The following is a 57,483-nucleotide window of genomic DNA, read 5'->3' as shown; positions in this document are numbered from 1 at the left end:
CCAGCAAAAGGCTTGCGCTGCCCAGGCCGCCGGCCTGTTCGACGCCGAAATCGCCCCCATCACCGTGACGGCCGGTGTGGCCGACAAGACGCTGGGCCTGATCACCAAGCAAGTGACGGTGAGCAAGGACGAAGGCACGCGGGAAGGCACGACGGTAGAAGCCATCAGCGGCCTGCGCTCGGCGCTGCCCGGTGGTCTGATCTCGGCCGGCAATGCCAGCCAGTTCTCTGACGGTGCTGGTGCCTGCGTAGTCACCAGCGAAGAGTACGCCAGCAAGAAGGGCCTCAAGCCCCTGGGCCGTTTCCTCGGCTTTGCGGTGGCCGGTTGCGAGCCTGACGAAATGGGCATCGGCCCCGTGTTTGCCGTGCCCAAGGTGCTCAAGAAGCTGGGCCTTACGGTGCAGGACATCGACCTGTGGGAGCTGAACGAAGCCTTTGCTGTGCAGGTGCTGTACTGCCGCGACAAGCTGGGCATTCCGGCCGACCGCCTGAACGTGAACGGCGGCGCCATCGCCCTGGGCCACCCCTATGGTGTGTCGGGCCAGCGCCTTACGGGCCACGCCCTCATCGAAGGCAAGCGCCGTGGCGCCAAGAAGGTGTGCGTGACGATGTGCATCGGCGGCGGCATGGGCGCTGCAGGCATTTTCGAGGTGCTGTAAGCCATGTCCGGGCAGGCCTCGTCGGCACCGCGCACCGACATCCCCGATGTCGTGGTGTCGCCCGAGGTCTTCCTGGCCATGGGGCGTGAGGTACTGGCATCGCAGCCGTTCAGCATCCTGGTGGGGGCGCGGCTGCATGCCTTGTCGCCCGGGCAGTGCGAGCTGCACCTGCCCGTCACGCCCCAGCTGCTGCAACAGCATGGTTTTGTGCACGGGGGCGTGCTGAGCTATGTGGCCGACAACGCCCTGACCTACGCCGGGGGCACCGCCATGCGGGTGCCCGTGGTGACCTCCGAGTTCAAGATCAACTACCTGCGCCCTGCGGTGGGCGAACTGCTCATCGCCCGTGCGCAGGCGGTGCACCATGGCCGCGCGCAGGCCGTGTGCCGCTGCGATGTGTTTGTGGTGCAGGCGGGCACCGAAAAGCTGTGCGCCGTGGCGCAAGGCACCATTGCCGCACTGCCACCGCGTGATGGCGCAGCGCCGGCCCCTGCGGGCGCCTGATGGTGGCAAGGGATGGGAGCATGTTTCTCCTCACTCCTGCGCCGTTTACTCCTTATTTGATAGCTGCTAGCGCATGATGTATCTGCGTCTGCGGCCGTTTTAACCCTGAAATGCCATGAGCCTACGTCCCACCGTCGATTTCCTGCTCTACCAGTGGCTGGACGCCGAGAAGCTGCAAGCCCGCGAGCGCTTTGCGGATCACTCCCGTGAAACCTTCGATGCCGTGCTCGACACCTCCGAGCGCATCGCGCGCGAGAAGTACGCGCCCTTCAACCGCGTGGTGGACACCGAAGAACCCCGCACCGAGACGGAGCCCGACGGCACATTGCGCGTGGTGCTGCCGCAGGCCACCTACGAAGCACGGCGCGCCTATGCAGAATCGGGCCTGCTGAGCGCCGCGCAGGACTACGACATTGGCGGCATGCAGCTGCCCTACACGGTGGAGGCGGCGGCCAACAGCTTTTTTGCGGCCGCGTCGATCAGCATTGGGTCCAACCTGCTGACCTCGGGCAACGCCAACCTGCTCATGGTGCATGGCACCGACCTGCAAAAGCAGGTTTTTGCGCTCAATGAATTCAACGGCCGCTGGTCGGGCACCATGTGCCTGTCGGAGCCGCAGGCAGGCTCGTCGCTGTCGGATGTCGCCACGCGCGCGGTGCCGGATGGGGAGGGTTTTGAAAGCGACCCGCTGGGCCCGCGCTACCGCCTCAAGGGCAACAAGATGTGGATCAGCTCGGGCGACCATGAGCTGACCGAAAACATCGTGCACCTGGTGCTGGCTAAGATTCCGGGGCCGGACGGCAAGCTGGTGCCCGGCACCAAGGGCATCTCGCTGTTCATCGTGCCCAAGAAGCTGGTGGACACCAATGGCCAGTTGACCGGCGTGCGCAACGACGTGGCGCTGGCGGGCTTGAACCACAAGCTGGGCTGGCGCGGCACTACCAACACGCTGCTCAACTTTGGCGAAGGCAAGTACCCCGTGGACGGCCAGGCCGGCGCGGTGGGCTACCTGGTCGGCCAGCCCGGCAAGGGCCTGCACTGCATGTTCCACATGATGAACGAGGCGCGCATCGGCATTGGCATGGCCGCCACCATGCTGGGCCTGGCGGGCTACTACGCCAGCCTGGACTACGCCAAGAACCGCCCCCAGGGCCGCCCAGTTCAAGGTCCGAAAGACGGCGCCGCAGCGGTGGTCAAGGACGCCGCCCAGCCCCAGGTGCGTATCGTCGAGCACGCAGACGTCAAGCGCATGCTGCTGGCGCAAAAGTCGTATGGCGAGGGCGCGCTGGCGCTCAACCTGTTCTGCGCGCGGCTGGTGGACGAGCAACATACGGGTGATGCCGCTGCGGCCGACGAGGCCCGCCTGCTGCTGGAGGTGCTGACCCCCATCGCCAAGAGCTGGTCCAGCGAATGGTGCCTGGAGGCCAACAGCCTGGCCATCCAGATCCATGGCGGCTATGGCTACACGCGCGACTTCCCGGTGGAGCAGTACTGGCGCGACAACCGGCTGAACATGATCCACGAAGGCACCCACGGCATCCAGGCCATGGACCTGCTCGGTCGCAAGGTGCTGATGGAAGGCGGCCGCGGCCTGCAGCTGCTGGCCGGGCGCATCAACGCCACCATCGAGCGCGCCATCCAGGTGCCCGCACTCGCTGCCCACGCCAACGCGCTGGGCAAGGCGCTGCAGGACGTTGGCGCCGCCACCAAGGCCGCCTGGGCCACAGGGCAACCGGCCGATGCGCTGGCCAACGCCGTGCCGTACATGCAGGCCTTCGGCCACACGGTGCTGGCCTGGGTGTGGCTGGACGTGGCACTGGCCACGCTGGCGGCTGATGCCGCGCTGGCGCAGCCCGCCAGCGTGGGCCGTATGGGCGCCATGCGCTTTTTCTTCCATTACGAGCTGCCCAAGATTGGCGCCTGGCTGCAAGTGGTCAGTGCACGCGACGCGACCTGCGCCAGCTTTCCGGAAGAGGCGTTCTGATGGCCGCTGCGCACACCCTGCAGCGCTTGCACAAAATCATCTGGGCGCTGATCTACGGCGGCCTGCTTACGCTGGTGCTGGGCATTGCCACCGCCCGCACCGATGCGGCCACGGGCTGGGTGCTGATGGTGGGCGGGGGCGTGGTGGCTGCCGCGGGCGTGGTGCTGATCGCCGTGCGTGCGCGGCTCAAGGCCGACCCCCAGGGCTGACGCTGCGGCACCGCGGCAGCCACCTGGCGGGCCCCGTGCGGAGCGGACGCGGCGGCGACACAATGCAGCCTTCTGGCGCCGCACAATGGCTGCCTGTATTCCACCCCCTGGCTGGCGCATTGCAGCGCCGGGCTGTGGTCCGAGAACATCCATCGACTGGCAAAAATCCAAGGAGACATTCACATGACACGCACCATCCAACAACTGTTTGACCTGACGGGCAAGACCGCCCTGGTGACCGGCGGCTCGCGCGGCCTGGGCCTGCAACTGGCCCACGCGCTGGGCGAGGCGGGCGCCAAGATCGTGCTCAGCTCGCGCAAGGCCTCCGATCTGGAAGAAGCTGCTGCCGACCTGAAGGCCGCCGGCATCGAAGCCAGCTGGATCGCCGCCGACTGCGCCAAGGAAGAAGACATCCGCCGCCTGGCTGACGAGACCCTGCAGCGCCTGGGCCACGTGGACATCCTGGTCAACAACGCCGGTGCCGCCTGGGGCGCTCCGGCCGAAGACCACCCCGTGGAAGCGTGGGACAAGGTGATGAACCTCAACGTGCGCGGCTACTTCATCCTGAGCCAGCACATCGCCAAGCACAGCATGATCGGCCGCCGCAGCGGCAGCATCATCAACGTGGCGTCCATCGCGGGCCTGGGCGGCAACCCCAAGGGCATGAACACCATCGCTTACAACACCTCCAAGGGCGCGGTGATCAACTTCACGCGGGCGCTGGCGGCCGAATGGGGTGCGTACAACATCCGTGTCAACGCGATCTGCCCGGGCTTCTTCCCGAGCAAGATGACGGTGGGCACGCTCAAGGCCATGGGCGAAGAGGCGCTGGCCGCACACGCCCCGCTGGGCCGCCTGGGCGATGATGAAGACCTGAAGGGCCTGTGCGCGCTGTATGCGTCGGATGCGGGCAAGCACATCACCGGCCAGTGGCTGGCGGTGGATGGCGGGGTGAGTATCGTCACGGGCGGATGAACATCCCCCTGAGGCGCTGCGCGCCTTCCCCCTTCTCTCGGCTTCGCCGGGAAGGGGGACACCGCCAGCGCCCGCAAGCGAAGTGCCGCTCTGGCAGCTTGGCGGCCCTTGCGCGGCAGTCGCCAGCTGAGGCCACGCCAGTATTTGAGGTTTGTGTTCTGAGGAAATCCCTTGAAAAGTTTCGGTGTCGAAATCCCCTTTGTCAGCCACCTGGGCTTCACGCTGCACCGCATGGAGGACGGCGAGTCCGAGCTGCGTTACGAAGCCAAGCCTGAGCACCTGAACTCGTTTGCCGTCACCCACGGCGGCGCGTCGATGACGCTGCTGGACGTGACCATGGCGACGGCCGCGCGCAGCGTGACGCCGGACATGGGCGTGGTCACCATCGAGATGAAGACCAGCTTCATGCAGCCCGCACGCGGGCCGCTGGTGGCCAAAGGGCGGCTGATTCACCGCACGGCCACCATGGCGTTCACTGAGGGCACCGTGTACGACGCCCAAGGCAAGGTGTGCTGCCACGCCACCGGCACGTTCAAGTACGTCAAGCGACTGCCGGTGGACGGGCGCAATGTGAATGACCTCAAGGTCATCTCCACCGACTGAGTCGGTGGGCGAGGTCACCAGCAGGGTTTAGATCCTTTTTGCCTGCAAGTGCAATGGATACAGGCGCTGGCAGCTATCAAAAACATAGTATTGAATTTTCTGAAGGAGCTTTCCATGCCACGCAACCAACAAATCGTTCTCGACAACCGCCCCCAGGGCGAAGCGGTGGCCAGCAACTTCAAGCTGGTCGCGACCGACACGCCCCCGCTGCAGGACGGCCAGGTGCTGGTGCGCCACCACTACCTGAGCCTGGACCCCTACATGCGCGGCCGCATGAACGAGAGCAAGAGCTACGCTGCGTCGCAGGCGCTGGGCGAAGTGATGATCGGTGGCACCGTGGGCGAGGTGGCCGAGAGCAAGCACCCCAAGTACGCCGTGGGTGACAAGGTGGTGGGCATGGGCGGCTGGCAGGAATACAGCGTGGTCAATGCCGACCAACCCGGCGCGCTGCGCAAGGTGGACACCACCCATGTGCCGCTGTCGCACTACCTGGGCGCGGTCGGCATGCCGGGCGTTACGGCCTGGTATGGCCTGGTCAAGATCATTGCGCCCAAGGAAGGCGACACCGTGGTGGTGAGCGCCGCCACCGGCGCCGTAGGCAGCGCCTTTGCCGCATTGGCCAAGGCCCGTGGCTGCCGCGCGGTGGGCATTGCAGGCGGCGCGGACAAGTGCAAGTACGCAGTGGAAGAACTGGGCTTTGACGCGTGCATCGACTACAAGCAGCACAGCGACGTGAAGGCGATGTCCAAGGCGCTGAAAGAAGCTTGCCCCAACGGCATCGACGGCTACTTCGAGAACGTGGGCGGCTGGATCATGGACGCCGTGATGCTGCGCATGAACGCCTTCAGCCGCATCGCCCTGTGCGGCATGATCGCTGGCTACGACGGCGCACCGCTGCCCATGGCCAACCCCGCGCTCATGCTCATCAACCGCATGAAGGTCGAGGGCTTCATCGTGAGCGAACACATGGAAGTTTGGCCCGACGCACTCAAGGAGCTGGGCACGCTGGTGGGCACCGGCAAGCTGCGCCCGCGCGAAACCATTGCCCAAGGCATTGCCGCCGCGCCCGAGGCTTTCCTGGGCCTGCTCAAGGGCAAGAACTTTGGCAAGCAACTGGTCAAGCTGATCTGATGATGCTGAAGTGGACCTGGGCCCGCTTTGATGACCTGGGCGTGCATGCGCTGCATGACGCCCTGGCTTTGCGCTGCAAGGTCTTCATCCTGGAGCAGGGCCCGTACCAGGACCCGGACGGTGCAGACAAGCAATCCCACCACCTGCTGGGCTATGACGAGGCGGGCGCACTGCAAGCCTGCCTGCGTGTGGTGGACCCGGGCGTGAACTACCCCGAGCCTTCCATCGGCCGCGTGGTCACCGCCAAGGAGGCTCGTGGCAACGGCACGGGCCGGGCGCTGATGCAGGAGGGCATTGCCCGCTGCAGCCAGGCCTGGCCGGGCCGGGACATCCGCATCAGCGCACAGGCGCACTTGCGGGGCTTTTACGGCAGCCTGGGCTTCGAGGCCGTGTCCGACGAATACCTGGAAGACGATATCCCGCACGTTGAAATGCTGAGAAAGGCGGGCTGACGCCGCCGCAGCCCCCTCGACCATTTACCCCGCCCACCCGTGAAGGAGCCGACATGACCGCACCCCCCGCCACACTGGCGCGTACCCATGACGTCTTCAACCAGAGCACGCCATGGGCGGACGTGAACCTGTTCACCACCAACCAGCCGCTGCAGGACGCGCTGCGCCTGCATGCACCCGGCCTGGGTGTGGCGGGCCTCACCGCGCTCGGCGCCGAGATGGGCTCGGCCGAGATGCTGACCCACGCGCGTCTGGCCAACACCCACAAGCCCCAGCTGCGCACGCACGACCGCTTTGGCCACCGCACGGATGTGGTGGAGTTCCACCCCAGCTACCACGCGCTGATGGGCGCCGCCTTGCGCCACGGCCTGCACGCCACGCCCTGGTCGCGCCAGGACACAGGCCACGCGCATGTGGAGCGCGCGGCGGGCTTCATGCTGTTTACCGAGGCGGAGCCGTCCATCCTCTGCCCGGTGTCGATGAGCTACGCCGTCACGCCTGCCTTGCGGGGCAACGCCGCCGTCTGGGCCGATTGGAACAAAGGCTTGACCAGCACGCAGTACGACCCGCGCCTGGCGCTGTTCTCGCAGAAATCCGCGCTCACCATGGGCATGGGCATGACCGAGAAGCAGGGCGGATCGGACGTGCGTGCCAACACCACCCAGGCCGTGCCCGATGGCGACGATGCCTGGGGCGCGCGCTACCGCATCACGGGGCACAAGTGGTTCTTTTCCGCGCCCATGTGCGATGCGTTCCTGATCCTGGCGCAGGCGCCAGGCGGACTCACCTGCTTCTTCCTGCCGCGTGTGCTGCCCGATGACACGGTCAATGCGATCCGCATCCAGCGCCTGAAAGACAAGCTGGGCAACCACGCCAATGCCAGCTCCGAGGTCGAATTCATCGACGCGATGGCGTGGCGCGTGGGCGAGGAGGGCCGGGGCGTGGCGCAGATCCTGGAGATGGGCACCATGACGCGCCTGGACTGCGCCCTGGGCACCAGCGGCCTCATGCGGCAGGCGCTCAGCATTGCGCTGCACCACACGCGCCAGCGTTCGGCCTTTGGCAAGAAGCTCATCGAGCAGCCGCTGATGCGCAATGTGCTGGCCGATTTGGCGCTGGAGAGCGAAGCCGCCACCGCGCTGTCAATCCGCCTGGCGAGCGCCTTCGACAAGAAGGCCACTAGTGAGCACGAGGCCGTGATGGCCCGCCTGCTCACGCCCGTGGCCAAGTTCTGGGTGTGCAAACGTGGCAGCGTGTTTGCGCAAGAAGCCATGGAATGCCTGGGCGGCAACGGCTATGTGGAAGAGGGCGGCGAGGGCGTGATGGCCCGCATCTACCGCGAGATGCCGCTCAACTCCATCTGGGAAGGCGCGGGCAACATCATGGCGCTGGATTTGATGCGCGCCGTGCGCCGCGCCGATGCCGCCGCCGCGCTCGACGCCGAACTGGCCCCCGCACGCGGCGCCCACCCGGCGCTGGACCGTCTGGCAGGTGCCTTGCCCCTGCGCGTGGACGCCATGACCACCGAAGCCGAGGCCCGGCGCCTTGCGCAAGATGTGGCGCTGGCCGTGCAGGCGGCGCTGCTGCTGCGCAGTGCGCCCGGCGCCGTGTTCCGCGCGTTTTGCGACTCGCGCCTTTCCGGCGATTGGGGCTACAGCTTTGGCACGCTGGGCGCGGGTGTCAACCTTGACGCCATTCTGGCGCGCGCGCTTCCGGCCTGAGCCCGTCCACCCATTTTTACGGAGACCCCATGTCCCACCTCATCCTGCACCACTACCCCTCGTCCCCGTTTTCCGAAAAGATCCGTGCGGTGCTGGGCTTCAAGCAACTGGCCTGGAAGTCCGTCATCATCCCCAGCGTCATGCCCAAGCCCGATGTGGTGGCGCTGACCGGTGGCTACCGCAAGACGCCGTTCTTGCAGATCGGCGCCGACATCTATTGCGACTCGGCCCTGATCTGCGATGTGCTGGAGCACGAACAGCCCGAGCCCGTGCTGTACCCGCCGCACCTCAAAGGCGTGGCGCGCGTGTTTGCGCAATGGGCCGATTCCACGTTGTTCTGGGCGGCCATGGCCTACAACCTGCAGCCCAAGGGCGCAGCGGTGCTGTTTGCCAACCTGCCGCCCGCCGCTGCGCAGGTGTTTGGCGAGGACCGCCGCGAGATGAGCGCAGGCATGCAGCGCCTGCGCCCGGCCGACGCCACGGCCGCCTACCGTTCGTACCTGCGCCGCATTGCGCACATGGCCGAAGAGCATGAGTTCCTGTTCGGCGCCGAGCCCTGTCTGGCCGACTTTGCGGCCTACCACCCGCTGTGGTTCACGCGCCAATGCGTGCCGGTGATGGCAGACATCTTTGCCGCCACGCCCGCCGTGCTGGAGTGGATGGATCGCATCGCCGCACTGGGCCATGGCCGCATGGAGAAGTTCAGCGCGGCCGATGCCATCACCGTGGCCGCCGGCATGGAGCCGCTGCCGCTGACCGACGATGTATTCCAGGACGAGCACGGCATCCCGCTGGGCAGCCAGGTCACGATTGCCGCCGAGAGCTTTGGCACCGAGCCTACGGAAGGCGAACTGATTGCCGCCACCCGCACCCGTTACACGCTGCGCCGTACCGACCCGCGCGCAGGTACGGTGCACGTTCACTTTCCCCGCATCGGCTACGTGCTGCGGCCGGTAACGTCGGCTCCCTGAAAAACAGCCGCCTTTTTGATCGCATTGCGCCCGATGCGCTCTGCGCGTTCGGGCGGCGTTGGCCGAAGCTAGGTGTCGGCATCAAAGCCGTCCCGTGTTTCACGACCGCACCCCATCATCCATCGACAACCCTTAGGAGACACACAACATGATCGACAACTTTGCCGGCAAAACCGCCGTCCTCACCGGCGCAGGCTCGGGCTTTGGCCTGGAATGCGCGCGCATTGGCGCCCGCCTGGGCATGAACCTGGTGCTGGTGGATGTGCAGCAGGATGCTCTGGACGCCGCGACGGCCGAGATGCAGGCTGCAGGCGCTCAGGTGCTGGCGCGCAAGGTGGACGTGTCGAACTCCGCGCAAATGGAGCAGCTGGCCGCCGACGTGCAGCAGCGCTTTGGCGCACCGCACCTGGTGTTCAACAACGCGGGCGTGGGCGCGGGCGGCCTGGTGTGGGAGAACTCGGTCAAGGACTGGGAGTGGGTGCTGGGCGTGAACCTGATGGGCGTGGTGCACGGCGTGCGCCTGTTCACACCCATGATGCTGGCAGCCGCCAAGGCCGACCCGGCCTGGCGCGGCCACATCATCAACACCGCCAGCATGGCGGGCCTGCTGGCAGCGCCCAACATGGGCATCTACAACGTGAGCAAACACGCTGTGGTGGCCCTGTCGGAAACGCTGTACCAGGACCTGTCGCTGGTCACCGACCAGATCGGCGCCAGCGTGCTGTGCCCCTTCTTTGTGCCCACCGGCATCAACCAGAGCCACCGCAACCGCCCCGGCGACCTGCCTGCCGAAAAGCCCACCAAGAGCCAGCTCATCGGCCAGGCCATGAGCGACAAGGCTGTGGGCAGCGGCAAGGTGACCGCGGCCGAGGTGGCGCAGAAGGTGTTCGACGCCGCAGCACAAGGCCAGTTCTACATCTACAGCCACCCCAAGGCCCTGGCCTCGGTGCAGACGCGCATGGAAGACGTGATGATGGGCCGCAACCCTACCGACCCGTTTGCCGCCAAGCCCGAGCTGGGCGCACAGCTGCGCGCGGCACTGCGGGCGGACTGACCAGCGCAACGCGCCCACAGACGCCTGGCGACAGGTGTTTGAATAAAAATGGCTGCACGCGCTAGTGCAATATGCGCCAGCAGCTATTAAATGCATAGCATATGTCCCCGGATGCTCCGCTGAACGCTGATGCCCACGAGGCCGCATGGGGCCACGCCCTGTTCGACACGGCGCTCGGCCCCTGCGGCATTGCCTGGGGGCCCGGTGGCATTGCGGCCGTGCAACTGCCTGAGGCCGATGCACCGGCCACCCAGGCGCGCCTGCTGCGCGGGCTGGAGCGGGGCACCTATCCGCAGGTGCTTCCGCCGGCCGCTCCGCCAGCCGTGGTGCGCCATGCCATCGCAGGCATCCAGGGCTTGCTGGCCGGGGAGGCGCTGGACCTGCGGGAGGTGCCGCTGGACATGTCCGGCGTGTCGGCGTTTCACCAGCAGGTGTACGCCATTGCACGGGCCATTCCGCCGGGCCAGACGCGCACGTATGGCGAGGTGGCAGAGCAACTGGGCAGCAAGGGCCTGTCGCGCGCCGTGGGGCAGGCGCTGGGCCTGAACCCGTTTGCGCCCGTCGTGCCCTGCCACCGGGTGCTGGCAGCGGGCGACAAGCCTGGCGGCTTCTCGGCCGGGGGCGGTGCGCTGACCAAGATGCGCATGCTGGAGATCGAAGGGGCCTGCCTGGGCGGGACGCGGTCGTTGTTTGGTAGCTCGGACTAGCCCGGCGGACTTGCTCCGCCACGCGCCAGTCATCGGTCACTGCAGGGGGGCTGCGTTGCTGGCTGCACAAGTGTGTTACGGGGTGCTACATTTGTTGAAGCGCCTGTTTTTTGTGCAGGAGCGAGGCGCCTCGCGCTCCGTGCATCAAGGCATCGCGTCCGGGTTTGCCGTGGCTGCACCTTGACCCCCCATCCCACCGCTCCCGGCCTTCAGGAGAAAGTTGCCCATGTCACCCGAACGCCAACGACTGGCCCGCATGCTGTTTGACGAGTACATCGCCATGTATGCGTCGCGCGATGCCCGGTTGGTGGACCGCTTCAGCGAGAACTTCAGCGGCTTTGCGGGCAGCAGCGACAAGCTCATCAAGTCCCGCAGCGAGTGGGTGGACATCACGCGGCTGGACTTTGCACAGGTGCCCGGGCACATCAACATCGAGATGCGAGACATCTTCCCCCAGGAGCTGGGGGCCGATGTGCTGGCCGTGACCGCGTTTTTCCACATCCACCTGCCCAACCCCGACCCGCTGTTTGCCAGTGAAACGGCCCGTTTGGTGCTGGTCTTCCGGCAGGAGGGCGACGACTGGAAGATTGCGCACAGCAGCATCTCAATCCCCTACGGCCTCGCGCGCGACGGCGAGGTGTACCCCGCCAGCCGCCTGCAGCAGCGCAACCAAGAACTGCAGGCCCTGGTGGACGAGCGCACGCAGGCGCTGGCCCAGGCCAACAACCAGCTGCAACTGCTTAGCAACACCGACGGCCTGACGGGCATTGCCAACCGCCGCCACTTTGACCAGGCCCTGGCCCATGAATGGGCGCGTGCCCAGCGGGCCCATGCCTCGGTGTCGCTGATCATGCTGGACGTGGACGTGTTCAAGCACTTCAACGACCACTACGGCCATCTCGCGGGCGATGCCTGCCTGAAGTCCCTGGCCCTGACGCTGGCGCAGACCGGGGGACGCCGCGACGGCGACGTGGTGGCGCGGTTTGGCGGCGAGGAGTTTGTGGTGTTGCTGCCAGGTGCCGATGCCCCGGCCGCGCTGGAGGTGGCCCAGCACATCCAGCAGGCCATCCAGGCCCTGGCCCTACCGCACGAGGGCGCCCCCCACGGCATCGTGACGGTGAGCTTTGGTGTGGCCACCATGGCGCCCGAGCGCGAGCAACTGGCCGAAGAACTGGTGCGGCGCGCGGACCGCGCGATGTACCGCGCCAAGCAAGGCGGGCGCAACCGCATCGAGCAGGCGCCGGAGCCCTAGAGCCGAACGGGGCCTGCCGGAGCGCCGGCGCCCTTATCGGGCCGCCAGCTTTGCGACCTCTTCCGCTACCCCCCGCACCGTGAGCGGCGCGCAGCCCTCCGCGTGGTTGCTGATGGTCACGAAGGCGTTCTGCCCCCGACCCGTGGTGCCCGCGATGACGGCAGCCAGCGCTGCCCGGGTTTCCGGTGCCGGGTGGTGCAGGCGGTCGTATGGCTCGTACAGCCGCTCAGCCTCTTCATAGCCGTAGGGGCCGTGCACGGGGTTCAGGTTCCAGCGACACACCAGCGGGCCGGGCCACAGCGCACGCAACATGGGCAACTGGTCCTGCAGCGGCGGCATCTTGGCATGCAGCCCCAGGCAATAGGTGGCGCCCGCTTCGCGCAGCATGGCCGCAAAGTCCGGCGTCAGCCACTCGGGGTCGCGCACCTCCACGGCAATCACGCCGTCAGGCGCCAGGGGTGCCAACGGGGGCAGCGCCTGCAGCATGGCACGCAGACGATCCAGCAAGGCGGGCATGCGGTCCAGCTGCGCCAGCGGCAGCGGGCTGAGCTGGAACACCAGCGCGCCCAGCTTGTGGCCCAGGCCCTGCAACGCGGGCTCCACACACTCACTGCGCGCCAGCTCGGGGCTCAAGAACGCCGGGTTGGGCTGGCGGCCCCGTCCGTCTTCGCTGCGCACCAGGGCGTCTGTCACCACGCTGGGCGCCTTCACCACAAACCGGAAATCGTCGGGCACCTGCGATGCGTAGCGTTCGTACTGGCTCACCGTGAGCGGGCGGTAGAAGCTGCGGTCGATGCTCACGGTGCGCAGCAGCGGGTGCTGGGCGTACACGGCCAGCCCTTGTTTGGACAACTGTGTGTCGGAATGCTCGCCTTCCCACACCAGGCCTTGCCAGCCGGGGTAGGTCCATGACGATGTGCCCAGGCGCAACCGGGGCGGCAGGGCGGCGGCGAGGTCGGTCAGCGCACCGTCCGGAGCGATGGGCGCCACGGTGCCAGACCGGGAGCGCCGTGTGGGGGCATCGGTGCCTGGCACGATGGGCGAAGCGGGTGCCGAGGCTGAAGCTTCTGCCGGCGGTGGCTTGGGTAGCGTGTCGCCAAAAAGATCGTCTTGCATGCGCTGGGGCGGGACGGCTAAGAGCAGAGCGAGGGAGCCAAGGCGCTACGCGCCGCCAAACAGCCCGCTCTCGTCCAGCAGGTCAAACGCGATCTGGGGCTGGGCGTCCATGCTCTTCTTGATGGCCGCCGGAATGGCCTGCCGCGTCTTGCGGCACAGGCCCCGCTGTTCATGCACCAGGATCGCAATGCCTCGCAGGCTGCGCACCTCGTTCGGGCTTTGGGTGATGGACAGGCGAATGCCCAGTTGCTGCTCCATGCGCTCCTGCATCCTACGCAGGTCGGCCAGGCTGCCCAGGTTCTCCAGGCGCTCCAGCATCTTCTTTTCTTCGCTGCGCGTGAGCATCAGGATGCGCACATCGCTGCCTGGCGTCTGGAGCAGCGCATCCCGGTCGCACACACAGGTGCCGGGGGGGCATTCGGTGCGGATGGGGAAGGGGGGAAGGGACATGGAACGGTGTGTGAACAGTCCTTCATTCTATGAAGGGCTGACCGTGCCGAGGGTGTGGCCGCCCGTAAGCCCATGCAGTCCACCAACAAAAAGGGCTCCCGAAAGGAGCCCTTTTTGCCTGCCCGCCCCTGCGGTTCAGTTAACACTCCCCATGGCAGCGGCACCCGCACCGCGCGAAGTGCCACCACCATGGGAAGTCCCGCAACTGCGTCAATCGGTCATGCGATTACATGGCGCTGAATTCGCCCGAAGGGATCTGGCCGGTGCGAACCGCTTCGGCAGCCTGGGCACGCACAGCAGCGCGGTCGGCGGTGGATTGGTAGGTCACCACACGGGAGCCTGCGGGTTCCATGCTGTGGGTGCGGGCTTCGGTGACGGCTTCAGCAGCCACTTCAGCGCGGGTGCGGTTCGTGTCGAACTTCAGGGCAAATTGCGAGCCATCGGCTTCGTCAGCATGGGCGCCAAAGGCGGTGAAAGCGGCAACAGCGGCGACGGAGAGGAAACGAGCGGTCTTGTTCATGATGAAAATCCTTGAAAGTTAAAAAAGCGTCTCAAAAAAGCCGGGTCAAAAACCATTCCTGAACCGGGTTCGGTGAGTCGCCTTGCGGGTTCGGCTCATCGATGGGATGAACTGTACGCCGATGGTGTTCATGGAAAAACTATCCAGTCGCAAACTAACTGTTCCAGTATTGAGAACAATCCGCCGACCCGTCTCCGGGCTGCCAAACCGCCTGTGGCAAACTCGCGCGCTTCGCTTTTTTGTTTGACCGAGTTTCAGAGAGTCCGCCCCACCCATGCAGCAGATCGTTCGGCAGTTGGCCGCAGAAATCAAAGTCAGTGAACAACAGGTGCGCGCAGCGGTGGAGCTGCTGGATGGCGGCGCCACGGTGCCCTTCATCGCGCGCTATCGCAAGGAAGTGACGGGCGGGTTGGACGACATCCAGCTGCGTGAGCTGGAGGCGCGCCTGTCTTACCTGCGCGAACTGGAAGACCGCCGTGTGGCCGTGCTCAAGGCGATTGACGAACAAGGCAAGCTGACCGACGCGCTGCGTGCCGCCATTGCCGCCGCGCCCACCAAGCAAGAGCTGGAAGACATCTACCTGCCCTTCAAGCAAAAGCGCCGCACCAAGGGCCAGATCGCCCGCGAGTTCGGCATCGAGCCGCTGGCCGACAAGCTGTTTGCCGACCCCACGCTGGACCCTACCGTGGAGGCCGCTGCATTCACCAAGCCGCCCGAGGTGCTGGACGATGGCAAGCCCGGTGCCGACTTCTCCACCGTGCCCGCGGTGCTGGATGGCGTGCGCGACATATTGAGCGAGCGCTGGGCCGAAGACCCGGCGCTGGTGCAAAACCTGCGCGAGTGGTTGTGGGCCGAGGGCCTGCTGCGCAGCAAGAAGGTGGACAGCAAGAACGAGAACGACCCCGAGGTCTCCAAGTTCCGCGACTACTTTGACTACGACGAGCCCATCGGCCGCGTGCCCTCGCACCGCGCACTAGCGGTGTTCCGGGGGCGTGGGCTGGAGATTCTGGAAGCCAAGTTGGTACTGCCGGTGGAGCCCGAACCCGGCAAGCCCAGCATGGCAGAAGGCAAGATTGCCCTGCACCTGGGCTGGAGCCACCAGGGCCGCAAGGCGGACGATCTGATCCGCAAGTGCGTGGCCTGGACCTGGCGCGTGAAGCTGAGCCTCTCTACCGAGCGCGACCTGTTTGCCCGCCTGCGCGACGAGGCCGAGAAGGTGGCGATCAAGGTGTTTGCCGACAACCTGCGCGACCTGCTGTTGGCCGCACCGGCCGGCCCGCGCGTAGTGATGGGGCTGGACCCCGGCATCCGCACCGGCGTGAAGGTGGCCGTGGTGGACGCCACCGGCAAGCTGGTGGAGACCGCCACGGTATATCCGCACGAGCCCAAGCGCGACTGGGATGGCTCGCTCTTCACCCTGGCCAAGCTGGTGGAAAAGCACGGCGTGAATCTGATTGCGATTGGCAACGGCACGGCCAGCCGCGAGACGGACAAACTGGCCGCCGACCTGATCAAGATGGCGGCCAAGGCCGACTGCGCCATCGAGAAGGTGGTGGTGAGCGAGGCGGGTGCCTCGGTGTATTCCGCCAGCGAATACGCATCGCAAGAGATGCCTGATGTGGACGTGAGCCTGCGCGGCGCCGCCTCCATCGCGCGCCGCCTGCAAGACCCGCTGGCCGAACTGGTCAAGATCGACCCCAAGAGCATTGGCGTGGGTCAGTACCAGCACGACGTGAACCAGAGCGAGCTGGCACGCACCCTGGGCACGGTGGTGGAAGACTGCGTGAACTCCGTGGGTGTGGACCTGAACACGGCCAGCGTGCCGCTGCTCTCCCGCGTGTCGGGCCTGTCGGGCAGCGTGGCTAAGGCCGTGGTGCGCTGGCGCGAGGCCAACGGCGCGTTCAAGAGCCGCAAGCAGTTGATGGAAGTGGCGGGCCTGGGCGCCAAGACCTTTGAGCAGAGCGCGGGCTTCTTGCGCATTCGCGGCGGTGACAACCCGTTGGACATGACGGGCGTGCACCCCGAGACCTACCCGGTGGTCGAGCAGATCATGGAAAAGACCGGCAAGCCGGTGGCCGAGTTGATGGGCCGGGCCGACATGCTCAAGACCCTGAAGCCCGAACTGTTCGCCAACGAAAAGTTTGGCGTGATCACCGTCAAGGACATCCTGGCCGAGCTGGAAAAGCCCGGCCGCGACCCGCGCCCCGACTTCAAGGTGGCGCGCTTCAATGACGGCGTGGAAGACATCAAGGACCTGAAGGAAGGCATGATCCTGGAGGGCACGGTGAGCAACGTGGCCCAGTTCGGCGCCTTTGTGGACCTGGGCGTGCACCAGGACGGTCTGGTGCATGTGAGCCAGCTGGCGCACAAGTTTGTGAACGACGCCCGCGAGGTGGTCAAGACGGGCGACATCGTCAAGGTCAAGGTCATGGAAGTGGACGTGGAGCGCAAGCGCATTGGCCTGTCGATGAAGCTGGACGCCGCACCACCACGCCAGGGCGGTGACCGGGGCGCACCCCGTGACAACCGCTTTGAGGGCGCAGGCCGTGGCTATGCACAGCCCCAGCGCCGTGGCCCCGAGCCTGTGCAGCAGTCGGCCATGGCGTCGGCATTTGCGAAGTTGCAACAGGCCAAAGGCCGCTGACGCAGCCCGCTGTGCCGCCGGTGGTTTTTTGGCCGTGCAGGGGCCCATAATCGCCAGCACCTGAACCAACCACCGGCGCCGTACCCCATGGAGTTGAACGCACTGCTGGCCGAACCTGTGGCACTGCCCAGCCTTCCGCGCGCCGTGGCGCTGCTGATGAGCGAGCTGGCCCACGCTGAGCCCAGCCTGCGGCGCCTGAATCAGCTGTTTGGCACCGACCCGGCCCTGGCCGCGCGCCTGCTGGAGCTGGCCAATTCCCCCACCTTCCAGCTGCCCGGGCAGATTGCAGGCATCCCAGAGGCGCTGGCGCTGCTGGGCACTGCACAGCTGCGCACGCTGGTCACCTCGGCTCCGCTGGGCACTACGTCACGCTCGGTGCCCGGGGTCAACATGCAGCAGTTCTGGCGCTACAGCCTCAACACCGCCAAGCTCGCGCGCTCGCTGGCAGGCATCGTCCACCACAACCAGATCGCGGCGTATACCGCCGGTTTGTTGCATGCCCTAGGCGAGCTGGTGATCCACCTGGCCGACCCTGAGAAGGCCCAGTCGGTCAACACCCTCGTGGCGCCGTTTGACCTGCGCCGCGACAAGATCGAGCAGCGCATCTTTGGCTACAGCTATGGCCAGGTCACGGCGGGCTGCGCGCGCCGCTGGCAACTGCCCGAGGTGGTGATTGATGCCCTGCAGCACCAGCATGCACCGTTTGACAACAAGGTGTACGAACCCTTGGCAGGCGTGATCCACCTGGCCGCCTGGCGCGCCCGCGCCCGCGAGGCTGAGCTGAACGAGAAGGAGTTGGCAGTGTCCTTCCCTGGCGAAGTGGGGCTGGCCCTGGGGCTCGACATCGACATGGTGCTGCAGCAAGACCCGATTGACTGGACGGCCCGGCCGGAGGCAGCGGCGGACTTCATCGTCTAGCAGCCCGGTAGGGGGTCAGGCGGTTGCCATGGGGAGGGCGCTGCTGGGGTGGTCTACGGATCGACGGTGCTGCCCCAGCCGCTTTGCGACAATCGGCGCCATGAAAGCATTGCGCATCCACGCCGGCCCCCGCGCCCGCCAACACCTCGAACAACAGGGCTTGCAGCCAGCCGACGTGGGCGTGATCCCGGCGGCTGCCGGTGGTCCCAAGGGGCTGATCCTGGGGCCGATGGACAGGTTCATTTTTGGGGAATGGCTACCGCGCTCTGACCAGCCCGTGCACCTCGTGGGCGCCTCCATAGGCGCCTGGCGCATGGCGACAGCCTGCCTGCAGCAGTCGGTGGTGGCGTTTGAACGGCTGGAACACGACTACATCCACCAGGACTACGAGCTGCCACCCGGCAAAAAACGCCCCACAGCCGCCCATGTGAGCGAGCGGTTCGGCCAGAACCTGGAGGCCTTCTATGGCGGGCGGGTGCAGGAGGTGCTGAGCCACCCGCGCTACCGCCTGCACATCGTCACGTCCCGGGGCCGCCATGTGCTGGGGCGCGAACATGCGCTGGGTACGCCCCTGGGGTATCTGGGGGCCTTCGTGACCAACACCGTGCACCGCAAGGCGATGGGGGCCTGGCTGGAGCGGGTGGTGTTTTCCTCGTCAGGCGCCGCCTTGCCTTTTGCCACGACCGACTACCGCACCCGGCAGGTGGGGTTGAGCGCAGACAACTTCATGCAAGCGCTGCAGGCCAGCTGCTCGATCCCGTTTGTTCTGCAGGCCGTGCACAACATCCCGGGCGCGCCCCGGGGCGCCTACTGGGATGGGGGCATCACCGACTACCACCTGCATCTTGCCTATGGTCTGCCGAACGGTGATGCTTCTGAATTGATAGCTGCTCAGGTAATGAGCACTAGCGCTTCCGGCGGAAAAGACTCAAAAACTGCGGTCGAGCCGTTGCGTGCGGGTGCTGGCGGCATCGTGCTCTACCCCCACTTCCAGCACCGCGTGGTGCCGGGCTGGCTGGACAAGGGGCTGAAGTGGCGCCACAAGGCCACGTCGGCGCTCGACAACATGGTGGTGCTGTCACCCGACCCGGACTGGGTGCGCCGATTGCCCAACGCCAAGCTGCCCGACCGCAACGACTTCACCCACTACGGCACGGACAGCCGTGCCCGGGCCCAGGCGTGGCTCGCGGCCACGCGCGCCAGCCAGCAGCTGGTGGATGAGTGGCGCGAATGGCTGGAGCGGCCGGACATGGGCGCGGTGCAGCGGTTGTAGTGCGGCGGGGCCGCAGCGCCATCGTCGCCCGCTGGGACCGCTGCGCTGGCCGAAGGATTCTCAGATCGAGGCAGACCGGCGCGCTGCCTCTTGCACCGCCCGGGCAGCATGGCGTGCAGCGTGGTCCCGGGCCCAAGGCAGCACGTCGGCCGCAGGCATGGGCCGGGCAATGCCATAACCCTGCGCGCGTTCGCAGCCCAGCTCCAGCAGCTTGGCGCAGTGTTCGGCGGTTTCGACGCCTTCGGCCACCACATGGCGGTGGAACGCAGCCGCCAGCGCCACGATGGCTTTGACGAGGGTAAGGTCGTCGCCGTCCTCCAGGATGCCGCGCACGAAGGACTGGTCGATCTTGATGGTCTCGGCGGGCAGGCGCTTGAGGTAGGACAGGGACGAAAAGCCGGTGCCGAAGTCGTCCAGCGCAAAACGCACGCCCAGGGCCTGGCAGCTTTGCATCATGCGGCGCATGTACTGCATGTCTTCGAGCGCGGCGGATTCCAGGATCTCCAGCTCCAGCCGCGAGGGAGACACCTCGGGGCAGGTGTGCAGGATGTCCTTGAGCCGCTGCACAAAGTTGGGCCGGTGAAAGTGGGGCGCTGCGATGTTGACGCTGACCTCCCATCCCATGCCCGCATCGCTCCACACCCGCATCTGCGCCAGGGCCTGGCGCAGCACCCATTCGCCCAGTTCGACCTGCAGGTCCGTGTCCTCCACCAGCGGCAGCACATGCTGCGGGCCCAGCAGCCCCTCTTGCGGGTGTTGCCAGCGCAGCAGGGCTTCGAGCCCGATGATCTCGCCCGTGCGCAGGTTGACCTTGGGCTGGTAGTGCAGCACCAGTTCGCCCGCGTGCAGTGCGCGGGCCACACGGGTCTGGCGGGTGTGCTGGGTCTGCACGGCGTGGTCGTGTTGCACGTCGAAAACGTGCAACTGGTTGCGCCCGAAGCTTTTGGCCTGGCACATGGCCTGGTCGGCATGGCGCAGCAGGGTGTCGGGGTTGGCGTCGTCCTGCGGAAACACGGCCACGCCAATGCTGACGGTGATGTTCACGAGGCGGTCGTCAATCGCATAGGGCGCGGCCAGTTGCTGCATCAGCACGGCCAGGCGCGCCTCGATGGCGGGCACATCGGGCTGTTCGCCCAGCAGCAGCACAAACTCGTCGCCGCCCATGCGGGCTACGGCTTCGTGGGCCGTGATGAACGCGCCCAGGCGCCGCGCCACTTCCTTGAGAAGACGGTCGCCCACGCGCTGGCCAAAGGTGTCGTTCACGGCCTGGAAGTGGTCCAGGTCCAGCATGCACACCGCCAGCAGCAGCTGCTTGTTGCGGGCCACAAACAGGGCGTGTGTGAGCTTTTCGGCCAGGGCCGCGCGGTTGTACAGACCGGTGAGCGCGTCGTGGCGGGCGTGCCACGAGATCTGGTGGCGCAGGTTGCGTGTTTCGGTCACGTCGCGGAACACCAGCACGCAGCCCGCCGCGTGGCCGCTGCCTTCGCGGATGGCGGCGGCCGTGTACTCGATGGCATAGCGCTCGCCCGAGCGGTGGATCAGCACCTCGTAGGTCGCCTGCTGCAGCCCACCCGGCTGGGTGTCGCGTTCGGCGGCCGCGCTGGCGGTGCGGCTGGCGGGCTCTTCGTACAGACGAAACACGTCGTCCAGCTGCCGGCCCAGCGCCTGGTCGGCCGTGAACCCGGTCATGAGCTGTGCGGCCTCATTGATGGTCTCGATGCGCCCGCCCAGGTCGGTGGTGATGACCCCGTCGCCGATGGAGGCGAGGGTGACCTCGGCACGTTCCTTTTCAGCGCGCAGGGCTTCCTGGGCGCGCTTGCGCTCGGTCACGTCCACCAGCGTGCCGATGGTGCCAGCCAGTTCGCCGTTGGTGCTGGTGAAGGGCGCTTCGAAATAGGCCATGTCCAGTGGGGGCTGGTGGGGCGGGCGGATGCGGATCTCGTTGTCGTGCGCGCTGGCGATCCGGGCCGACCGTTCCGGGGCCAGTTCGGCCGGTAGGCTGGCCCCTGCAGCGCCGTCAGCACCTGGCTGTGACTGGAACAGGCGCTGCCATGCGCGGTTGGCGTCCAGGTAGGTGCCGTCGGCATGGCGCACAAACACGGGCAGGGGCAGGGCATCGATCAACTGGCGGGTGAAGTGCAGTTGCTCGCTTTGCTGGCGCTGCGTTTCGTGCAAGGACAGCACCAAGGACTGCACCTTGCCCGCCATGTCGTTGAAGGTCTCGGCCATGGCGCGGGACTCCAGCGTGCCGGTGACTTCCATGCGCGTGCTCAGGTAACCCTGGCGAAACGCGTCGGTGGCCTGGGCCAGGCGCTGCAGCATGCGGGCATTGGCCCGCAGCAGCAGCGTCAGCAGAAAGAAGATGGTGAAGATGTTGAGTGCCGAGATGCGTGCCTGTACCAGCACCGTGGCCCACACCTGGTCCGCCAGGGGCTGCGGGTGGGCCGTCACCGTCAGTCGGCCCGATGTGCCGTCTGCCAGCGCGAGGCCGGACTGCTGCACAGGGGCGGAGAGGTCCAGCCAATCGGTAAACCATTTCGGAGCATTGGCGGGGTAGGGAAGGGCGGTGACCTCAATGGCGGGCTGGTCGGCGGCCTGCCATTTGATGGACGCCACTGCCGGCGCGGCCTGCGCCAACCCCTCGGTCAGGATACGGGTCACGGTGTCGGCATCGGGCGCGGGCACGGCGGCCAGGCGCAGCTGCAAAGGATCGCTGGCGCGCCGCAGTTCGGTAGAGCCTTGCTGCAGGGCTTCGTCGATTTCTGCGGTCAGCAGGTAGTGGTAGCGCACCCCAGTGACCAGCAGGATGATCGCCACGATGGACACATACAGCCGGGGGTAGGTGCCCCGCAGAAGCCAGGTGGTGAGATTTCCGGTGCGCATTGACGGTGGTCCTCCCCCACAACCCCAGTGGTAATGAATGGTTAATTAATTGTTGACAGCGGCGAGTCTATCTTGTGAGAAGTTGTGAGCGTGGTTTTGCATCGCGCTACCGGCGCGGTGTTGCTGATGTGTGACGTTTTGTAAAACTGCGGAGCTGCCAGCACGCGCAATGCGCGCCTGACAAGTGAACGGGCACGCGCTGGCTCCCCACCATGGGCTGCCGGGCCCAGGTGCACGGCGGTGGTACCGAGGGTGAGGCGGCTGGGTTCAGAGCGACTGGGCCAGCATGTCGCGGTATTCCTCGGGGGTGGCGATGCGCGGGTTGGTCTTGTGGCAGTGGTCGGCCATCGCGCCCTTGATGATGTCGTCAAACATCGCCTCGTTCACGCCCATGGCGGCCAGGCCGGTGGGCAGGCCCAGGCGGGCGTTCATGTCGCGGATGGCTTCGGGAATATCGCCTGCGCTGGCCAGGCCCATGGCGTGGGCCATGCGCTCCAGGCGCCTTTCCTTTTGCACCGATTCGGCCTGCGCGTTGAAACGCACCACGGCGGGCAGGAACATGGCGTTGAGCGTGCCGTGGTGCAGGCGCGGGTTCACGCCGCCCAGGCTGTGGCTGAGCGAGTGCACGGCGCCCAGGCCCTTTTGGAATGACATGGCGCCCTGCATGCTGGCGCTCATCATGTGCAGGCGTGCATCGCGGTCGCTGCCGTTTTTGGTGGCCTGCTCGATGTTCGCCCAGCCGCGCGTGAGGCCGTCCAGCGCAATGCCGTCAGCGGGCGGGTTGAACGCGGCGGACATGAAGGTTTCCATGCAGTGCGCAATCGCGTCCATGCCCGTGGCTGCTGTGAGCATGGGGGGCAGGCCGAGGGTGAGTTCGGGGTCGCAGATGGCGGTCTTGGGCACCAGGTTCCACGAGTGAAAGCCGAGCTTGCGGTGGTCGTCCACGATGATGATCGCGCCGCGCGCCACCTCGCTGCCCGTGCCGCTGGTGGTGGGCACGGCAATCAGCGGCGCAGCGCGGTCGGTGATGCGCGGGGAGCCGCCCTCGATGGTGGCGTAGTGGGTGAGGGGCCCCTCGTGCGTGGCCGCAATCGCGATGCCTTTGGCGCAGTCGATGGCGGAGCCCCCGCCCACGGCGATCAGTCCGTCGCAGCCCTGGGCCTTGTACATGTCCACGGCGGCGCGCACAGCGGCTTCGGTGGGGTTGGAGGGGGTCTGGTCAAACACGGCTACCGTCATACCGGGCAGCGCGTCCAGCGCCTTTTGCAGCACGCCGGCGGCCTTCACGCCGGGGTCCGTCACGATCAGAGGGCGGGTGATGCCCACGCGCTCGCATTCCTGCTTCAGCAGCTGGACGGCGCCGAATTCAAACTGGATCTGGGTGACGTAGTAGATGAAAGCCATGGTGCAACAGAATGTGTGAATGGGGGTGCCAGCGATTACGATAGCTCGCCAGCCTTTGAAAAGGTTCTGAGCCCACTTTATAAGGAGGAGACAGCCTTGAAAACGAAGCAAACCCTGATGGCGGCCCTGGTGGTCGTCGCATCTGTGACAAGCGCCAAGGCCCAGTGCCTCACGGACGCGCAGGCCGCCGACCTGGTGGCCAACTATGTGGCCAAGACCCCGGCGGCCAATCCCGAGAACCTGACGGACGCCGACGGCGCCTGCACACGCGGCAAGGTCAACGCCTTGCTGGCCCAGCGCATGGGCAAGGTGATTGGCTACAAGGCGGGCCTGACCAACCCCGCCGTGCAAAAGCGCTTCAACACCGACAAGCCCGTGTGGGGCAAGCTCTACGAGGGCATGGTGCTGCCCAGTGGCGCCACGGTGGATGCAGCCTTCGGTGCCCGCCCCCTGTACGAGGCCGACATGCTGGTGCGCGTGAAAAGCGCCGCCATCAACCAGGCCAAGACCCCCATGGACGTGCTGGACGCCGTGGACCAGATCATCCCCTTCATCGAGCTGCCCGACCTGATGGTGCAGGCGCCGCCCAAGCTCAACGGTGCGGGCGTGACTGCCATCAACGTGGGCGCGCGCCTGGGCGTGGCGGGTGCCCCGATTGCGGTGCCGGCGTACCGGGGCGAGCGTTTTGCCATGCTCCAGGCCCTGGCCTACATGAACGTGTCGCTGACCGATGGCGCGGGTGCGCGTCTGGGTGGCGGCAAAGGCAGCGACATCCTGGACCACCCGCTCAACGCGGTGGTGTGGCTGGCCGGTGCGCTCGCGCAGGAAGGCCTGGCCATGCAGCCGGGCGATCTGATCAGCCTGGGCTCGTTCTCTGCATTACTGCCGCCCAAGGCTGGCTTGTCGGTGACGGCCACCTACGACGGCTTGCCCGGCGCAGCACCCGTGCGACTGAGCTTCAAGTAACCTACCCCTGATCGGCCCGCCGCCTTGCGGGCCGTTGTCTTTTCTGCCGAGACCCCGACCGTTGACCGACCTGCACATCCACCACACCCGCCTCACCCCCCAGATGCGCAGCGTGCTCGAACGCATGGCCCGCGCCGGGCACCCGCCGCTGCACACACGCACGCCGCAAGAGGCACGCATCGCCTACCAGGCGGGTGCAGATGTGCTGGAGGTGCCCAAGGCCGCGCTGGCGCGGGTGGAAGACCTGCAGATCCCCGCCCGCGACGGTACCATGCTGCCCGCACGGCTGTACGCGCCCAGCACCGACAAGGGCTTGCCCCTGCTGCTGTACACCCACGGCGGCGGCTTCACCATTGGCAACATCGCCACGCACGACATCCTGTGCCGCGAGCTGGCGCGTCTGGCGGCTTGCATGGTGGTGTCGCTGGACTACCGGCTGGCGCCGGAGCACCGCTTTCCCACAGCCAGTAATGATGCGTGGGATGCGCTGCAGTGGCTGGCCGCCCATGCAGAAAGCCTGGGCGCCGACCCCCAGCGCCTAGCCGTGGGCGGCGACAGTGCAGGCGGCACCCTCGCCGCCGTCAACGCCATCCTGGCGCGCGATGCCGGCCTGCCGCTGGCGCTGCAACTGCTGATCTACCCCGGCTGCGCGGCGCACCAGGACACGCCTTCGCACGCCACCTTTGCACTTGGCCTGGTGCTGGAGGAGCCCGCCATCAGCTGGTTCTTTGGCCATTACGTGACCACCCGCGAGGAGCGCGAGGACTGGCGTTTTGCGCCGCTGCTGGCGCCGGACGTGGAGGGCGTGGCACCCGCGTGGATCGGCCTGGCCGAATGCGACCCGCTGGTGGACGAAGGCGTTGACTATGCCGACAAGCTCCGCCTGGCGGGCGTGCCCGTGGACCTGGACATCTACCGGGGCGTGACCCACGAATTCATCAAGATGGGCCGCGCCATCCCCGAAGCGCGCAAGGCCCATGCCGACGCAGCCCGCGCGCTGCGGCTGGCTTTTCACCTGGAGTAAACGAACCCATGCAACGCAGTGATTTCCGTTGTTTCCACCGCCTGCGCGTGCGCTGGGCCGAGGTGGACATGCAAAAGATCGTGTTCAACGCGCACTACCTCATGTACGTGGATACCGCCATGTCCGAGTACTGGCGCGCGCTGGCGCTGCCGTACGAGGCGAGCATGCTGGCGCTGGGCGGCGAGATGTATGTGAAGAAGGCCACGGTGGAGTACCACGCCTCGGCGCGGCTCGATGACACGCTGGACGTGGGCCTGAAGTGCGCGCGCATCGGCAACTCGTCGTGCCTGTTCACGGCGGGCATCTTTTGTGGCGACCGGCTGCTGATCTCTGCCGAGCTGGTCTATGTGTTTGCGGACCCGGCCACGCAGACCTCGCGCCCGGTGCCGCCCGCACTGCGTGCGATCTTTGAAGGCTTTGAAGCGGGCGCCGAGATGGCCGAGGTGCGCACCGGCGATTGGAACACCCTGGGCCGCGATGCCGGCCGCGTACGCACCGATGTGTTTGTGCATGAGCAGGGCATTCCGGCCGAGGTCGAGGCCGATAGGCACGACATTTCGGCGCGCCACGCTGTGCTGTACAACCGGCTGGGCATGCCCGTCGCTGCGGGCCGCCTGCTGCAGCACGCACCCGGCGTGGGCCGCATCGGCCGCATGGCGGTGGACCGGTCGGTGCGCGGTGCGCAGTGGGGCCGCCAATTGCTGGATGCGCTGGTGGACGCGGCGCGTGCCCGGGGCGATGCCGAAGTGCAATTGCACGCCCAACGCAGCGCCGAGGGCTTTTACCGCCGCGCGGGGTTCACGGTGGTGGGCGAGCCGTACGAAGAGGCAGGCATTGCGCACATCGCCATGGCCCGCAAGCTTTGATGGTTTGCTATTAAAAGGAGAGCTACTCGGGCATGTTGGACTAGCGCCTGTGCCCGATTTGGCTCAAATATCGTCCAGCAGCGGGTAGGGCAGGGGCAGCAGCGACAGCGCCACGCCGCCTTCTGCGCCCACTTGCAGCGAGCCCTCTTGGGCAGCGCTGATCTGCAGCGACACGATGGTGTCAAACCCGCCGCCGGGCGCAGCGGCCACCTGCACCACGGTGCCGCAGGGCTGTTCGAGGTCGCTGGTGCTGAACACCTCGGCGCCCACCGCCACCTCGGCTGCTGTATGGGCAATGTAGGCGCGGCGCTTGAGCGTGCCACGGAACTGGCTGCGCGCCACCACTTCCTGGCCGGGGTAGCAGCCCTTCTTGAAGTTCACGCCGCCCACCGATTCGTAGTTGAGCATCTGGGGCACAAAGGCTTCGACCACCGGCGTGGTCAGCGTGGCGACACCGCTGATGACTTCGCTCCAGAGCCACAGCGTGGCATCCAGCGCAGGGCCTGCGGGCGCGGGCTCTGTGGCGGGGGCTAACCAGAGGGCGCGCGGGGTGCCATTGGCGGGGTACAGGTGCACCACGGTGGCGGCACCCACATCGGCCTTGGTCCAGGCGGGCTGGGCGCTGCCAGCTACGGAGTTGATAGCGTCTCCGGCAACGCCATAGAGGGCGATGTCGGGGGTGGCATCGGTCAGCTTGGCCTTGGCGCGCAGCACAAACATCGACAGCCGCTTGCGCGTGGCAGGCAGCAGGTCGCGGCTGCAGACCAGCAGCACCTCGGTGGCGCTGCGCTTGAAGCCGATGAAGCTGGCCTGCATGCGGCCCTTGGCCGACAAGAAGGCCGCGAGGCGGGCCTGGTCCATGCCGAGCAGGGCGAAATCCTGGGTGAGCTGGCCGTGCAGAAACTTGGCAGCGTCTTCGCCTTCCACGCGAATCACGCCGAGGTGGGACAAGGGGGCAATGCCATTCAAGGGGTAGGTCATCGCTGAATTATGATGCCCTGATTCATACATATTGGTAGCAGGGTTGTGCGACGTTTACTGGCTTTGATCGTGTTGGTGGGGATCGCACTGGGTGGCGCTGCGTATTGGTGGCTGCACCAGCCGCTAGACGTGGGCCCCGAGCCGCTGGAGCTGGCCATCGAGCCCGGCACCACGCCGCGCGGCGTGGCCCGCGATGTGGTGGCGGCCGGGGTGAAGACGGACGCGCGCCTGCTCTACGCTTGGTTCCGTGTCTCGGGGCAAGACCGCGCCATCAAGGCGGGCAACTACGAAATTCCGCCTGGCACCACGCCCATCAGCTTGCTGCAAAAGCTGGCCCGGGGCGAAGAGGCCTTGCGCGCACTCACCCTGGTCGAAGGCTGGAACTGGCGCCAGGTGCGCCAGGCGCTGGCCAAGGAGGAGCAGATCAAACACGATGCTGCCGCCTTGACCGACGAGGCGCTGATGGCCCAGCTGGGCCGCCCCGGCGTGGCGCCCGAGGGGCGGTTCTTCCCGGACACCTACACCTACGCCAAAGGCTCCAGCGACATCGCCTTGCTGCGCCGGGCGATGCACGCCATGGACCGCCATCTGGAGGCGGCCTGGGGCCAGCGCGCGGCCGACACCCCGCTCAAGTCGGCGGACGAGGCGCTGACGCTGGCCAGCATTGTCGAAAAGGAAACTGGCAAGGCCAGCGACCGGGGCCAGATTGCAGGCGTGTTCGTCAACCGCCTGCGGGTGGGCATGCTGCTGCAGACCGACCCCACGGTGATCTATGGCCTGGGCGAAAAGTTTGACGGCAACCTGCGCAAGCGCGACCTGCAGACCGACACCCCCTGGAACACCTACACCCGCCCCGGCTTGCCGCCCACGCCCATCGCCATGCCCGGCAAGGCCTCGCTGCTGGCCGCCGTGCAGCCCCAGGCCACGCGCGCGCTCTACTTTGTGGCCAAGGGCGACGGCACCAGCCACTTCAGCGCCTCGCTGGAGGAGCACAACCGCGCGGTCAACCGCTACCAGCGCGGGCAGCAGTAATCCGATGGCTTCGTCAACCAAGGCTCCCATGTCACGACCCGGTCTGTTCATCACGTTTGAAGGCATCGACGGTGCAGGCAAGTCCTCGCACATCGAGGGCCTGGCCGCCGCGTTCCGCACCCAGGGCCGCACCGTCACCGTGAGTCGAGAACCCGGCGGCACGCCGCTGGCCGAAAAGCTGCGCGAGATGGTCCTGAACGACCCGATGGATGCGCTCACCGAGTCGCTGCTGATCTTTGCTGCCCGCCGCGACCATCTGCGCAATGTGATCGAGCCCGCTTTGGCCCGGGGCGACGTGGTGCTGTGCGACCGGTTCACCGATGCCACGTTTGCCTACCAGGGCGCGGGGCGGGGTTTTGATCTCAGTGTGCTATCAACTTTAGAGCGATTTGCTCAGACTGGACTGGCGCCTGAGGCCAATTTGATGCGTGAGCCCGATCTGACGGTGTGGTTTGACCTGGCGCCCGAGGTGGCGGCCGAGCGCCTGGCCGGTGCGCGTGTGCCCGACCGCTTCGAGGCGCAGCCGGTCGAGTTCTTCCGCCGCGTGGCCCAGGGCTATGCCGACCGCGCCGCTGCGGCGCCCCAGCGTTTTGCGCGTCTGGACGCTGCGCAGGAGCGCCACCGCGTGTGGCAGCAGCTGACCAGCGTGTTTGTGCGCAAGGGCTGGCTGGCCATCATGGTGGCGACACAGGGAGGGCCGCAATGAGCGAAGCCGCCGTGGCGCTGGCGCCTTGGATCGCCGCACAGCGCACCAGCCTGCTGGCCCAGCGCGGCCATGCGTGGCTGCTGCAGGGACCGTCGGGCCTGGGGCAGTACGCCCTGGGGCTGGAGCTGGTCCGCGCATGGCTGTGCGATACACCAACGGAGCAGGGCGCCTGCGGCCACTGCGGCAGCTGCCACGCCATCGATGTACGCACCCATGCCGACTTGTGCGTGCTGATGCCCGAGGTGCAGATGATGGCGCTGGGCTGGCCCCTGTCGGAAAAGGCCCAGGCCGACATCGACGACAAGAAGCGCAAGCCCAGCCGCGAGATCCGTGTGGAAGCCATGCGCGATGCGGTGGAGTTTTCGCAGCGCACCTCGGCGCGTGGCAAAGGCAAGGCCGTGCTGGTCTACCCGGCCGAGCAGATGAACCATGTGACGGCCAACGCATTGCTCAAGACGCTGGAAGAACCGCCCGGCGACGTGCGTTTTGTGCTGGCCAGCGAGGCCGCGCACCAATTGTTGCCCACCATCCGCAGCCGCTGCCTGGGTCACACCATGGTCTGGCCGGCCGAGGCCGACAGCCTGGCGTGGTTGCAGGCCCAAGGCCTGGCCCGGGATGCGGCAGCGTCGTTTTTGCGCGCGGCAGGCGGGCGGCCTGAGGACGCCCTGGCGCTGGCCCAGTCCGGCCGTAGCCCGCAGGCCTGGTCTGCCTTGCCGCAGGCGGTGGCGCGGGGCGATGTGACCGCCTTGGGCGATTGGGCCCCGGCCCAGGTGATCGACGCGCTGCAAAAGCTCTGCCACGACCTGCTGGCCGCCAGCGTGGGCGCCGCACCACGCTACTTTGCGCCGGCCGACCTGCCCAAGGCACCGCCCCTGGGCGCGCTCACGCGCTGGTCGCGCGCACTGTCCAAGGCCGCGCGCACGGCAGACCATCCGTTCAACGGCGGGCTCATGCTGGAGGCGCTTGTCGCTCAGGCGCGAAACACCCTACACTCCAGACACTAAGCCGCACCCCCCACCCATGAGCAGTCCATCCACCGCGCCCCGTCCCAGCGTCATGCAGCTGGCCATCAAGGAAAAGGCCGCGCTTTATGCCGCGTATATTCCTTTTTTTGCCGAAGGGGGCATCTTTGTGCCCACCCAGCGTGATTACAAGCTGGGCGACGATGTGTATGTGCTGCTGACCTTGCCGGACGACACCCAGCGCTACCCCGTGGCAGGCCGTGTGGCTTGGGTGACACCCGCCCGTGCCGCAGGCAACCGCACCCAGGGCGTGGGCATCCAGTTCCCCAAGGACGAAAAATCCCGCCAGCTCAAGGCCAAGATCGAGGAATTGCTGGGAACTGCGCTGGGCTCAGACCGTCCTACCCAGACGATCTGACCGCGCCACCGCCGCCCCCGTGCCGACCCGCGCTGGCTGGTCGGCTTTTTTGTTTAGGACTTGCGCAAACAAGGATGAACCGCCGGTTTCCTACATGGAAACCCCCTTCCTGAAGCGCGTTTTGCGCAAGTCGCGTTGTTTTGCTATCCCATGTTCACCGATTCGCACTGTCACCTCAACTTCCCGGAACTGGTCAGCCAGTTGCCCGCCATCCGCCAGGCCATGGCCGAGGCGCAAGTCACCCGGGCCCTGTGCATCTGCACCACCATGGAAGAGTTCGAGGGCGTGCACGCCCTGGCCCTGGCCCATGACAACTTCTGGAGCACGGTGGGCGTGCACCCCGACAACGAGGGTGTGACGGAACCCAGCGTGCAGGACCTGCTGGACCGCGCCGCACTGACCCGCGTGGTGGCGATTGGCGAGACCGGCCTGGACTACTACGGCATGGAAGACCGCAAGGGCGGGCGCAGCATTGCCGACCTGGAATGGCAGCGCGACCGCTTCCGCACCCACATCCGCGCAGCGCGGGCCTGCGGAAAGCCGCTCATCATCCACACGCGCAGTGCGTCCGATGACACGCTGGCCATCCTGCGGGAAGAGGGCGAGGATGGCGCAAGCAACCAGGCGGGCGGCGTGTTCCACTGCTTTACCGAGTCCATGCAGGTGGCGCGCGCCGCGCTGGATCGGGGCTACTACATCTCGTTCTCGGGCATCGTCACCTTCAAGAGCGCGCAGGAGCTGCGCGACGTGGTGGCCTTTGTGCCGCTGGACCGCATGCTCATCGAGACCGACAGCCCCTACCTGGCCCCGGTACCCTACCGTGGCAAGACCAACAACCCGTCGTATGTACCCCATGTGGCCCGGCAGGTGGCGGAGACCAAGGGTCTCGCGCTGGAGGTGGTGGCAGAGGCCACCAGCCGCAATTTCGATCGCTTGTTCCCGGAGGTAATGGCATGAACCTGCAACGACGTTCTGCCCTGGCCGCTGTGGCGCTGGGCTTGGTGTCTGCCCGGGCCTGGGCGGGTGCCTATGAAGACTTTTTTGTGGCCATCCTGCGCGATGACGGGGATGCAATCACTGCGCTGCTGCGCCGCGGCTTTGATCCGAACACGCGCGACCCCAAGGGGCAGGTGGGGCTCACGATTGCCCTGCAAAATGGCGCAAACAAGGCCGTTGCTGCGTTGCTGGCATCCCGCCGGCTGAATGTAGAGGCCCGCAACGCCAAGGACGAAAGTCCGTTGATGATGGCTGCCATCAAGGGCAACGTAGATGCCGTCAAGGCGCTCATAGCGCGCGATGCCGATGTCAACAAGACCGGTTGGACGCCACTGCACTACGCCGCATCGGCAGGTTCGCCGCAGCACGCGGTGATCATTTCATTGCTGCTCGAAAACCACGCCTACATCGACGCAGCATCGCCCAACGGCACCACGCCGCTGATGATGGCGGCGCATTACGGATCTACCGAAGCCGTGCAATTGCTGCTGGATGAAGGGGCCGACCCTACGCTCAAGAACCAGCTGGGCTTGACCGCCGCCGATTTCGCCTTGCGTGTGAGCCGTACCGAGTCTGCGGAGAGAATCGCTGCGGCCATTCGGAAGCGCCAGCCCAACCGGGGCAAGTGGTAGCCAAGTAGCCAAGGCAGGCGCCAGCCGCACATAGAGGGCTGGTGCAAAGCGGGCCCTGCGGACTGTTTAGAAATCAGCAAAGGCCAGCACCAGTCGTGCCGCGCCCGCTCATTCAGCGATGGTCCCTGAGCCCGACGCGGCGCGTGTCTGCAGCCGCGCATACAGTCCACCCTGCGCCATCAACTCGCTGTGGGTGCCTTGCTCGGCGATGCGCCCGCGCTCCATCACCACCACGCGATCAGCATGCTCGATGGTGGATAGCCGGTGTGCAATGACCAGGGTCGTGCGGCCTTGCATCAGGCGCTGCAGGGCTTCCTGCACCAGGCGTTCCGATTCGGTGTCCAACGCCGAAGTCGCCTCGTCCAGGATGAGGATGGGAGCGTCCTTGTACAAGGCCCGAGCAATGGCCAGCCGCTGACGCTGCCCTCCGGACAACTGCGTGGCGTTGTGCCCCACCACCGTGTGGATGCCCTGCGGCAGACCGGCCACGTGCTCGGCGAGGTTGGCGGCAGCGAGGCATTCCAGCACGCGGGTTTCGTTCACGGCCTGGCCCAGAGCCACGTTGGCGGCAATGGTGTCATTGAACATCACCACATCCTGGCTCACCATCGCAAATTGCGATCGGAGGGACGCCAGGTCCCAGTCCTGCAAGGCATGCCCGTCGACGGCGGCGGTGCCGGCAGAAGGCAGCACAAAACGCGGTAGCAGGTTGACCAGTGTGGTCTTGCCTGCCCCGGAGGGACCCACCAGCGCGACGATCTCGCCCGGGGCCACCTGCAGGTTGACCCCATCCAAGGCGGGGGCGTGGTCGGCGCCGAACGATACGGTGACGTTGCTCAGCGTGAGCGCGCCTTGCACCCGGTCCTTGCGGTAGGTGCCGCCGGTTTCCGCGCCGGTGTCACCCAGCAGCCCCAGGCCGCGCTCCAAGGCGGCGACGCCCCGGGTCACGGGGCTGGCCACATCCGCCAGGCGCCGGATCGGCGCGATCAGCATTAGCATGGCCGTGATGAACGACACAAACCCACCCACGGTCACATCCTTCACGTCGACGGCACCCCGGCTCTGCCACAGCGCAATGCAGATCACCACCGACAGCGCGGCGGCGGCCAGCAACTGGGTCAGCGGCGTCATCGCCGCAGAAGCGATGGTGGATTTGATGGCCAGGCGGCGCAGGCTGCGGCTCAGGTCGGCAAAGCGCTGCGCCTGACCGCCTTGTGCGCCATGCAGACGCACCATGCGATGTGCCAGCACGTTTTCTTCGACCACATAGGCCAGCTCGTCCGTGGCCTGCTGGCTGCTTTTGGTGAGGTGGTACAGCCGCCGCGACAAGGTCTTCATGATCCAGGCGACCCCCGGAACAACGACTGCAACGATCAGTGTGAGCTGCCAATTGAGGTACAACAAATAGACCAGCAGCGCGACCAGCGTGAACCCGTCGCGCGACAGGCCGAGCAGGGCCTGCACCAGCAATGTCGCACCGGTCTGCACTTCATAGACCACCGTATTGGAGAGCGCGCTGGCCGACTGGCGCCCAAACAATCCCATCTCAGCGGCCAGAACACGATCAAACAGAGCCTGGCGCAGTGTCAGCATGCCTTCGTTGGCAATGCGTGCCAGCGCGTACTGGCCCACAAACTGGGCCACGCCACGTACGAAAAAGACCCCCAGAATCGCCAGGGGCACCATCCACAGTTGCAAGGTGCCCTGGGTAAAGCCCTTGTCCAGCAGGGGTTGCAACAGGGCGGGGATCAAGGGCTCCGTGATGGCGCCCACCAGTGTGGCAACAATGGCCAGGCTCCAGGCCATTCGCTGGTCGCCAAAGTACACCGACAGCCGCTTCAGGCGCGCCATCAAGGTTGTGGGGGGATTGGGTGCGGGGGCAGGCGTCGTGCCCGTGTCGATGGCTTGCATGTCGGCCGGATTCTACGTTTGTGCCATGTGAAGCCTGTCCGGCACGGTGTGTCGCGCACAGTTTGTCACAGGGGGCTCGCCGCTGTGTGTAACATTCGGGTTTGCCCTTTCGGCACTTGTTCGGCCACTGCTGGATGCCAATGACCACAGATCGAATCTCCCAACACCCATCTCCCGCAGCCCCGCTGCTTCCCTTGCGCCGCCAGTTGCTGGCCGCACTCATCGCCTCTCCCTCCATTCCCGCGCTTGCTCAGTTCCGAGTGGAAGTCACCGGCGTCGGGCTGACCCAGTTGCCCATCGCCATCGCTCCATTTCGCGGTGAGGCGCAATCACCCCAAAAAATCGCAGCCATCGTCCAGGCAGACCTGGAGCGCAGCGGGCAGTTCCGCGCGATTGATGCAACGGGGGCAGCGCTGGATGAAACCGCGCGGCCAGATGTCGCGCTGTGGCGCCAGAAGAGTGCGGATTCGCTGGCCACTGGCAGCGTCACGCGATTGGCGGATGGGCGCTTTGATGTGCGCTTTCGCCTTTGGGATGTGGTCAAGGGGCAAGACCTGGGCGGGCAGAGTTTTGTCGTTACGCAGGGCGACCTGCGTCTGGTCTCGCACCGCATTGCCGACTTCATCTACGAAAAGCTCACCGGCGAGCGCGGTATCTTCTCGACGCGCATTGCCTATGTGACCAAGACCGGCCCCCGTTACAGCCTGTGGGTGGCAGATGCCGACGGCGAAAACGCCCAGTCCGCACTGTCGAGTCCCGAGCCCATCATCTCGCCCGCGTGGTCTCCGAATGGCGGCCAGCTGGCGTACGTGTCGTTCGAATCGCGCAAGCCGGTGGTGTATGTGCACGATGTGGCCACAGGTCGCAGACGCTTGATCGCGAACTTCCGTGGCTCCAACAGTGCACCAGCCTGGGCACCAGACGGCCGCACGCTGGCAGTGACATTGAGCCGCGACGGTGGTTCGCAGCTGTACACCATCGACGCGAATGGCGGCGAGCCGCGCCGACTGATGCAAAGCTCTGGCATCGATACCGAGCCCGTGTTCTCAGGCGACGGCCGCAGCATCTTCTTTGTGAGCGACCGGGGAGGTGCGCCGCAAATTTACAAGGTGGGCGCGTCAGGGGGCAATGCGGAGCGCGTGACCTTTACCGGCACCTACAACATCTCGCCCAGCGTGAGTCCCGATGGTCGCTGGCTGGCCTACATCTCCCGCGTGGGGGGGGCGTTCAAGCTGCACGTGATGGACCTGTCCACGGGCACCGTCAATGCAGTGACTGACACGACGGCCGACGAAAATCCCAGCTTTGCACCCAACAGCCGCCTCATTGTTTACGCCACCCAGCAGCAGGGCCGTGAGGCCCTCATGACCACCACGTTGGACGGCAAGATCAAGGCGCGTCTCGCCGGCCAGGCCGGCGACATCCGTGAGCCGGATTGGGGCCCGTTCCAAAAGCAATGAACTTATTTGCAATTTCAGTTATCAAGCCTTCAGGAGAAATTTGGATGATGAAACGTATTACCCTTGCCCTCACCGTTGCCGCTCTCATGGCGGGCTGCAGTTCTGGCGTGAAGCTGGACGATGTGCCTGTCGAGGACAAAAATGCGACTTCCACCATGGGCGGTGCCAACAACGGCGCCAATTCCGGCAACACGTCGCAAAGCGGCGTGGCTGGCGTGGACCTTGGCCAGTCCGGCCGTGACGGCGCAGGCCCCGTCGGCGTTGCTCGCGTCGTGTACTTCGACTACGACAGCTACGTGATCAAGCCCGAGTTCCAGTCGATGATCGAAGCGCACTCCCGCTTCATCAAGGCGGCTCCCAATCGCAAGGTCATGATCGAAGGTCATACCGATGACCGTGGCGGCCGCGAGTACAACCTGGCACTGGGCCAGAAGCGTGCAGAAGCCGTGCGCCGTTCGCTGGGCTTGCTGGGCGTGCCTGACAGCCAGGTCGAGGCCGTGAGTTTCGGCAAGGAAAAGCCTGCAGCCCAAGGCACCACCGAAGACGCCCGCGCCCAGAATCGCCGCGCTGAACTGTCGTACCGTTGATGGCCCCCGCTGCACCGGTTTTTTCGCTGCGGGCGCTGGCAATGGCCGCGATGCTCGCCGCGTCGCTGTCTTCCGCCCATGCGGCGATCTTTGAAGACGGCGAGGCGCGGCGCGCCATCCTGGAGATGCGACAACGCGTGGATGGCCTGCAGTTGTCTCAGCAGCGCTCTGCGGAAGAGGTGCGCAAGCTCGGCGAAGAAAACGCTCAGCTGCGCCGCAGCCTGCTGGATTTGCAGACCCAGATCGAGACCCTGCGCGCCGAGCAGGCCAAGCTGAACGGCCAGAACGAGCAGCTGCTGCGCGATGTAGGTGAGCTGCAGCGCCGTCAGAAGGATATTGCCCAAGGCGTGGACGAGCGGTTGCGGCAGTTCGAGCCCATCAAGGTCACGGTGGATGGCCGCGAGTTTCAGGCAGACCCGGCGGAAAAGCGGGACTTTGAAGCGGCCCTGGCTGTGTTTCGGTCTGGCAAGTTCCCTGACGCCAGTGCCGCTTTCGCAGCCTTCGTGCGGCAGTATCCGCGCAGCGGCTACGTGCCTTCTGCGCGTTTCTGGCTGGGCAATGCCCAGTACGCGACCCGCGAGTACAAGGACGCCATCGGCAATTTCAAGCAGATGCTGGCCGAGGCCCCCACGCACGCACGTGCGCCCGAGGCCGCGCTGTCCATCGCCAATTGCCAGATTGAGCTCAAGGACACCCGCACCGCGCGCAAGACGCTGGAAGACCTTCTGCGAGCCTATCCGCAGTCTGAAGCGGCCGTTGCTGCCAAAGAGCGCCTCTCAAGGCTCAAATGACGGCGGTTTGTGTGGCCTTGGCCTCGCAACCTGCCGCAGACGAGGCGGCGGAGCACGCATTGGAGCGTCGCTTCGGCGGGCTTCAGCGACTCTATGGCGTGCAGGGTGCAGCAAGAATCCGTGCCGCCCACGTTGCCGTGATCGGCATTGGCGGTGTCGGATCCTGGGCTGCGGAGGCGCTTGCTCGCAGTGGCGTTGCTCAAATCACCTTGATCGATTTGGACCATGTCGCTGAATCGAACATCAACCGCCAGATCCACGCATTGACCGACACCGTAGGGCAAGCCAAGGTTTTGGCCATGCGCGATCGCATCGCGCAAATCCACCCGGAGTGCACCGTCAACTGTGTTGAGGAGTTTGTGGAGCCCGGAAATTGGCCGGATTTGTTGCAGACGCCTGTGGATGCACTGATTGATGCGTGTGACCAGATCAAGGCCAAAATGGCGTTGTCGGTGTGGGCGCGGGCCCATGGTGTGCTGCACATCACCGTAGGCGCAGCAGGTGGCAAGCGGCATGCGCACAAGGTGGATGTGGATGATCTTGCATTCACAACCCACGACCCTCTGCTGGCCCAAATGCGCTACCAGATGCGCAAGCACCACGGCGCGCCGCGTGAGGGCAAGAAGATCGGGGTTCCCTGTGTTTTCAGCCGCGAGGCGGTAGCTCCGCCAGATGCCTCCTGCAACATCGATGGCGATGGATCTTTGAACTGCCATGGCTACGGATCGGTGGTTGCCGTGACTGCGACCTTCGGTCAATGTGCGGCCGGCTGGGTACTCGATAAACTTGCAACTGATTCCAAATCGGCAAGGAAAAAGACGCTATAATCCAAGGCTTTGCAGCAATCGATACGATGGTTGCAATCGGTTGGGACGTTAGCTCAGTTGGTAGAGCAGCGGACTTTTAATCCGTTGGTCACAAGTTCGAATCTTGTACGTCCTACCACCCGATTCAAAAACGTACTTTCAAGTGCGTTTTACGCCAAAAGCCTCCCTCGGGAGGCTTTTGTTTTTGGTGGTCAGCTTACCAGCTGGTCATGGGGCGCGATGCCCCGGGATATTGGCGCGCTTGGCCTGGGCAAACCGGGTATCACTGGGTGGGTGCGTCCGTTTCAGCCGAGGGTGCAAAGAGGTCCCAGCTGGCCATGAACAATGCTGCAATCACGGGGCCGATCACAAACCCTGTCAGGCCGAACAAGGCCATGCCGCCCAGGGTGGAGATCAGCACGATGTAGTCGGGCATCTTGGTGTCCTTGCCCACCAGAACTGGGCGCAAGATGTTGTCCACGAGCCCGATCACAAAGACCCCGAAAGCCGTCAACACCACCCCTTGCCACACTGCACCGGTTGCCAGAAAGTAAATGGCGACGGGCACCCATATCAGCCCGGCGCCCACTGCGGGCAACAGCGATAGGAAGGCCATCAGAACCCCCCATAGCACTGGGCCCTGGATGCCCAGGATCCAGAAAATCATGCCGCCCAGCGCGCCCTGAGAGGCAGCTACCACAATGTTGCCTTTGACCGTGGCTCGGATCACGGTGGTGAATTTGCCCACCAGCTGACGTTTGTGAGCTTCTTCCAAGGGGGTGGCCTGACCGATCCGCTTCGCCAAGCTGGCACCATCGCGCAGCAGGAAGAACAGCAGATACAGCATGATGCCGAAGCTGACGATGAACTCGAGTGTGTTTTGGCCGATGCTCAGCGCCTGCGTCGCAACGAATTGACTGGCCTGCACTGCAAAGGATGAAAGCTTTTGTTGAAGCTCGCTCACGCTGGTCAGTTGCAGGCGATCGAGCAGGTTGACGGCCCAGGCGGGCAGGGCGGCGATGACCTGTTGCAGGTACAGCCCAAAATTGATCTGGCCGGAGCGTACGCGCTCATAGATGGCGGTGGCTTCTTGAACCAACGACACCGTGATGGCAGCCATGGGCAGGATCACCACCACCAGGCACAGGCCAAGCGTGCACAGCGCAGCCAGTGTGGGGCGCTTTGGCATTTTTCTCAGCAATTTGCGATGCAGTGGCGCAAAGAGGATGGCAAGAATGACACCCCAGAAAACGGCTCCGTGAAACTGCCACAGGATCGCGCCGAACGCGATGGTGACGACGGTGAGGAGCAGCAAAAAGGCTTTGTCCTGGAGGTGTTGATGCGGCATGGAGTTGGGGTTGCAATGGGATAACCGGAATGTACGCGAGGCGCCGGTCGAAGCGGATTTTTGGACGGTGCAGCGATGGCTGCATCCATTTTTTAGGGGTGGACTTCGGTTCAGTGGCACAATGGCGGTCGTACCAAGGCCCTTCCCCAGCCACAGTCGCATCCGCCAACCGGTTCAGCCGTGTCGCGGAAGGTTTCTCAACCAGCTAATGCTTTCCCAAGGAAAGCGGAGGTCAGCGGAATATGAGCGATACGACATCCGTCTATCAAGCCTACCAAGGCAACACTTACCTCTTCGGCGGCAATGCGCCCTATGTCGAAGAGATGTACGAGAACTATCTCGCCAACCCCGGTAGCGTGCCCGATACGTGGCGCGAGTACTTTGATGCACTGCAGCACGTCCCGGCCGTGGATGGCAGCAACGCCAAAGACGTCCCGCACCTGCCCGTCATCAATGCCTTCGCAGAGCGCGCCAAGCAAGGCGGCACCAAGGTGGTGGTGGCGACCGGCGCTGACTCGGAGCTGGGTCGCAAGCGCACGGCCGTACAGCAACTGATCGCCGCCTATCGCAACGTGGGTCAACGTTGGGCCGATCTGGACCCGCTCAAGCGCACCGAGCGCCCCGCAATTCCTGAGCTGGAACCCTCTTTCTACGGTTTCAGCGACGCCGACCAGGAAACCGTGTTCAACACCAGCAACACGTTCTTCGGCAAGGAGTCTATGACCTTGCGCGAGTTGATCAACGCGCTGCGCGAGACTTATTGCGGCTCCATCGGTGCCGAATACATGTATGCCACTGACCAGAACCAGAAGCGCTGGTGGCAAGAGAAGCTGGAAACCATCCGCAGCAAGCCCAATTTTGGCGCGGACAAAAAGAAGCAGATCCTGGACCGTCTGACGGCCGCTGAAGGCCTGGAGCGTTTCCTGCACACCAAGTACGTAGGTCAAAAGCGTTTCTCGCTCGAAGGTGGTGAGAGCTTCATCGCTGCGATGGATGAACTCATCCAGTCTGCTGGCGCCAAGGGTGTGCAGGAAATCGTGATCGGTATGGCCCACCGTGGCCGTCTGAACGTGCTGGTCAACTCCCTGGGCAAGATGCCCAAGGACCTGTTCGCAGAGTTCGACCACACCGCTCCCGAAGACCTGCCTGCAGGTGACGTGAAGTACCACCAAGGCTTCAGTTCCGACGTGACCACCCCCGGCGGCCCGGTTCACCTGTCGCTGGCATTCAACCCATCGCACCTCGAAATCGTGAACCCGGTGGTCGAAGGCTCTGTGCGCGCTCGCATGGATCGCCGTGCCGACCCCCATGGCAAGCAGGTTCTGCCCGTGCTCGTCCATGGCGACGCAGCTTTTGCGGGCCAGGGCGTCAACCAGGAAACGCTGGCGCTGGCCCAGACCCGTGGCTACTACACGGGCGGCACGGTGCACATCATCATCAACAACCAGATCGGTTTCACCACCTCCGATCCACGTGACGCACGCTCCACGCTGTATTGCACCGACATCGTGAAGATGATCGAGTCGCCCGTGCTGCACGTGAACGGTGATGACCCAGAAGCCGTGGTTCTGGCTACCCAACTGGCGCTTGAATTCCGCATGGAATTCAAGAAAGACGTCGTGGTGGACATCATCTGCTTCCGCAAGCTGGGCCACAACGAGCAGGACACCCCGGCTCTGACGCAGCCCCTGATGTACAAGAAGATCGGCGCACACCCCGGCACCCGCAAGCTGTACGCCGACAAGCTGGCCACCCAAGGTCTGGGCGAGTCGCTGGGCGATGACATGGTCAAGGCCTACCGTGCCGCCATGGACGCGGGCAAGCACACGGTCGATCCGGTGCTGACCAACTTCAAGAGCAAGTACGCCGTGGACTGGAGCCCGTTCCTGGGCAAAAAGTGGACGGATGCTGGTGACACCGCCATCCCGCTGGCCGAGTGGAAGCGCCTGGCCGAGAAGATCACCACCATCCCCGATAGCGTCACGCCACACCAGCTCGTCAAGAAGGTGTACGACGACCGTGCTGCGATGGGCCGTGGCGATATGCCCGTGGATTGGGGCATGGGCGAGCACATGGCGTTTGCGTCGCTGGTGGCCAGCGGCTATCCAGTGCGCCTGTCTGGCGAGGATTGCGGCCGTGGCACGTTCACGCACCGCCACGCCGTGATCCATGATCAAAAGCGCGAGAAGTGGGACATCGGTACCTACGTGCCGCTGCAAAACGTGGCCGACAACCAGGCCCCGTTTGTTGTGATCGACTCCATCCTGTCCGAAGAGGCGGTGCTGGGCTTCGAATACGGCTATGCATCGAACGACCCCAACACCCTGGTGATCTGGGAAGCGCAGTTCGGCGACTTCGCCAACGGCGCGCAAGTGGTGATCGACCAGTTCATCGCCTCGGGCGAAGTAAAGTGGGGCCGTGTGAACGGCATCACGCTGATGTTGCCCCACGGCTACGAAGGCCAGGGCCCTGAGCACAGCTCGGCCCGCCTGGAGCGCTTCATGCAGCTGGCTGCCGACACCAACATGCAGATCGTGCAGCCCACCACGGCCAGCCAGATCTTCCACGTGTTGCGTCGCCAGATGGTGCGTGATCTGCGCAAGCCGCTGATCATCATGACGCCCAAGTCGCTGCTGCGCAACAAGGACGCCACCTCGCCGCTGTCCGAGTTCACCAAGGGTAGCTTCCAGACGGTGATCCCCGAGCAGGATGAAGCGATCGTGAAAAAGGCCGCCAAGGTCAAGCGCGTGATCGCATGCTCGGGCAAGGTGTACTACGACCTCGTGAAGAAGCGCGCCGAGAAGGAAGCCGACGATGTGGCGATTCTGCGCGTCGAGCAGCTGTACCCCTTCCCGCACAAGGCGTTCTCTGCCGAACTTAAGAAGTACCCGAACGCTACCGACGTGGTGTGGTGCCAGGACGAGCCACAGAATCAGGGCGCCTGGTTCTTCGTGCAGCACTACATCCACGAAAACATGCTCGAAGGCCAGAAGCTGGGCTATTCCGGCCGCGCTGCTTCGGCATCGCCAGCCGTGGGTTACTCGCACCTGCACCAGGAACAACAAAAGGCGCTGGTGGACGGCGCGTTTGCCAAGCTCAAGGGTTTTGTCCTGACCAAGTAAGGCCAGCTGCGACCCGACAACAGAACAAAACCCTATTCCGAAAGAATTGATATGGCTATCGTAGAAGTCAAAGTCCCCCAGCTGTCCGAATCCGTGGCCGAAGCCACCATGCTGACCTGGAAGAAGAAGGCCGGTGAGGCCGTGGCCGTGGACGAAATCCTCATCGAGATCGAAACCGATAAGGTCGTGCTCGAAGTGCCTGCACCGTCCGCTGGCGTGCTGGCTGAGATCATCCAGGGCGACGGCGCCACCGTGGTGGCGGACCAGCTCATCGCCAAGATCGACACCGAAGGCAAGGCCGGTGCTGCAGCTCCTGCTCCGGCAGCAGCAGCTCCCGTGGCCGCCGCAGCACCTGCTGCCGCCCCCGCCGCTGCTGCTGGCGGCGCCAAGGGTGATGTGGCCATGCCTGCTGCCGCCAAGCTGTTGGCCGACAACAACCTGTCTGTCTCGGCCGTGGCCGGTTCGGGCAAGGATGGCCGCGTGACCAAGGGTGATGTGCTGGCCGCTGTGGCGGGCGGCGCCAAGGCTGCCGTGGCTGCGCCCAGCGTGATTCCCACTGGCGTGCCCACCAAGGCACTGCCCCAGGTGGCAGCGCCCGCTGGCAAGGAAGACCTGAGCGGCCGTCCCGAGCAGCGCGTGCCCATGAGCCGCCTGCGCGCCCGTGTGGCCGAGCGTCTGCTGCAGTCGCAGTCGACCAACGCCATCCTGACCACGTTCAACGAAGTGAACATGGCCCCCGTCATGGACCTGCGCAAGAAGTTCCAGGACAGCTTCACCAAGGAACACGGCACCAAGCTGGGCTTCATGTCCTTCTTCGTGAAGGCTGCTGTGCACGCTCTCAAGAAGTACCCCGTGCTGAATGCATCGGTGGATGGCAACGACATCGTTTACCACGGCTATTTCGACATTGGTATCGCCGTGGGTTCGCCACGCGGTTTGGTGGTACCCATTCTGCGCAATGCCGACCAGATGAGCTTCGCCGACATCGAGAAGAAGATCGCCGAGTTCGGCAAGAAGGCTGCCGAAGGCAAGCTGGGCATTGAAGAAATGACCGGTGGCACGTTCTCCATCTCCAATGGCGGCACGTTCGGCTCCATGCTGTCCACGCCCATCATCAACCCGCCCCAGTCGGCCATCCTGGGCGTGCACGCCACCAAGGACCGTGCCGTGGTCGAAAACGGCCAGATCGTGATCCGCCCGATGAACTACCTGGCCATGTCCTATGACCACCGCATCATCGATGGCCGCGAAGCCGTGCTGGGCCTGGTGGCGATGAAGGACGCGCTGGAAGATCCATCGCGCCTGCTGTTCGACATCTGATCCCCTGACTGCATCGACCCACCCGCGTGGCCCGGCCTCTGGTCCTGCCCGCCGGTGGGTCTTTCTCCACCTGACTGAACGAGATTTCCCATGAGCAAACAATTTGATGTGATCGTCATCGGTGGCGGCCCTGGTGGCTACATTGCCGCCATCCGTGCCGCCCAGCTGGGCTTCAACGTCGCCTGTATCGACGAATGGAAGAACGACAAGGGCGGCCCCGCGCCCGGTGGCACCTGCACCAATGTGGGCTGCATTCCCTCCAAGGCGCTGCTGCAGTCGTCCGAGCACTTCGAGCATGCGAACAAGCACTTTGCCGAGCACGGCATCACGGCGACCGGCGTCAAGATGGACGTGGCCAAGATGATTGCCCGCAAGGACACCGTCGTGAAGCAGAACAACGACGGCATCCTGTACCTGTTCAAGAAGAACAAAGTCAGCTTCTTCCATGGCCGTGGCTCGTTTGTGAAGGCTGCCGAGGGCGGCTATGAGATCAAGGTGGTGGGTGCCGCTGAAGAGACGCTGACCGGCAAGCAGATCATCATCGCCACCGGCTCCAACGCCCGTGCGCTGCCCGGCACGCCGTTTGATGAAGAACTGGTGCTGTCCAACGATGGCGCGCTGCGCGTCGGCGCGGTGCCCAAGAAGCTGGGCCTGATCGGCTCGGGCGTGATCGGCCTGGAAATGGGCTCGGTGTGGCGCCGCCTGGGTGCTGAAGTCACCATCCTTGAAGGCCTGCCGACCTTCCTGGGTGCGGTGGACGAGCAGATCGCCAAGGAAGCCAAGAAGGCATTCGACAAGCAGGGCCTGAAGATCGAGCTGGGCGTGAAGGTTGGCGAGATCAAGACCAGCAAGAAGGGCGTGAGCATTGCCTACACCAACGCCAAGGGCGAAGCCCAGTCGCTGGATGTGGACAAGCTCATCGTTTCCATCGGCCGCGTGCCCAACACCATTGGCCTGAACACCGAAGCCGTGGGCCTGCAACTGGACGAGCGCGGCGCCGTCGTGGTGGATGCTGACTGCAAGACCAACCTGCGGGGCGTTTGGGCCGTGGGTGACGTGGTGCGTGGCCCGATGCTAGCGCACAAGGCTGAGGAAGAAGGTGTTGCCGTGGCCGAGCGCATCGCCGGCCAGCATGGCCACGTCAACTTCAACACCATCCCCTGGGTGATCTACACCAGCCCCGAGATTGCCTGGGTGGGCCGCACTGAGCAGCAGCTCAAAGCCGACGGCGTCAAGTACAAGGCTGGCAGCTTCCCGTTCCTCGCCAACGGCCGCGCACGCGCGCTGGGCGACACCACCGGCATGGTCAAGATGCTGGCGGACGCTGAGACCGATGAAATTCTGGGCGTGCACATCGTGGGCCCACAGGCCAGCGAACTGATCGCCGAAGCCGTGGTGGCCATGGAGTTCAAGGCCAGCAGCGAAGACATCGCGCGCATCTGTCACGCCCACCCCAGCCTAAGCGAAGCCACCAAAGAAGCAGCGCTGGCAGTGGACAAGCGCACTCTGAACTTCTGATTGAGGCCTCAATCAGCTACAGGCGCATGATTTACATGCGCTTGTAGCTATTATTTTTGTAGTATCAGAGCATCCACAAAGTGACCGTCAAACAGGCTTACCTGGCCGAGCTGGCCGCCAAAGGCTACCAAAGCGACCTCGCCCAGCTGCGTGCAGTGGATGCCCTGCAGCGCTGTGCTGACGAGTGGGCTCAGTACAAGGCACGGCGCTCCAATGCGATCAAGAAGCTGATCAACCGCCCCGAGATTCCGCGTGGCGTATATATGTACGGCGGCGTGGGGCGGGGCAAGAGCTTTTTGATGGAGTGCTTTTTTGACGCTGTGCCCCTGAAGCGCAAGGTGCGCTTGCACTTTCACGAATTCATGCGTGAAGTACATCGCGAACTCGCAGCCCTCCAGGGCACGGTCAATCCGCTGTACGTGTTGGGCGAGCGCATCGCCAAACGCTACAAGCTCATTTGTTTTGATGAGTTCCATGTGGCGGACATCACGGACGCGATGATCCTGCACCGGTTGCTGGTGGCGTTGTTCGACAACGGTGTCGGCTTTGTGACCACTTCCAATTTCAAGCCTGACGATCTTTACCCCGGTGGCTTGCATCGCGACCGCATCCTGCCGGCAATTGACCTGCTCAATGAGCGGCTCGAAGTGGTCAACGTGGACAACGGCACCGACTATCGCCGCCGGACGCTGGAGCATGTGAAGCTGTATCACACGCCACTGGGCCCCGAGGCGGACGCCGAGATGAACCGGGCGTTCGACCAGCTCGCCGAAGTGCATGACGAAGACCCCGTGCTACATATCGAGGCGCGCGAAATTCGAGCCCGGCGCAAGGCTGGCGGGGTGGTGTGGTTTGACTTCAAGACCCTGTGCGGCGGGCCCCGGTCGCAGAACGACTATCTGGAGATTGCGACGCAGTTCCATACGGTGCTGCTGTCCGATGTTCCGTACATGCCCGTGAGCATGGCATCGCCAGCGCGGCGGTTTACCTGGCTGGTGGACGTGTTGTACGACCGCAGGGTCAAACTCATTCTGTCGGCGGCTGTGCCGCCTGAGCAGCTGTATACCGAGGGGCCACTGGCGCACGAGTTTCCACGCACGGTGTCGCGGCTCAACGAGATGCAATCCAAGGAATTTCTGGCGCTGGAGCGCCGCACGGTGGATACGGGGTTGACATGAGCAAGACCGGTGGGCGTTTGTGGGCTGCGTTGGTGGTGCTGGCTTGCTCCGTGGGGCCTGTGCTGGTTGCTCCGGCCCGTGCTACCACGGAGGCGGGGGCAGAGTCCGCATCTGCGTCGGCAGCAGCGCATCGAAAGACGGAGCGTGACCGTATCGCACGCGAACGCGAGGCGCTGACATCCCGGCGCCAGCAGGAAGAGGCGGTGTGCTACCAGCGCTTTGCGGTGGAGGATTGCTTGCGTGGTGTACGCGCCAAGGCGCGGGAGACCCACGACCGACTGCGCGCGCAGGAAATCGAACTCAACGACGCCGAGCGCAGGGAGAAAGCGGCAGAGCGCCTGCGGGCCATCGAGGACAAGCAAACGGCCGTCCCCCCTGCGGCCAAGCGTGCCGAGGCACAGGTTCGTAAGCCAGCGGCTGACCCGGACGCTGCCAAGGCGCAGCGCGACACAGAAGCGCACCAACGCGCGCAGCAACAAAACAGCCGCGCCCAGGCTCAGGCGACTGAGCAGGCCACACGTGCTGCCGCCAACGCGGATCGCGCGGCCCAGTCGCGTGCCAAACATGAACAGGCGCTCCAGGCTGCGGAGGAGCGTCGCGCGCGGGTTGAAAAATCCAGATCCGATGCCTTGGCCCAGGGGCGCAAGCCTGCTGCGCCCTTGCCGGCGCCTGCCGCGTCCGCGCCGACGCGTTGAATTGGGAAAGCCCGCACGGGGACAGGCGATCAGAAGGGGCGGGAGATCACAGGTACCTCAGCCGACAGGAGGCAGGCTGGGGTAGTCTCACCACTACCCGATGAAATCCCCGCACTATCCCTGCTCGCGGCTGGTGGAGCAGGCGAGACCCTCAGGGTCGGCCCATGTCCAGGGGCGTCAGGCGCGCAATCTTTTTCTCTTCGGCCAGCGCTTCGATCTTGACGACCACCAGTGACAGGTTGTCTCCGCCTCCACGTGCGCGGGAGCGGGCTTTTTCAATCAGGAACTCTGTCGCCTCCCGGGGGGACAGCGAATCGACCACAGACGCCAGTTCGGTGGGGGAAAAGTAATGCCACACCCCGTCGCTACAGGCCAGCAAGACATCGCCCGGCTGAAGCTGTGGAATGACATGGGTCGTGATGGGTGGGTCACTTTCTGTGCCCAGGCAGCCCACCAGGATGTTGGAGTGGGGATGGTTGTTGGCCTCGGCTTCCGTCAGCTCACCCCGGTCGACCAGCGCTTGCACGTAGGAGTGGTCGCTCGTGCGAAACGCCAGCCGGGAACCCTGAAAGTGATAGATGCGCGAGTCGCCTGCGTGGACCCAGTGACAGTCACCCCGGGGGTTGATCAGAAACGCCGCAATGGTGCTGTGGGGTTCTTGTTCTGCCGAGATGGCGGTCAGCCGAATGACGATGTGCGCCTCTTCGACCATGTTCTTGAGCATTGCCACCGGGTCGTCGGTGTCGGGCGAATAGCGCTCAAACAACTGGCGCGCCGTCATCATGACCTGGTCCGACGCCTTGCGCCCGCCGCTGCGGCCACCCATCCCGTCGGCGACCACACCCAGCACGCAGCCGTTGTGCCGCTCATGGGAGATCAGTGCCACCTGGTCTTGCTGGTATTCGCGGTCACCCTTGTGGATGCCGGTGGAGGCGATGAGGCGAAACGCTTTGGTCATGCTGCAGATTGTGGGGGCGCCTACGCGAACGCCTGTCGTGGAAAGCGGGCCAAGCGCGTATTATCCGCCCGCCTGTGGCATTTTTGCCATGCCCGTGGCCCCCTGTCTTGAAACCCAGTCTGCACTCCCCCCACCGTCAGTTGATCGAACTGCGCATGGAACATGCCGATCTCGATGCGATCATCGACCGGTGTACGCCCGATGCGGCGCCCGACGAACTCACCTTGCGCCGTCTCAAAAAGCGCAGACTGGTGCTGCGGGACGCCATGGAGCGGCTGGAGCGGCAACTCGAACCCCAAGAGCCCGCCTGATGTCGTTGGTGGCCATGGTGCCCGAGGTGTTTGCCCCCGGCGGTGTGCTGGCGCGGGCAGATGGGCATTTTCAACTGCGTGACGGCCAGACTCAGATGGCCATTGCGGTGGCTGAGACCATCGCAGAAGGGGGCGCGCTGGTGGTGGAGGCGGGTACCGGTGTGGGCAAGACCTACGCCTATCTGGTGCCCGCCTTGCTGAGTGGTGAGCGGGTGCTGTTGTCTACCGCGACCAAGGCCCTGCAGGACCAGTTGTTCGCGCGCGACTTGCCTCGGCTGGCCCAGATCCTGGGGCTGCCCGTTCGCATGGCCCTGCTGAAGGGGCGCGCCAGTTATTTGTGTCTGCATCGCATGCAGCAGGCACGCCTGGATGTCCAGGCCCAGGACCGTGGCGTTGCCCGCGTGCTGGCCAAGGTGGAGGACTGGTCACGCCAGACCGTATCCGGCGATCTGGCCGAGCTGACCGGATTGGATGAGCGCTCGCCGGTGATTCCGTTGGTCACCTCGACGCGTGAGAACTGCCTGGGGTCCTCGTGTCCCCGCTTTCGGGAATGCCACGTGCACCGCGCGCGGCGCGAGGCGTTGGCTGCGGACATTGTGGTCATCAACCACCACCTGTTCTTTGCCGATGTGGCGGTGCGCGAGTCGGGCATGGCCGAGCTGCTACCGACGGTGCGCGTCGTTGTTTTTGATGAGGCCCACCAGATCAATGAGACTGGCGTTCAGTTTCTGGGGACGCAGATGTCCACGGGGCAATGGATGGACTTTGCCCGTGACCTGCTGATCGCCGGACTGCAGCATGCGCGCGGGTTGGCGGACTGGGCGGGGCTGTCGCAGCTTTTGGAGTTGTCTGCGCAGGACCTTCGTCTGGTCGTTGGCAACGCGATTTTCGAGGGAGCGAATGGCGTTGCAGCAGGGGCCAGAGTGCGCTGGACGGAAGAGGCTCCCGAGGGTCTATCGGGCGCTGCGTGGCATGCCGCGTTGCGCGCATTGGGATCGGCATGTGCGCAGTCGCTGGAGGCGCTGGACACAGTGAGCGAAATATCGTCCGATCTGGAGCGTCTGTACGAACGTGGCAGTGCACTGTTGGCACGGCTGGCCAGGTTTTCGGGACCTTGTCAGGCTGATGCGGTACGTTGGCTCGAAGTGGGCAACCAGTTGCGCCTGATCGAGTCTCCGCTGGACATTGCAGATGCCATGCGCACCCGGATTCTGACGTCGCCCGCAGAAACCTCTGAAGGGGAAGCCTGGCCTGAAGAGCCGGCCGCAAATATGGGCAGGGCGTGGATTTTCACGTCTGCGACGCTGGGTGCCGACGAGGCCTTGACCTGGTTCACCGAACGAGCCGGACTGAAGGATGCACGCATCCTTCGCGTGGCCAGTCCGTTTGACTATGCCCGACAGGCGGCTTTGTATGTGCCGCGCCAGTTGCCATCGCCTGCGGATCCGTCCCACAGCCGCAGTGTGGCGGAGTGGGTTGCGTTGGCCGCCGAGCCGCTGGGCGGGCGCACGCTGGTGCTGACCACCACGCTCAAGGCCTTGCGCATCATTGGCGACGCCCTCAAAGAGCGTTGGCAGACCTCCGGCGCGTTGGAGGTGTTGGTTCAGGGGGAGTGGCCCAAGCGGCGCTTGATGGAGCGTTTTCGCGAAGGCGCATCACACGGCCGACCGGGTTGTGTGCTGGTGGCCTCGGCTTCGTTCTGGGAAGGGTTTGATGTGCCGGGCGATGCTCTGCAACTGGTGGTCATCGACAAGCTGCCGTTCCCACCCCCGGGAGATCCGTTGGTGGAGGCGCGCACCCAGCACATCGAAAGGGCGGGTGGCAAAGCGTTTACATCCTACGCGCTGCCGGAGGCGGCGGTTGCGCTCAAGCAGGGTGCCGGGCGCTTGATCCGGCATGAAACCGACCGGGGTATCTTGGTGGTGGGCGATACACGCCTGGTGACGATGGGTTACGGCAAGCGCTTGCTGGCCGCATTGCCTCCGATGTGCAGGCTGGAATCGCCCGAAGAATTCGAGTCTGCGTTGATGGCGCTTACCAAACCTTCCACCACGGATCCGACTTGCCCTTGAAGCCGCCATTCAGATAGGCGCTTTGTGGGTAGGACTTGTCCATCACACGGCGGGCGTCGTCGCGCAGCTGGGTCATTCCGAGCGCGTCGTAGGACTGGATCAGGATATACAGCGCCTCTTCAAGCGCTGGCACACCTTGGTAGTCTGCCAATGCCACTTGTGCGCGGCCAATGGCGGCCACATAGGCGCCACGCTGGAAGTAGTAGCGCGCCACATGCACTTCATACTGCGCCAGCGAATTGACGATGTAGGTCATGCGCTGGCGCGAGTCCTGCGCGTAGCGGGATTCAGGAAAGCGCGTGACCAGTTCGCTGAAAGCTTCAAAGGAGTCTTTGGCGGCTTTCTGGTCGCGCTCGGAGAGGTCTTGGCGCGATATGAACGAGAACAGGCCCAGGTTGTCGTTGAAGTTGACCAGTCCTTTCAGGTAGAGCGCATAGTCCAGAGCCGGGCTTGCAGGGTGCAGCTTCATGAACCGGTCGAGCGTTGCGATGGCCTGCGCTTTTTCACCCGCCTTGTAGTGGGCATAGGCCTTGTCGATCTGCGCCTGTTGGGCCAGGGGGGTGCCCGCAGCGCGGCCCTCCAGCTTTTCCAGCAGCGGAACGGCCTTGTCATAGGCCCCGCTGTTCATTTCGTCCTGGGCTTCCGAGTGAATGCGATTAGGACTCCAGCCCGCCGTTTTATCGACCGTGGTGCTGGAGCAGCCAGCCAGCAAACCAGCCAGCAGCAGGGCGGAAACAAGGGGCAGTGGGGCACGCAGCATCGCAAGCAGCTTTCAGCAAAGAAAAAAGAAGGTGCGCCAAAACGGGCTCAGGGGTTTTGTTGTGGGCGAGTGCACTGAACACACCCGACACGCAAGCTGCCACCACCATTTCAGGCACGAAAAAGCATTGTACCGGCGGCGCCTACAGCGCCAAGGTGCCGCGGGCGTCTGTGCTGCTGATGACCCGCCGGGGTTTCTACAATGCCTGCATGTTTGTTCATTTGCGCCTGCACACCGAGTTCTCCGTCGTTGACGGTACCAATCGCATCGACGAGGTGGCCAAAGCCGCTGCCAAGGACGGCCAGCCCGCTCTGGCTATCACCGATCTCAATAATCTCTTTGGCGCGATCAAGTTCTACAAAGAGGCGCGGGGAAAGGGTGTCAAGCCCATCCTGGGCGCGGAGATCTTTCTCGAAGGCGAGGCGGGTGCACCGCCGTCGCGTCTCATCGTTCTGGTTCAGAGTCGGCAGGGGTATCTGAACCTTTCGGAGCTGTTGGCCCGCGCCTGGACGCGCAACGTTGTGAAAAACCTGGCGTTGAGCACCTGGGCATGGCTGGAGGAGCTATCCGAGGGTTTGATCGCTTTGTCTGGCGCTCAGGCCGGTCCGGTTGGGCAGGCGCTGATGAAGGGGGATGAGTCGGGCGCTGCGGACATTGCATTGCGTTTGGCGGGCATTTTTCCGCACCGGTTTTATGTAGAACTTCAACGCGCTGGCCGCACTGACGATGAAGCCCATGTGGTTGCGGCAGCACAGCTCGCTGCACGACTGAGTCTGCCTGTCGTGGCAACCCACCCCATTCAGTTTGCTGGTCCTGACGATTACGAGGCGCATGAGGCCCGCATCTGCATCGCAGAAGGGGAAATCCTGGCCAACCCCCGCCGGGTGCGCAAGTTCACGCGCGACCAGTATTTCAAGACCTCTGCGGAGATGGAGGCCTTGTTTGCCGACCTGCCATCGGCCATCGCCAATACGGTCGAGATCGCGCAACGCTGCAATCTGACCCTGGTGTTGGGCAAGCCGCAGCTACCGGACTTTCCGACGCCCAATGGCATGCCCATCGACGAGTATTTCCGCTACGCGTCCTTCGAAGGGTTGGAGGAGCGCCTCAAGCATCTCTTCCCAGACGAGACCGAAAGAGACAAGCAGCGACCACGCTATGTGGAGCGACTGGAGTTCGAGCTGGGCACCATTCTCAAGATGGGGTTTCCCGGCTACTTCCTGATCGTGGGTGACTTCATTCAGTGGGCGAAGAACAATGGCTGCCCGGTGGGGCCGGGCCGTGGTTCAGGTGCCGGCTCGCTGGTCGCCTATGCGCTGAAGATCACCGACCTGGACCCGCTGCAGTACAACCTGCTGTTCGAGCGCTTTCTGAACCCAGAGCGCGTGTCGATGCCTGACTTCGACATCGATTTCTGCCAGTCCAACCGCGACCGGGTGATTGACTATGTCAAGGACAAGTACGGCAAAAATGCTGTGAGCCAGATCGCCACCTTCGGCACGATGGCAGCCAAGGCGGCGATCCGCGACGTGGGCCGGGTCATGGACATGAGCTATACCTTCTGCGACGGTATTTCCAAGCTGGTGCCCGGCAAGCCCGGCATGTCCTACACCCTGGCCTATCCGCCCGAGGTGAAGAAGGAAGGCGACAAGAACAACTACGCGCTGGAACTGGAGCCCATGCTCTACGAGCGCGTGCGCAAGGAAGAAGACGTCAAGACCGTCATCGAGATGGCGCAAAAGCTCGAGGGCATGACGCGCAACATCGGCATGCATGCCGGCGGCGTTTTGATCGCGCCCGGCAAACTCACCGATTTCTGCCCGCTGTACCAGCAGCCGGGCAGCGAGTCGGCCGTGAGCCAGTACGACAAGGACGACGTAGAGGCCATCGGACTGGTCAAGTTCGACTTTTTGGGGCTGGCAACGCTCACCATTCTGGAGATTGCGCGCGAGTTCATCATCAAGCGCCACAAGGGCCAGGAGAACTTTGCGTTCGAGAACATTCCGCTCGACGACGGGCCGACGTACCGGCTGTTCTCCGAGGGCAAGACTGAAGCGGTATTCCAGTTTGAAAGCCGCGGCATGCAGGGCATGTTGAAAGAGGCGCGCCCCAGTCGGCTGGAAGACCTCATTGCCTTGAATGCGTTGTACCGGCCAGGGCCCATGGATCTGATTCCCAGCTTTGTGAACCGCAAGCATGGCAAGGAAGAGGTCATCTACCCCCACCCGCTGGTAGAGCCGGTGCTGGCCGAGACCTACGGCATCATGGTGTACCAGGAGCAGGTGATGCAGACCGCCCAGGTGCTGGGCGGATATAGCTTGGGCGGCGCCGACATGCTTCGGCGTGCCATGGGGAAAAAGAAGGCCGAGGAAATGGCCGAACACCGCGCCATTTTCCGCAAGGGTGCAGCGGAGAAAGGCATCAGCCAGGAGAAGGCCGACGAGGTGTTCGACCTGATGGAGAAGTTCGCGGGCTATGGCTTCAACAAGTCACACGCGGCTGCTTACTCCCTGCTGGCGTACCACACTGGCTGGCTCAAGGTGCACTACACGGCCGAGTTCTTCTGCGCCAACATGACCGTGGAAATGGACGACACCGACAAGCTCAAGGTGCTGTTCGAGGATGCACACAAGATGGGGCTGTCGTTCGAGCCGCCGGACGTGAATCGGGGCTTTTATCGGTTTGAACCCGTCACCGACAAGATCATCCGTTACGGTCTGGGGGCGGTGAAAGGCACTGGACAGCAGGCAATCGAAGCCATCGTCGCCGCCCGCGAAGGGCGTGGAGAGGGTCCACAGGGGTCGACGAAGGGGCCTTTCAAGAGTCTGTTTGATTTCTGTGTGCGGGTGGACAAGGCCCGCATGAACAAGCGCACGGTGGAGGCACTGATCAAGGCGGGCGCCTTTGACTCCATCCATCTCAACCGGGCAGCCCTGGTCGCTTCGATTGACCGTGCGTTTGACTTCGCCGCCGCAACGCTCGCGAACGTGAACCAGGGGGGGTTGTTCGACATGATGGGCGACGACGCCCATGGCTCCAGCACGCAGGAACCAGACCTGGTGGATGCAACGCCCTGGGGCATCAAGGAGCGGCTCACGCTGGAAAAAACCGCCGTTGGGTTCTATCTGTCTGGCCACCTTTTTGATGAAGTGGCTACGGAGGTGCGTCGTTTTGTGCGCACCCAGATCGACGAGCTGTTGGATAGCCGTGAGCCCCAGGTCCTGGCCGGCATCATCAGCGACTTCCGGGTCATCAACGGGCAACGGGGCAAGCTGGGTCTCTTCAAGCTGGACGACAAGTCTGCAGTGATCGAAGCGTCTGCGGATGAAGCGCTGCTCAACACCTACCGGAACCAGCTCAAGGAGGATGAGTTTGTGGTGATGATGGGACGATTGCAACTGGACCACTTCAGCGGCGGCCTGCGCGTCAAAGTGCAGCAGGTGTGGGATTTGGCGGGCGCGCGTTGCCGGTTTGGCAAATATCTGCATGTGACTGTGGGTGACAAGGCGCCAGATGTGCCACGCCTGGTGCGCGAGTTTCCGCCGGTGCGTGAAGAGATCGCTGAAGGGGAGCTGGTGCACGGGCTGCGCGTGCGCATGGGTGTGCGCTGCCAGTCGGACGATGCGGCCGCGGTGGCGGAGTTGCAATTGGGCGAAAACGCGCGCTTTTACCCCAGCGATGCGGCCCTCGCGGCATGGACGGCCCAAGTAGGCGCCGGTGCTGCCAATGTGGTCTATGAGTAAAGGATTGTTCTGCCAGAGTTTCGGTCAGCGGCTGGCTTGAAAAATACCTGCCCCACAACCAGTTTCTCCTGCAGCAGCACCTTCTTCGGGTCGCTAGAATGATTTTCATGGCAACAAAACCACCTTCACTCCCCACCGCGCCGCCGGTGACTCGGCCTGCGCGGGATGACGGCGGTTCGGTCGTGCTCGAGAGGCGCACCCAAAAGACCCTGCCGCCCCAGATGTACCAGGTGGTCATGCTCAATGACGACTACACGCCCATGGAGTTCGTGATCGTGGTGCTGCAGGAGTTTTTCAGCAAGGACCGCGAAACGGCCACCCAGATCATGTTGAAGATCCACCTTGATGGCAAAGGCGTTTGCGGCGTTTATTCGCGCGATGTGGCTGCCACCAAGGTAGAGCAAGTGCTTGACGCCGCCCTCAAGGCGGGCCACCCACTGCAATGTGTCAGTGAGCCTGTTGAATAACAGGTCTTTTGTCCCGATCTACAGTTATCCCTTCCACGCAAGCACAAAGGAGTTCACATGATTGCCCAGGAACTGGAAGTCAGCTTGCACATGGCCTTTGTTGAGGCCCGTCAGCAGCGCCACGAGTTCATCACCGTGGAGCATCTGTTGCTTGCATTGCTCGATAACCCCAGCGCAGCGGAGGTGCTGCGCGCATGTTCGGCCAACATCGATGATCTGCGTTCATCGCTGTCGAACTTTATCAAAGACAACACGCCTCAGGTCGCCGGTACCGACGAGGTGGACACTCAACCCACCCTGGGCTTCCAGCGGGTGATCCAGCGCGCCATCATGCACGTGCAGTCCACGGGCAACGGCAAGAAAGAGGTGACGGGCGCCAATGTGCTCGTGGCCATCTTCGGCGAGAAAGATTCGCACGCTGTGTACTACCTGCACCAGCAGGGCGTCACGCGCCTGGACGTGGTCAACTTCATTGCCCACGGCATCAAGAAGGGCGAGCCACCGGAACCCGCCAAGGCTGAAAATCAGGCCGAGGGCGAAGAAGGCGGTGGTGGCGAGCGCAATGAAAAAGCCTCGCCCCTGGAGCAGTTCACCCAGAACCTGAACCAGGCGGCCAAGGACGGCAAGATCGACCCGCTGATCGGCCGCAACTACGAGGTCGAGCGCACGATCCAGATCCTGTGCCGCCGCCGCAAGAACAACCCGCTGCTGGTGGGCGAAGCCGGTGTGGGCAAGACTGCCATTGCCGAGGGGCTGGCCTGGCGCATCACGCAGAACGACGTGCCTGAAATCCTGGCCGAAGCCACGGTGTACTCGCTCGACATGGGCGCGTTGCTGGCGGGCACCAAGTACCGTGGCGATTTCGAGCAGCGCCTCAAAGGCGTGCTCAAGTCGCTCAAGGACAAGCCCAACGCTATCCTGTTCATTGACGAGATCCACACCCTGATCGGTGCGGGCGCGGCCTCAGGTGGCACCTTGGATGCGTCCAACTTGCTCAAGCCTGCGCTGTCCAGTGGCCAGCTCAAGTGCATCGGTGCAACCACCTTCACGGAGTACCGTGGCATCTTCGAAAAGGATGCTGCGTTGTCCCGCCGCTTCCAGAAAGTGGATGTGGTCGAGCCCAGCGTGGCCGAGACCATCGACATCTTGAAGGGCCTCAAGAGCCGCTTCGAAGAGCACCACAGCGTGAAGTACGCCGCTGCGGCCCTGCAGGCTGCGGCCGAGCTGAGTGCCAAGTACATCAACGACCGCCACTTGCCCGACAAGGCCATCGACGTGATCGACGAGGCCGGTGCCGCGCAGCGCATCCTGGTGCCCAGCAAGCGCAAGAAGACCATCGGCAAGGCCGAGATCGAAGAGATCGTGGCCAAGATCGCGCGTATTCCGCCCGCCAATGTCAGCAATGACGACCGCGGCAAGCTGCAGACGCTGGAGCGTGACCTCAAGAGCGTTGTGTTCGGCCAGGACAAGGCGCTTGAGGTGCTCGCCAGCGCTGTGAAGATGGCTCGTTCGGGTCTGGGCAAGGGTGACAAGCCCATCGGCTCGTTCCTGTTCAGCGGTCCCACGGGTGTCGGCAAGACCGAAGCGGCCAAACAGCTCGCCTACATCATGGGCATCGAGCTGATCCGCTTCGATATGTCCGAGTACATGGAGCGCCATGCCGTGAGCCGCCTGATCGGCGCGCCCCCGGGCTACGTGGGCTTTGACCAAGGGGGTCTGCTGACCGAAGCCATCACGAAGAAGCCGCACGCGGTACTGCTGCTCGACGAGATCGAGAAAGCGCACCCTGACATCTTCAACGTGTTGCTGCAGGTCATGGACCATGGCACGCTGACGGACAACAACGGCCGCAAGGCCGACTTCCGCAACGTGCTCATCATCATGACCACGAATGCTGGCGCCGAGACCATGAACAAGGCGACCATCGGCTTTACCAACCCGCGTCAGGCGGGCGACGAGATGGGCGATATCAAGCGCCTGTTCACGCCCGAGTTCCGCAACCGGTTGGATGCTATTGTCAACTTCAAGGCGCTCGACGAGCAGATCATCTTGCGCGTGGTGGACAAGTTCCTGCTGCAGCTGGAGACGCAGCTGGCCGAGAAGAAGGTTGAAGTCACCTTCACCGACGCCTTGCGCAAGCATCTGGCGAAGAAGGGCTTCGACCCCCTGATGGGCGCGCGCCCGATGCAGCGACTGATTCAGGACACGATCCGCCGTGCCTTGGCCGACGAGCTGCTGTTTGGCCGCCTGACCGAGGGTGGGCGCCTGACTGTGGACATCGAGACGAAGAAGGACGACAAGGGTGTGGAAACACCCGAGGTGCTTCTGGACATCCAGCCTTTGCCCAAGAAGGAGCGCTCGGCGAAGTCTGAGCCTGCAGAGCCGGAAGAGGCAACGACCGACTGACCTTGCGTTCCTCGCAAG

49 protein-coding genes and 1 tRNA gene (1 of these 50 cut by a window edge) are annotated in these 57,483 nt (G+C 64.6%); 40 read left to right on the top strand and 10 right to left on the bottom strand.

The features are described from left to right. The 13 genes from ACT531_RS06145 to ACT531_RS06085 all read left to right on the top strand — a co-directional run. Positions 1-658 carry the 3' portion of an acetyl-CoA C-acyltransferase gene (locus ACT531_RS06145; protein WP_015014385.1) on the top strand. Its footprint begins 518 nt before the window's first position, so the window shows 658 of its 1,176 coding nt (coding positions 519-1,176); its start codon lies beyond the left edge, outside the window; its stop codon occupies positions 656-658. A gap of 3 nt (positions 659-661) precedes the next feature. After that, entirely contained in the window at positions 662-1,162 is a 501-nt protein-coding gene (locus tag ACT531_RS06140; RefSeq protein WP_015014384.1) for a PaaI family thioesterase, read from the top strand. Positions 1,163-1,277: 115 nt separating this feature from the next. Continuing rightward, positions 1,278-3,146 carry an acyl-CoA dehydrogenase gene (locus tag ACT531_RS06135; RefSeq protein ID WP_476016855.1) on the top strand — a complete coding sequence of 623 codons (1,869 nt, stop codon included), beginning with the start codon at positions 1,278-1,280 and terminating at the stop codon, positions 3,144-3,146. Then, positions 3,146-3,355 (top strand): hypothetical protein, encoded by a 210-nt coding sequence (locus ACT531_RS06130; RefSeq protein WP_476016854.1) that lies wholly within the window; start codon positions 3,146-3,148, stop codon positions 3,353-3,355. The genes ACT531_RS06135 and ACT531_RS06130 overlap by 1 nt, the downstream gene beginning before the upstream one ends. Before the next feature lie 183 nt (positions 3,356-3,538). Next, positions 3,539-4,330, top strand: a complete 792-nt coding sequence (locus ACT531_RS06125) for an SDR family oxidoreductase (RefSeq protein ID WP_015014381.1) — start codon at positions 3,539-3,541, stop codon at positions 4,328-4,330. A 171-nt stretch (positions 4,331-4,501) separates the two neighbouring features. Next, positions 4,502-4,933, top strand: a complete 432-nt coding sequence (locus tag ACT531_RS06120) for a PaaI family thioesterase (protein ID WP_108625350.1) — start codon at positions 4,502-4,504, stop codon at positions 4,931-4,933. A 114-nt stretch (positions 4,934-5,047) separates the two neighbouring features. Then, positions 5,048-6,064: an NADP-dependent oxidoreductase gene (locus ACT531_RS06115; protein ID WP_015014379.1), complete on the top strand. Its 1,017-nt coding sequence runs from the start codon at positions 5,048-5,050 to the stop codon at positions 6,062-6,064. Next, positions 6,064-6,516, top strand: a complete 453-nt coding sequence (locus tag ACT531_RS06110; protein WP_343734621.1) for a GNAT family N-acetyltransferase — start codon at positions 6,064-6,066, stop codon at positions 6,514-6,516. The genes ACT531_RS06115 and ACT531_RS06110 overlap by 1 nt, the downstream gene beginning before the upstream one ends. A 53-nt stretch (positions 6,517-6,569) precedes the next feature. Then, entirely contained in the window at positions 6,570-8,237 is a 1,668-nt protein-coding gene (locus tag ACT531_RS06105; RefSeq protein WP_476016853.1) for an isovaleryl-CoA dehydrogenase, read from the top strand. Positions 8,238-8,266: 29 nt separating this feature from the next. Beyond that, positions 8,267-9,208 (top strand): glutathione S-transferase family protein, encoded by a 942-nt coding sequence (locus ACT531_RS06100; RefSeq protein WP_476016852.1) that lies wholly within the window; start codon positions 8,267-8,269, stop codon positions 9,206-9,208. A 148-nt stretch (positions 9,209-9,356) separates the two neighbouring features. After that, positions 9,357-10,262, top strand: a complete 906-nt coding sequence (locus ACT531_RS06095) for an SDR family oxidoreductase (protein WP_476016851.1) — start codon at positions 9,357-9,359, stop codon at positions 10,260-10,262. Between the two features lie 101 nt (positions 10,263-10,363). Then, a complete protein-coding gene (locus tag ACT531_RS06090; RefSeq protein WP_476016850.1) occupies positions 10,364-10,969 on the top strand; it encodes a methylated-DNA--[protein]-cysteine S-methyltransferase in 606 nt (201 codons plus the stop codon). A 226-nt stretch (positions 10,970-11,195) separates the two neighbouring features. Continuing rightward, positions 11,196-12,221 carry a GGDEF domain-containing protein gene (locus tag ACT531_RS06085; RefSeq protein ID WP_476016849.1) on the top strand — a complete coding sequence of 342 codons (1,026 nt, stop codon included), beginning with the start codon at positions 11,196-11,198 and terminating at the stop codon, positions 12,219-12,221. Positions 12,222-12,254: 33 nt separating this feature from the next. Here ACT531_RS06085 and ACT531_RS06080 read toward each other — a convergent pair whose 3' ends face one another. From ACT531_RS06080 to ACT531_RS06070, 3 genes are all read right to left on the bottom strand, one after another. Beyond that, positions 12,255-13,337 (bottom strand): DUF72 domain-containing protein, encoded by a 1,083-nt coding sequence (locus ACT531_RS06080; protein ID WP_476016848.1) that lies wholly within the window; start codon positions 13,335-13,337, stop codon positions 12,255-12,257. 45 nt (positions 13,338-13,382) lie between these two features. Next, positions 13,383-13,787 carry a hypothetical protein gene (locus ACT531_RS06075; protein WP_476016847.1) on the bottom strand — a complete coding sequence of 135 codons (405 nt, stop codon included), beginning with the start codon at positions 13,785-13,787 and terminating at the stop codon, positions 13,383-13,385. A 226-nt stretch (positions 13,788-14,013) separates the two neighbouring features. Continuing rightward, on the bottom strand, positions 14,014-14,307 hold the full coding sequence (locus ACT531_RS06070) for a DUF4148 domain-containing protein (protein ID WP_476016846.1): 294 nt from the start codon (positions 14,305-14,307) through the stop codon (positions 14,014-14,016). A gap of 274 nt (positions 14,308-14,581) precedes the next feature. Between ACT531_RS06070 and ACT531_RS06065 the strand changes: the two genes are divergently transcribed. From ACT531_RS06065 to ACT531_RS06055, 3 genes are all read left to right on the top strand, one after another. Beyond that, on the top strand, positions 14,582-16,951 hold the full coding sequence (locus ACT531_RS06065; protein ID WP_476016845.1) for a Tex family protein: 2,370 nt from the start codon (positions 14,582-14,584) through the stop codon (positions 16,949-16,951). A gap of 87 nt (positions 16,952-17,038) precedes the next feature. After that, positions 17,039-17,869, top strand: coding sequence for an HDOD domain-containing protein (locus tag ACT531_RS06060; protein ID WP_476016844.1), 831 nt, complete (start codon positions 17,039-17,041; stop codon positions 17,867-17,869). Positions 17,870-17,969: 100 nt separating this feature from the next. Then, positions 17,970-19,142, top strand: a complete 1,173-nt coding sequence (locus ACT531_RS06055) for a patatin-like phospholipase family protein (protein ID WP_476016843.1) — start codon at positions 17,970-17,972, stop codon at positions 19,140-19,142. A 60-nt stretch (positions 19,143-19,202) separates the two neighbouring features. On the opposite strand, the gene ACT531_RS06050 is transcribed toward ACT531_RS06055, so the two are convergent. Further along, positions 19,203-22,025: an EAL domain-containing protein gene (locus ACT531_RS06050; protein WP_476016842.1), complete on the bottom strand. Its 2,823-nt coding sequence runs from the start codon at positions 22,023-22,025 to the stop codon at positions 19,203-19,205. A 267-nt stretch (positions 22,026-22,292) separates the two neighbouring features. Then, positions 22,293-23,429 carry an iron-containing alcohol dehydrogenase gene (locus ACT531_RS06045; protein WP_476016841.1) on the bottom strand — a complete coding sequence of 379 codons (1,137 nt, stop codon included), beginning with the start codon at positions 23,427-23,429 and terminating at the stop codon, positions 22,293-22,295. Between the two features lie 96 nt (positions 23,430-23,525). Between ACT531_RS06045 and ACT531_RS06040 the strand changes: the two genes are divergently transcribed. From ACT531_RS06040 to ACT531_RS06030, 3 genes are all read left to right on the top strand, one after another. After that, positions 23,526-24,395 carry a 2-keto-4-pentenoate hydratase gene (locus ACT531_RS06040; RefSeq protein ID WP_476016840.1) on the top strand — a complete coding sequence of 290 codons (870 nt, stop codon included), beginning with the start codon at positions 23,526-23,528 and terminating at the stop codon, positions 24,393-24,395. Positions 24,396-24,456: 61 nt separating this feature from the next. Beyond that, positions 24,457-25,419: an alpha/beta hydrolase gene (locus ACT531_RS06035; protein ID WP_476016839.1), complete on the top strand. Its 963-nt coding sequence runs from the start codon at positions 24,457-24,459 to the stop codon at positions 25,417-25,419. A gap of 8 nt (positions 25,420-25,427) precedes the next feature. Next, entirely contained in the window at positions 25,428-26,285 is an 858-nt protein-coding gene (locus ACT531_RS06030; protein WP_288850510.1) for a YbgC/FadM family acyl-CoA thioesterase, read from the top strand. A 63-nt stretch (positions 26,286-26,348) separates the two neighbouring features. Here the strand turns inward: ACT531_RS06030 and ygfZ are convergent, their stop codons facing one another. Further along, positions 26,349-27,266 carry a CAF17-like 4Fe-4S cluster assembly/insertion protein YgfZ gene (ygfZ, locus tag ACT531_RS06025; RefSeq protein ID WP_476016838.1) on the bottom strand — a complete coding sequence of 306 codons (918 nt, stop codon included), beginning with the start codon at positions 27,264-27,266 and terminating at the stop codon, positions 26,349-26,351. A gap of 45 nt (positions 27,267-27,311) precedes the next feature. On the opposite strand from ygfZ, the gene mltG reads away from it, so the two are divergent. The 6 genes from mltG (at position 27,312) to ACT531_RS05995 (ending at position 32,012) form a co-directional block, all read left to right on the top strand. Further along, complete coding sequence (gene mltG, locus ACT531_RS06020; RefSeq protein WP_476016837.1) at positions 27,312-28,298, top strand: endolytic transglycosylase MltG; 987 nt, start codon at positions 27,312-27,314, stop codon at positions 28,296-28,298. Between the two features lie 28 nt (positions 28,299-28,326). Next, positions 28,327-29,004: a dTMP kinase gene (tmk, locus tag ACT531_RS06015; protein WP_476016836.1), complete on the top strand. Its 678-nt coding sequence runs from the start codon at positions 28,327-28,329 to the stop codon at positions 29,002-29,004. Further along, positions 29,001-30,008, top strand: a complete 1,008-nt coding sequence (locus ACT531_RS06010; RefSeq protein WP_476016835.1) for a DNA polymerase III subunit delta' — start codon at positions 29,001-29,003, stop codon at positions 30,006-30,008. Before tmk ends, ACT531_RS06010 begins: the two co-directional genes overlap by 4 nt. A 16-nt stretch (positions 30,009-30,024) precedes the next feature. Further along, positions 30,025-30,384, top strand: a complete 360-nt coding sequence (locus tag ACT531_RS06005; protein ID WP_015013859.1) for a PilZ domain-containing protein — start codon at positions 30,025-30,027, stop codon at positions 30,382-30,384. Positions 30,385-30,534: 150 nt separating this feature from the next. Beyond that, positions 30,535-31,341, top strand: coding sequence for a TatD family hydrolase (locus ACT531_RS06000; RefSeq protein ID WP_476016834.1), 807 nt, complete (start codon positions 30,535-30,537; stop codon positions 31,339-31,341). Beyond that, complete coding sequence (locus ACT531_RS05995; protein WP_476016833.1) at positions 31,338-32,012, top strand: ankyrin repeat domain-containing protein; 675 nt, start codon at positions 31,338-31,340, stop codon at positions 32,010-32,012. The genes ACT531_RS06000 and ACT531_RS05995 overlap by 4 nt, the downstream gene beginning before the upstream one ends. 108 nt (positions 32,013-32,120) lie before the next feature. Here ACT531_RS05995 and msbA read toward each other — a convergent pair whose 3' ends face one another. Beyond that, positions 32,121-33,923, bottom strand: coding sequence for a lipid A export permease/ATP-binding protein MsbA (gene msbA, locus ACT531_RS05990; RefSeq protein WP_476016832.1), 1,803 nt, complete (start codon positions 33,921-33,923; stop codon positions 32,121-32,123). A 140-nt stretch (positions 33,924-34,063) separates the two neighbouring features. On the opposite strand from msbA, the gene tolB reads away from it, so the two are divergent. The 5 genes from tolB to ACT531_RS05965 all read left to right on the top strand — a co-directional run bounded on the left by tolB (position 34,064) and on the right by ACT531_RS05965 (position 37,706). Continuing rightward, on the top strand, positions 34,064-35,383 hold the full coding sequence (tolB, locus tag ACT531_RS05985; protein ID WP_015013863.1) for a Tol-Pal system beta propeller repeat protein TolB: 1,320 nt from the start codon (positions 34,064-34,066) through the stop codon (positions 35,381-35,383). A gap of 44 nt (positions 35,384-35,427) precedes the next feature. Further along, positions 35,428-35,970, top strand: coding sequence for a peptidoglycan-associated lipoprotein Pal (gene pal, locus ACT531_RS05980; RefSeq protein ID WP_015013864.1), 543 nt, complete (start codon positions 35,428-35,430; stop codon positions 35,968-35,970). Beyond that, entirely contained in the window at positions 35,970-36,761 is a 792-nt protein-coding gene (gene ybgF / locus ACT531_RS05975; RefSeq protein WP_422846808.1) for a tol-pal system protein YbgF, read from the top strand. The genes pal and ybgF overlap by 1 nt, the downstream gene beginning before the upstream one ends. After that, the gene (locus ACT531_RS05970) at positions 36,758-37,588 is read left to right on the top strand and encodes a tRNA threonylcarbamoyladenosine dehydratase (RefSeq protein ID WP_476016831.1); all 831 of its coding nucleotides are present in this window, start codon (positions 36,758-36,760) and stop codon (positions 37,586-37,588) included. Before ybgF ends, ACT531_RS05970 begins: the two co-directional genes overlap by 4 nt. 42 nt (positions 37,589-37,630) lie before the next feature. Next, positions 37,631-37,706 (top strand) — tRNA-Lys (locus ACT531_RS05965). Between the two features lie 144 nt (positions 37,707-37,850). On the opposite strand, the gene ACT531_RS05960 is transcribed toward ACT531_RS05965, so the two are convergent. Then, on the bottom strand, positions 37,851-38,915 hold the full coding sequence (locus ACT531_RS05960; protein ID WP_476016830.1) for an AI-2E family transporter: 1,065 nt from the start codon (positions 38,913-38,915) through the stop codon (positions 37,851-37,853). Positions 38,916-39,157: 242 nt separating this feature from the next. On the opposite strand from ACT531_RS05960, the gene ACT531_RS05955 reads away from it, so the two are divergent. The 5 genes from ACT531_RS05955 to ACT531_RS05935 all read left to right on the top strand — a co-directional run bounded on the left by ACT531_RS05955 (position 39,158) and on the right by ACT531_RS05935 (position 46,748). Then, the gene (locus ACT531_RS05955) at positions 39,158-42,037 is read left to right on the top strand and encodes a 2-oxoglutarate dehydrogenase E1 component (protein WP_015013899.1); all 2,880 of its coding nucleotides are present in this window, start codon (positions 39,158-39,160) and stop codon (positions 42,035-42,037) included. Positions 42,038-42,088: 51 nt separating this feature from the next. Beyond that, positions 42,089-43,357, top strand: a complete 1,269-nt coding sequence (odhB, locus tag ACT531_RS05950; protein WP_209819510.1) for a 2-oxoglutarate dehydrogenase complex dihydrolipoyllysine-residue succinyltransferase — start codon at positions 42,089-42,091, stop codon at positions 43,355-43,357. A 90-nt stretch (positions 43,358-43,447) separates the two neighbouring features. Then, positions 43,448-44,875, top strand: coding sequence for a dihydrolipoyl dehydrogenase (lpdA, locus tag ACT531_RS05945; protein ID WP_476016829.1), 1,428 nt, complete (start codon positions 43,448-43,450; stop codon positions 44,873-44,875). A gap of 80 nt (positions 44,876-44,955) precedes the next feature. Next, positions 44,956-46,053, top strand: coding sequence for a cell division protein ZapE (gene zapE / locus ACT531_RS05940; RefSeq protein ID WP_476016828.1), 1,098 nt, complete (start codon positions 44,956-44,958; stop codon positions 46,051-46,053). Then, positions 46,050-46,748, top strand: coding sequence for a hypothetical protein (locus tag ACT531_RS05935; protein ID WP_476016827.1), 699 nt, complete (start codon positions 46,050-46,052; stop codon positions 46,746-46,748). The genes zapE and ACT531_RS05935 overlap by 4 nt, the downstream gene beginning before the upstream one ends. 151 nt (positions 46,749-46,899) lie before the next feature. Here the strand turns inward: ACT531_RS05935 and ACT531_RS05930 are convergent, their stop codons facing one another. Further along, positions 46,900-47,706 (bottom strand): PP2C family protein-serine/threonine phosphatase, encoded by an 807-nt coding sequence (locus ACT531_RS05930; RefSeq protein ID WP_015013904.1) that lies wholly within the window; start codon positions 47,704-47,706, stop codon positions 46,900-46,902. A gap of 155 nt (positions 47,707-47,861) precedes the next feature. Here ACT531_RS05930 and ACT531_RS05925 point away from each other — a divergent pair, with 155 nt between their 5' ends. Both ACT531_RS05925 and ACT531_RS05920 read left to right on the top strand, forming a co-directional pair. After that, positions 47,862-48,017 (top strand): YdcH family protein, encoded by a 156-nt coding sequence (locus ACT531_RS05925; protein WP_404976503.1) that lies wholly within the window; start codon positions 47,862-47,864, stop codon positions 48,015-48,017. Further along, positions 48,017-50,089, top strand: a complete 2,073-nt coding sequence (locus ACT531_RS05920) for an ATP-dependent DNA helicase (RefSeq protein WP_476016826.1) — start codon at positions 48,017-48,019, stop codon at positions 50,087-50,089. Before ACT531_RS05925 ends, ACT531_RS05920 begins: the two co-directional genes overlap by 1 nt. Here ACT531_RS05920 and ACT531_RS05915 read toward each other — a convergent pair. Beyond that, entirely contained in the window at positions 50,052-50,849 is a 798-nt protein-coding gene (locus ACT531_RS05915) for an outer membrane protein assembly factor BamD (RefSeq protein ID WP_015013907.1), read from the bottom strand. The genes ACT531_RS05920 and ACT531_RS05915 overlap by 38 nt on opposite strands. A 209-nt stretch (positions 50,850-51,058) precedes the next feature. Between ACT531_RS05915 and dnaE the strand changes: the two genes are divergently transcribed. The 3 genes from dnaE (at position 51,059) to clpA (ending at position 57,465) form a co-directional block, all read left to right on the top strand. Then, on the top strand, positions 51,059-54,592 hold the full coding sequence (gene dnaE / locus ACT531_RS05910; protein ID WP_476016825.1) for a DNA polymerase III subunit alpha: 3,534 nt from the start codon (positions 51,059-51,061) through the stop codon (positions 54,590-54,592). 98 nt (positions 54,593-54,690) lie between these two features. Then, on the top strand, positions 54,691-55,059 hold the full coding sequence (gene clpS, locus ACT531_RS05905) for an ATP-dependent Clp protease adapter ClpS (protein ID WP_476016824.1): 369 nt from the start codon (positions 54,691-54,693) through the stop codon (positions 55,057-55,059). Positions 55,060-55,116: 57 nt separating this feature from the next. Then, a complete protein-coding gene (gene clpA, locus ACT531_RS05900) occupies positions 55,117-57,465 on the top strand; it encodes an ATP-dependent Clp protease ATP-binding subunit ClpA (protein WP_476016823.1) in 2,349 nt (782 codons plus the stop codon). Positions 57,466-57,483: the final 18 nt, after the last annotated feature.

The sequence above is a fragment of the Acidovorax sp. DMC1 genome, from assembly GCF_056314325.1.
This window is presented reverse-complemented; position numbering and strand designations above follow the sequence as displayed.

What these genes read in the sequence shown, in the direction of transcription:
- ACT531_RS06140 (WP_015014384.1), top strand. Translation starts at nt 662, where the DNA reads ATGTCCGGGCAGGCCTCGTCGGCACCGCGCACCGACATCCCCGATGTC.
- ACT531_RS06135 (WP_476016855.1), top strand. Translation starts at nt 1,278, where the DNA reads ATGAGCCTACGTCCCACCGTCGATTTCCTGCTCTACCAGTGGCTGGAC.
- ACT531_RS06130 (WP_476016854.1), top strand. Translation starts at nt 3,146, where the DNA reads ATGGCCGCTGCGCACACCCTGCAGCGCTTGCACAAAATCATCTGGGCG.
- ACT531_RS06125 (WP_015014381.1), top strand. Translation starts at nt 3,539, where the DNA reads ATGACACGCACCATCCAACAACTGTTTGACCTGACGGGCAAGACCGCC.
- ACT531_RS06115 (WP_015014379.1), top strand. Translation starts at nt 5,048, where the DNA reads ATGCCACGCAACCAACAAATCGTTCTCGACAACCGCCCCCAGGGCGAA.
- ACT531_RS06110 (WP_343734621.1), top strand. Translation starts at nt 6,064, where the DNA reads ATGATGCTGAAGTGGACCTGGGCCCGCTTTGATGACCTGGGCGTGCAT.
- ACT531_RS06105 (WP_476016853.1), top strand. Translation starts at nt 6,570, where the DNA reads ATGACCGCACCCCCCGCCACACTGGCGCGTACCCATGACGTCTTCAAC.
- ACT531_RS06100 (WP_476016852.1), top strand. Translation starts at nt 8,267, where the DNA reads ATGTCCCACCTCATCCTGCACCACTACCCCTCGTCCCCGTTTTCCGAA.
- ACT531_RS06095 (WP_476016851.1), top strand. Translation starts at nt 9,357, where the DNA reads ATGATCGACAACTTTGCCGGCAAAACCGCCGTCCTCACCGGCGCAGGC.
- ACT531_RS06090 (WP_476016850.1), top strand. Translation starts at nt 10,364, where the DNA reads ATGTCCCCGGATGCTCCGCTGAACGCTGATGCCCACGAGGCCGCATGG.
- ACT531_RS06085 (WP_476016849.1), top strand. Translation starts at nt 11,196, where the DNA reads ATGTCACCCGAACGCCAACGACTGGCCCGCATGCTGTTTGACGAGTAC.
- ACT531_RS06080 (WP_476016848.1), bottom strand. Translation starts at nt 13,337, where the DNA reads ATGCAAGACGATCTTTTTGGCGACACGCTACCCAAGCCACCGCCGGCA.
- ACT531_RS06075 (WP_476016847.1), bottom strand. Translation starts at nt 13,787, where the DNA reads ATGTCCCTTCCCCCCTTCCCCATCCGCACCGAATGCCCCCCCGGCACC.
- ACT531_RS06070 (WP_476016846.1), bottom strand. Translation starts at nt 14,307, where the DNA reads ATGAACAAGACCGCTCGTTTCCTCTCCGTCGCCGCTGTTGCCGCTTTC.
- ACT531_RS06065 (WP_476016845.1), top strand. Translation starts at nt 14,582, where the DNA reads ATGCAGCAGATCGTTCGGCAGTTGGCCGCAGAAATCAAAGTCAGTGAA.
- ACT531_RS06060 (WP_476016844.1), top strand. Translation starts at nt 17,039, where the DNA reads ATGGAGTTGAACGCACTGCTGGCCGAACCTGTGGCACTGCCCAGCCTT.
- ACT531_RS06055 (WP_476016843.1), top strand. Translation starts at nt 17,970, where the DNA reads ATGAAAGCATTGCGCATCCACGCCGGCCCCCGCGCCCGCCAACACCTC.
- ACT531_RS06050 (WP_476016842.1), bottom strand. Translation starts at nt 22,025, where the DNA reads ATGCGCACCGGAAATCTCACCACCTGGCTTCTGCGGGGCACCTACCCC.
- ACT531_RS06045 (WP_476016841.1), bottom strand. Translation starts at nt 23,429, where the DNA reads ATGGCTTTCATCTACTACGTCACCCAGATCCAGTTTGAATTCGGCGCC.
- ACT531_RS06030 (WP_288850510.1), top strand. Translation starts at nt 25,428, where the DNA reads ATGCAACGCAGTGATTTCCGTTGTTTCCACCGCCTGCGCGTGCGCTGG.
- ygfZ (WP_476016838.1), bottom strand. Translation starts at nt 27,266, where the DNA reads ATGACCTACCCCTTGAATGGCATTGCCCCCTTGTCCCACCTCGGCGTG.
- tmk (WP_476016836.1), top strand. Translation starts at nt 28,327, where the DNA reads ATGTCACGACCCGGTCTGTTCATCACGTTTGAAGGCATCGACGGTGCA.
- ACT531_RS06010 (WP_476016835.1), top strand. Translation starts at nt 29,001, where the DNA reads ATGAGCGAAGCCGCCGTGGCGCTGGCGCCTTGGATCGCCGCACAGCGC.
- ACT531_RS06005 (WP_015013859.1), top strand. Translation starts at nt 30,025, where the DNA reads ATGAGCAGTCCATCCACCGCGCCCCGTCCCAGCGTCATGCAGCTGGCC.
- ACT531_RS06000 (WP_476016834.1), top strand. Translation starts at nt 30,535, where the DNA reads ATGTTCACCGATTCGCACTGTCACCTCAACTTCCCGGAACTGGTCAGC.
- ACT531_RS05995 (WP_476016833.1), top strand. Translation starts at nt 31,338, where the DNA reads ATGAACCTGCAACGACGTTCTGCCCTGGCCGCTGTGGCGCTGGGCTTG.
- msbA (WP_476016832.1), bottom strand. Translation starts at nt 33,923, where the DNA reads ATGCAAGCCATCGACACGGGCACGACGCCTGCCCCCGCACCCAATCCC.
- tolB (WP_015013863.1), top strand. Translation starts at nt 34,064, where the DNA reads ATGACCACAGATCGAATCTCCCAACACCCATCTCCCGCAGCCCCGCTG.
- pal (WP_015013864.1), top strand. Translation starts at nt 35,428, where the DNA reads ATGATGAAACGTATTACCCTTGCCCTCACCGTTGCCGCTCTCATGGCG.
- ybgF (WP_422846808.1), top strand. Translation starts at nt 35,970, where the DNA reads ATGGCCCCCGCTGCACCGGTTTTTTCGCTGCGGGCGCTGGCAATGGCC.
- ACT531_RS05970 (WP_476016831.1), top strand. Translation starts at nt 36,758, where the DNA reads ATGACGGCGGTTTGTGTGGCCTTGGCCTCGCAACCTGCCGCAGACGAG.
- ACT531_RS05960 (WP_476016830.1), bottom strand. Translation starts at nt 38,915, where the DNA reads ATGCCGCATCAACACCTCCAGGACAAAGCCTTTTTGCTGCTCCTCACC.
- ACT531_RS05955 (WP_015013899.1), top strand. Translation starts at nt 39,158, where the DNA reads ATGAGCGATACGACATCCGTCTATCAAGCCTACCAAGGCAACACTTAC.
- odhB (WP_209819510.1), top strand. Translation starts at nt 42,089, where the DNA reads ATGGCTATCGTAGAAGTCAAAGTCCCCCAGCTGTCCGAATCCGTGGCC.
- lpdA (WP_476016829.1), top strand. Translation starts at nt 43,448, where the DNA reads ATGAGCAAACAATTTGATGTGATCGTCATCGGTGGCGGCCCTGGTGGC.
- ACT531_RS05935 (WP_476016827.1), top strand. Translation starts at nt 46,050, where the DNA reads ATGAGCAAGACCGGTGGGCGTTTGTGGGCTGCGTTGGTGGTGCTGGCT.
- ACT531_RS05930 (WP_015013904.1), bottom strand. Translation starts at nt 47,706, where the DNA reads ATGACCAAAGCGTTTCGCCTCATCGCCTCCACCGGCATCCACAAGGGT.
- ACT531_RS05925 (WP_404976503.1), top strand. Translation starts at nt 47,862, where the DNA reads ATGGAACATGCCGATCTCGATGCGATCATCGACCGGTGTACGCCCGAT.
- ACT531_RS05920 (WP_476016826.1), top strand. Translation starts at nt 48,017, where the DNA reads ATGTCGTTGGTGGCCATGGTGCCCGAGGTGTTTGCCCCCGGCGGTGTG.
- ACT531_RS05915 (WP_015013907.1), bottom strand. Translation starts at nt 50,849, where the DNA reads ATGCTGCGTGCCCCACTGCCCCTTGTTTCCGCCCTGCTGCTGGCTGGT.
- dnaE (WP_476016825.1), top strand. Translation starts at nt 51,059, where the DNA reads ATGTTTGTTCATTTGCGCCTGCACACCGAGTTCTCCGTCGTTGACGGT.
- clpS (WP_476016824.1), top strand. Translation starts at nt 54,691, where the DNA reads ATGATTTTCATGGCAACAAAACCACCTTCACTCCCCACCGCGCCGCCG.
- clpA (WP_476016823.1), top strand. Translation starts at nt 55,117, where the DNA reads ATGATTGCCCAGGAACTGGAAGTCAGCTTGCACATGGCCTTTGTTGAG.